Below are 57,671 nucleotides of genomic sequence, written 5' to 3'. Positions count from 1 at the left end.
AATTAAATAAGCCAATTCAATTAGGTATTAAACGGAATGATGAACTCGGAAGTTTAGCAAAAACAATTGAAGATTTATCGAGTGAACTTACGTATATGAAAAAAGAGCGCAATGAATTTCTCGCTAGTGTCGCTCATGAACTATTAACTCCATTGACCTATATGAAAGGTTATGCAAAGGTAGCAAAGAGAGACTCTTTAACAAAAGAGGAGCGAGAAGAATACTTACAAATCATTGAGGATGAAACGGATAGTGTAACCGATCTCGTCCAAGATTTATTTATGCTTGTACAATTAGAACAACACCAATTTGTTATAAAAAAACAAAAAGTGCTTCTTCAGCCATTTTTAGAACGAATGGTTGAAAAAACAAAAACAACATTAACGAATAAGCAAATGCAACTTCATGTATATTGCAAAGATGATTTAGAAGTTTGTATAGACGAAAGACGTATGGAACAAGTTATGTTAAATTTATTACACAACGCTTATCAACATTCGCCAGAAAACACATCCATTACGATACGTGTACTCATGGAAACAGATTCTTTTACAATAAGTGTACAAGATGAAGGTGAAGGTATTCCTGAAGAAGATATCCCGCATATTTTTGACCGTTTTTATCGTGTTGATAAATCTAGAACACGAGCTACAGGCGGAAAAGGCATCGGGCTAGCTGTTGCAAAGGAAATTGTAGAATTGCATAACGGTTCTATTCTAGTAACAAGCCAATTAGGAGCGGGAACAAACTTTATAATCGAGCTACCTTTTGAATAATATGCGTGTGAAAACACCAGTAGTAGTAAACACTACTGGTGTTATTTTGTTCATAAAAACAGCTCATATAAGCTAAGCTTTTGAAATTATTCTTATTTCAATATAAAATAAAGGTACATTTGCAAAGATTTGGAGGGTGATATAATTGGATATCCATGTATTAACAAAAGACGAAGCAGAAATTTACTTAGAACTTCGCGTAGAAGGATTAAAGCAAAACCCTGAAGCATTCAGCTCTTCTTATGAAGATATTATTAATAAAGAGTGTGCGATTGAATATAAAGCACAAAAATTAGCACAAGATGAAAACTATACGCTAGGTGCATTTAAAGATGGAAAATTAATCGGGGTTGCAACACTGGAAACGAAACCATATGTAAAACAAGAACATAAAGCTAAAATCGGTTCTGTATATGTATCTCCAAAAGCACGCGGACTTGGAGCAGGAAAAGCACTTATTAAAGAATGTCTTGAGCTTGCTAAATCTTTAGAAGTAGAACAAGTTATGCTTGATGTTGTTGTTGGCAACGATGGAGCGAAAAAACTTTATGAATCATTAGGTTTTAAAACATTCGGTGTACAAGAACGTTCATTAAAATATAACGGACAATATTGGGACGAAGAGCATATGGTCTTATTCTTAGATGAAAATAAATAATAAAAAACATCCTCATGTTTGGAGGATGTTTTTTACTTTCTTGTAAACCATGCCGTGTGTAATAATTGAATCGCTTTCGCAATCTCTTCCTCTGATAATATCGCAAACCCAAGTAAAACTACACTCTCAGGCGCCGTACCGTCTTTATAGTACGTAGACACAGGATATATTTTAATACTATATTTCGCAGCTTCTTGAATTAATTCTTCTTCCCGCATTCCATTATGCACTTTTAATAAAATGTGTAATCCGGAATCTTCTCCTATCACTTCAACACGATTAGAGAAATACTTCTCTATTTCAAAAACAAGTCTATCTCTCTTCTTTCGGTAGACAACACGCATTTTATGAATATGTTTTTCCCAATATCCTTCATTTAAAAATCTTCTAATCACTTCTTGATCTATTCTTGAAACACTTTGTGTATAAAATAAATATTGCTGTTGATACTTTTTAATTAATTTCTTCGGCAACACCATATAGCTCATCCGTAGCGATGGCAATAATGCTTTAGATAGCGTCCCCATATAAATAACTTTCCCCTCTGTATCTAACCCTTGCAGCGCCGGTATAGGCTTTCCAGAATAACGAAATTCACTATCGTAATCATCTTCAATAATATACCTGTTCTCTTCTTTCTTTGCCCATTGTAAAAGCTGCATCCTTCTCGTAATAGGCATAATCATTCCAGATGGAAACTGATGGGAAGGTGTAACAAATACAACATTCGCATTGCTATTTTCTAAATCTGCAATACAAATTCCATCTCTATCTAAAGATAACATTTTGACTCTTGCTTCTCCCTGTTCAAAAACAACCATCTTCCTATGATACCCTGGGTTTTCAACTGCATAATTGCTTTCCTTTAACAATTGAAACAATAGTTTCACTAATATTTGTGTTCCCGCTCCTAATACAATTTGACTAGCTGAACAACGCACACCTCTAGATTCATACAAATAATTTGTAATCTCTTCTCTTAAGCTTGCTTCCCCTTGAGGGTGTCCTAGAAAGAGAAGTTCGTTATTATGCGGTTGCCATACTTCATTTACAATTTTCCGATACATATTAAATGGAAAAGCATTTGTATCAATTCCTGTTTGTGTAAAGTCAAATTTATAACGCTTCTCCTGAAACGGGACTTCTTCTATCCTCTCTTCGCTATCCTCTACATGAACCATTTGCTCAATCTTGCATACAAAATAACCTTTTCTCGATATCGATTCAATATAACCTTCTGCAAGTAATTGTTCGTAGGCTGCCTCTACTGTATTTTTACTTACTTGTAAATGTATCGCTAACTTTCGCTTAGCCGGTAATTTCGTAAAAGGGACAATCGATCCATCTTTAATCTCTTTTTTTATATACTCATACAATTGCACATACAATGCCTTTTTACTATTCACATTTAAATTAGGCGTTAATTCTAACATAATATCTGACCCCTTAATAAAACTAAAATCTGATACTTTTTACAGTACCAGATTTTATATATAATTCCTTTTATCATGTCACACATCAAAAATCAAATACCGGAGAGGAGAAACATGATAATGAACAATGGTAGACGTATCGGACTCATTATGATTATTACAGGGGCTACATTATGGGGATTATCTGGTCCAATGATTCAGTGGCTATTTCAGCATACTAATGTATCCTCAATTGATTTTTTAACAATTCGATTGTTACTTGCAGGAATATTTATTTTGTCTTTCTTACTTATAAAGAAACAAAACATATTTCAAATTTGGAAACACCCTAGATATTCTATACAACTTATTATTTTCTCTATTCTCGGCATGCTTGGTGCGCAATACGCCTTTATCGAAACGGTTCATATTAGTAACGCGGTCACAGCAACGCTATTTCAATTTCTAGGTCCTGTTCTTATTACCATGTATGTTGCATTTGAACAAAGAAAATTCCCTGCTTCCATGCAACTATTCGCAATTATAGCCGCGCTAATAGGAACATACTTTATTATTACAAATGGCTCAATTGAAAATATTGTTTTATCTAAAGAAGCTATTATTTTTGGACTATTAACAGCAATTGGATTTGCATTTTATACCCTTCATCCAGCTTCGCTTATTAAAGCATGCGGAACAACTATAGTAATTGGTTGGGGGATGTTAATCGGAGGAATTGCACTACTTATTTATAATCATTCATTCGGGTGGAATCAATTTTCACAAACCTTTACACTAAAAACTTTTTCTATGCTTATTCTTATCATTATTAGTGGTACCCTTTCTTTCCTTCTGTATATCGGTAGTCTTAAATATTTAGCAGCAACAGAAACAAGCATTTTATCTAGCATTGAACCCCTTGTAGCTGCCATCGTTTCAATCACTTGGCTAAGTGAATCTTTTGGAGCATATCAATTATTAGGCGGCATATGTATCGTTCTATCCGTTATTTTTTTGACGATGCCCCAAAAAGAAACCGAACCAACCTATACAACGGAACAAATATAAAATGAAACTTTAATTAGTGGGGCTATCTCCCACTGATTATTAACCTACACCAATCGGGCTTTTACGGGATACAAAATGTCAAAAGAGGTCGTACAAAACTTACGACCTCTTTTGACATTTTAAAGGAATTGTCCCGCCTTCTAGCAAATACAATTACACTAACAATAAAAACTAGGAGTGTGGCACCATGAAAAAAATCGGAACTATGCTACTTCTCTCCTTCCTCATCACTGGATGCACACAAGCACAACCTGATTCAAAAGCATCTAAAACTGAAGCTGTCGCAACGTCCAATCAAGTGAACGCACCTTCCTTCTTTCATCTTAGTGTTTTAAAAGATGTAAATTGGGAAGAAGCACCCTCATTCATAGACGGAAAAATACCTTTAAAAGGCATCGAAGGAAAAATCGCAATGGCTGATAGTCCTATTATCGCAAATGAACAAAATGAAATAATGTGGTACTTTCTAGATTCTGAAATACCAACTGGAAAATTGTCTATTATTGCGCTAAAACATGGATCTGTAACTCCAACACCAGTACTCTTTCAAAAAGAAATTTCCAAACAAACTTGGACTACTTCAAATACAATCAATTCTACTACAAGCGAACTCCCTCTCGCTATGTCACTACCTTCATCTGGATTATGGTTATTAAATATATATGTGAATGAAAAATATTATGATCAGTTTGTAATCACCGCTGAGTAAAGTGACAAAAATAAACAACTTTCTTACAACAATGTAATTTCTACGTCATGTACTTCGATAGTTGAATTATCTCTCTTCTCTTATACTTAAAGTAAGAAATGAACGAGGAGAGATGAGAGATGAAAAAAGTGATAGAAGTAATCGTAGCAGTAACTGAGGTTTTAGTGAATGGTAAACAAGTTGCAATGGAATTAAATAAATAGTGAAGAAACATAAATAATTCTACACTTCTTCATTATTTTGATTTCTTATCTCAAAAAAGCAGTGCCTTTTAGGCACTGCTTTTAGCTATTAATAACGTGGTATTTTCGTAATTTGTGCCACGCCTGAATCAATAGCTGCTTTCGCTACTGCTTCCGCAACACTTGGAACAACTCTTTTATCTAATGGATTCGGGATTACATAATTCGCATTACGTTCTTCATCAGTAATGATGTTAGCGATCCCATATGCTGCCGCTAATTTCATCTCTTCTGTAATATCAGTTGCGCGCACATCTAACGCACCGCGGAATATTCCGGGAAACGCCAATACATTATTTACTTGATTCGCATAATCCGAGCGCCCAGTTCCTACTACGGCTGCCCCAGCCTCTAATGCATCCTCAGGGAAGATTTCTGGAATTGGATTCGCCATTGCAAACACAATTGCTTTCTCATTCATCGTCTGTACAAGTTCTTTCGTTAATACGTTAGGAGCAGATACGCCAATAAAAATATCAGCTTGGTTAATCGCTTCTTTTAACGTTCCACGCACATGTTCACGATTTGTCTTTTTTGAAACTTCAATTTGTGCTTCGTTCATCCATGTCTCACCTTCACAAACAATACCTTCTAGGCTAACTAGCGTAATGTGCTTTGCACCAGCCTTTAATAATAATTTTCCAATTGCAATTCCTGCCGAACCCGCACCGTTAATAACAATTTTCACATTATCCATTTGTTTGCTAACAACTTTTAATGCATTAATAACAGCTGCTAAAACGACAATAGCTGTTCCATGTTGATCATCATGGAATACAGGAATATTCGTTTCTTCTTTTAATCGTTTTTCAATTTCAAAACAACGCGGTGCTGCAATATCTTCTAAATTAATCCCTGCAAATGTAGGCTCTAAATTTTTTACAAGGGTAACGATTTCATCTACATCCGTTGTGCCTAAACATAATGGGAAAGCATCTACATTCGCAAACTTCTTAAACAAAATACTTTTTCCTTCCATAACAGGCATAGCCGCTTTCGGTCCAATGTTTCCTAAGCCGAGTACTGCTGTTCCATCTGAAACAACTGCCACCATATTGCCACGTGCTGTATAGTCATACACCGTTTCTTCATCTGCTGCAATTGCCTTACAAGACTCCGCTACACCTGGTGTATACGTCAGGCTTAAATCATCCGCTGAATTTACCTCAACTTTACTTGTAATTTCAATTTTCCCTACTAATTCTTTATGCAATAACAATGATCTTTCATTAATTTGATTTGCTAACATACTTATAATCTCCCCTTAATTTGACAAGCTAGCTATATGAATATAGCTAGCTTGTTTGATCATGAAAACATCTTTAATAATATTGTCGCCGTTACAACCATTGCTGCCCCGCCTAAACGAGTCGAAATTTGCGCGAACGGCATTAATTCCATACGATTTGAAGCCGATAAAATAGCAACATCTCCAGTTCCACCTAAACCGCTATGACATCCAGTTACAATCGCCGATTCAACTGGATACATCTTCATCACTTTCCCTACAAGAAAACCTGATGCTACCATTGTAAGAACAACCGATGCGCACACAACAACATATCCTACTGAAAGAACTGCTGCTACGTCTTTTAACGGAATATATAGCAATCCTAATCCAACCATTAAAGGCCAAGTTAAATTCTTCGAAATAAATTTATATAAATGGAATGCTCCTTGCTCCATTTTTGCTGGCATTAATTTAAAGTATTTCACAAGCGCTGCTGAGAAAATCATAATGATTGCCCCAGGAATACCGATGAACTTAGAAGCAAATCCTCCGAAGATGAAGAACGTACACGCAATTAATAAACCTGCTCCCATTAATGAGAAGTCAATTGGCTTCTCTGTATTTTGTTCTTTTAATAATTCTGCTTGATTGTCTGTTTTCACTAATACACCGTTACCACTAAGCTCCGGTTTCTTCTCACCTAAACGCTTCATATACCCTGCACTTACAATTGCGAACATATTTCCAATAATAGCTGCTGGAATAAGCTGTGATACAAACGTTGCTGATGATTCATTTAAAATATCACTATAAGCTAGCGACAATGGTAAAATCCCTTCCCCGATACCACCACTCACAATTGGTACGATGATAAAGAAGAATGTGTGCTTCATTTCAAATCCAAATAATGAACCGACCAATAATCCTACTGCTACAGAAGCTAACGTCCCTACTACTAAAGGAATAAACATGCGAACGAAACCTTGTACTAACACTTTACGGTTCATTCCTAAAATACTTCCGACTACTAAACAAGAAATATATAAATATAAAAAGTTCGATTTTTTCATTAACATAGTCGCAGCTTCCATTGAAGCTGGATTCATCCAGTTAAAAAATACAAGTAATGATGGAATAAATAACGAAAGTATTGCTGGACCGCCGATATTTTTTAAAATTGGAATTCTCATCCCAATATCGCCTAAGAAAATCCCCATGATCATAATAACTGCAAATCCACCAATCATATCTGCTGGCAATTTATTATATACAGATGCCCCATAAATAATAGCAGCCAATACTACATATAATGGTAAAGGTATAACACCGATTTTTACATTCATAATTTTAGAAGCGAAAGATTCTCTTTGTACTTCATTTCCTTCAGAAAATGATACCGCTTCCACATTCTTTTGAATTCCCATATGGCACCCCCTCGTTTTCTTAATAACAATATTAAAACGCTTTCAATAGTAAAAATAGTTTTTGTAAGTTTTGTAATTGATTTTGTAATTAAAAAAAGTATAAGCGACTTATATTAAGTCGCTTATACGTAAAACTCTATTTTCTTTTGATCAACACATCTTAATTTACTTACAGGTCTTCCCACATGTTGGTACATCATTTCGTTTTCTAACACCCCAATGTCAGTCAGAAACATTACATATTTTCGAATAGAAACTCTTGAAATTCCAACTAATTGTGCCATTTCATCTGTTGTAAATACTCTTCCATTCAGAGACTCGATCTTCTGCCAAATTAATTGCAACGTTTGCTTCGTTAAACCTTTCGGAAGCTCTTTAGTGACAGTAGGCTCTCTTTTTTCTTTTTGTAAAATTAACGAATCTAATTCCGATTGACTAATTTTTTGTTGTTCTTTCATGAAAGTAAATTTTTCTCGATATATAGTTAATGCCTCTTTAAATCGTTCAAATGTAAATGGTTTAATTAAATAATCTACAACTCCATATTGTAATGCTTTTTTAATACTCCCCATATCATGTACAGCTGAAATCATCATTATATCGATTTCTTTTTCTTGGTTCCGGATATACATTAAAAGCTCAAACCCAGTCTCTTCAGGCATAAAAATATCAAGTAATACTAAATCTACTCGTGATTTCTCTAATACTTCTATCGCTGACTTTACTGAGTTAACTGCTTGAACAAGTTCAAACCCTCCTACTTGTTCTAAATAATGCGTATTTAACATTGCTACCATCGGGTCATCTTCTACAATTAAAACTTTAATCATATTTGCCTCTCATCCCTACCTTTAGGTATTTCAATTGTTATCGTTGTTCCCTTTCCTACTAATGAATGCATATGAATTTCCCCATTTATTCGCTGTATACTTTCTTTTACAAGATACAAACCATAACCGCGGTTATCTCCCTTTGTGGAATAACCTTTCGTAAATAATTCCTCTATTTCTTTTTCTTGTATACCTTTTCCCGTATCTTGTACTGTAATAGTTAGTATATCCCCATGTTGTATCTCAACTTCAACTTGCTTCTTTTCACAATTCGTCACTGCTTCTAATGCATTATCAATTAAATTTCCGACAATCGTAATAAGTTCATGAGTAATACTTTCATCATCTATTTCCGGCATATAAGAATCTTCACTTATAATTAATTTTATATTTTTCTCTCTAGCATAGCTGAGCTTACCTAGTAAAAAACCAGCAAATACTGGACTTTTTATTCTTTTCATAACTCCACCAATTTCATATTGATGCTCTGATACCATGCCGCTTATATACTTCTGTAATTCTTCATACTGTTTCATATGTGTAAGCCCTAATACGACATGCATCTTATTCATAAACTCATGAGATTGTGCCCGTAATGCTTCTGCATATAGTCTAATACCAGTTAGTTCCTCTGCTAGTTTTCTAATCTCTGTTTTATCACGAAATGTTGCAATTGCACCAACTATTTCTCCTTTTACATATAAAGGAACTCGATTCGTCACAATCGTAATTCCATAAATATTTTGTTCTTCGTTTAATTGTACTTCTCCCGTTTGCAATACTTCTTTTATACGTGAATTTGGCATATACAACTCAACATCTTTACCGATAAAATCTTCTTCAAGTCCGCTTTTTTTAAATAGACGTTTCGCTTCATTATTAATTAACGTTACTCTAGCCTCTTTATCTACAGCAATAATACCTTCCTTTACAGATTGTAGCATCGTATTTCTTTCTTCAAGAATTTTTGCTATCCTGTGCGGCTCAAGACCGAATAAACTTTTCTTTATATGTCTAGCTAGCAATATTGCTCCTATAATTCCGACTAATACACCCACTCCGACACCAATATAAATGATATGTCTACTTTCCTTAACTCTCTCTTTTACATTATCTGCTGAAATACCAACAGCCACTGCTCCAAGTTGTTCACCTGTTTCAGAAAATATTGGTACAAACACTCGCATGGAAATACCTAAAGTTCCTTCTGCTAACGATACATGTTCTTTTCCTTTCAATGCAGGCCCTTCATCTCCCCCAATAAAATGATGCCCTATTTTTTGAGGATTTGGATGTGACTTTCTTATTCCATTCATGTCCATAACTACAATAAATTGAACACCTGTGTTTTGTAATATTCTATTTGTATACGTTTGGATTGCAGAGGTATCTGCTTTCCCAACCAAACCATCGATTACAATCGAATCATTCGCCACAATGTGTGCAATTGTTTTTGCTTTCTCTGCTTGGCTATCCTCCGTCGTCCGTTCTACATTATGACTAATTAATATATCTGTCACAAGTAAAGAAAAAATTACAACTGTACAAACTAACAATGTAATCGTTTTCCATAAATTCCATAGTCTTTTTCTTTTTTTCATCCTGTTAATGACTCCCCTAATTGCTGAATAGAAAAATAAGTAAGGTGATATTATTTTCACCTTACTTATCTGCTGTTATTATACTTTAAATTTACTAGTCATCGCTTGTAGTTCTTCTGCCATCTCAGCTAAGTTTTGCGAAGCTGAACTAATTTCCTCCATGGAATTAACCTGTTCTTCTGTTGAAGCTGCAACACTTTGCATACTAGCTGTATTTTCTTCTGCAGCAGCTGCAATTTCATCAATAGCATTTGTCACTTCATTTGCATCTCCAGCAATTCTCTTCGTTGTTTCTACCATTTGATTAACTTGAGAAACAATATGTGTAGTAGAACTTAAAATTTCCGTAAAACTTACTTTCGTTTTTGTTACAACATCAAGGCCTTGTTGAACTTCTCCATTCACATTATCCATCGCCTTAACAGTATGTTCAATATCCGCCTTAATTTCTGCAATTAAATTTGCAATCTCTCCAGATGACTCTCCTGATTGCTCTGCTAATTTTCTAACCTCATCTGCTACAATAGCAAATCCTCGTCCCTGTTCACCTGCTCTTGCTGCTTCAATAGCCGCATTTAAAGCTAATAAGTTTGTTTGAGTTGCAATGTTTTGAATTGCTTCAGAAATAGCTCCTACTTGCTTTGATTTCTCATCAAGAAGTTTAATAATAGCATCTGACTCGGATACCGACCTAGAAATAGACTGCATTTGTTTTGCGGTTTGTTCAACTAAATCTTCTCCCTCTTCAGCTCTTTCACGGGCATGTAATGAGGAAATAGAAATTGACTCTGCGCTTCCGGTTACACCTTGAATTGCTGTATTTACTTGTTGTAATGTAGCAGCACCTTCTTCAACACCTTGACTTTGTGACTCAGCCCCACCTGATACTTGTTCCATCGCAATTGTAATTTGATCTGTCGCATCATTTGCTTGCTGTACGCTCGCTGTTAACTCTTCAGCCGATGCTGCAACATGTTCTGCTGAAAAGCTAATTTGGGTAATAACATCTTGTAAAGACGTAGACATTTCATTAAATGAATTCCCTAATTTCCCTATGTCATCCTTGGAATGGATTGTAATTTTCTCTGTTAAATCTCCCTTACTAATTTTATATGCCGATTCAGCTATTTTTCGTAATGGCCCTGTAATAGACTTTGTAATGAAATAAATTAATATACTACCAAATGCAATAGCAATAGCAATAACAATAAAAGTCTTATAAAATACTGGATTCGCAGCTTGGGTAATTTCTTCATCAAACATAACTCCAACTACTTTCCAGCCCGTTTTCTCATTTGTTGCAAAGATTAAATTCTTTTTATCATCTTGTTCTGTATAAGAGACATTTCCTTGTTTTTCTTCATAAATCGGTTTAATCCAAGGATCAGTAACTTTTGCACCTGGTTTTCTAGATGGATGACTAACAATTTGCTTATTTTGATCTAAAATAACTGCATAACCTTTTTCACCAATGTTAATCATTTTGGAAATTTTCAAGATGTTATCTAAATTTAAGTTAATTCCTATAACACCTTTACCATCTTTTACTTCTTTTGCAATTGTTACTACCATATTTTTTGTAGATGCTGATTGATATGGTGCAGTAACAATTACTTTCCCTTTATTTTCATGTGCTTCTTTATACCAAGATCTATCTGTTGGATTATACCCATCATCCATTTTGATAAATGGTTCTCTTATAAACTTTCCTGTCTGCGTTCCAATATAAATACCTTCTACTTCTGGATGAAGTTTTATATATTGCGCTAGCTTCGTTCTTACTATTTCTTCCTGTCCATTTGGATATGTATCCTCTGTTAAGATGTCTGCAAAGTACGTCGCATCAACAAATTTCTCTTCTATATTTTGAGAAATAACAGTATTTAAAATCGAAATATTCTCCTTTGCTTTAGCTGTCATTTGATGTTCAAAATTTGTTTTGGCAGTTTGATATGAAACACCACCGATAATAATTCCTGGTATAGTTAAAATAATAAAAAATGAAATGATTAATTTTTTATTGATACTCATACATTTAACCCCGTTAAATATTTTTTGCATAATAAGCCTCCTTTATGTAATGTGGATACTTGTGTCATTTTATACAATTAACATATATAAAACAATATATAATGATAACATGTAAATTTTTCGTCAATTATGCATTTTTACATATTCACTCCTTCTAAAGATGTAATCATAAAAAAATAAGAGAACTTCAGCTTATATAATAAGTTCAAGTTCTCTTATTTCGTAACAAAAAACCCCCACAAAAACTCCTCTTACAATTCCTTACATCTCTTTCCTTACTCATTCATTTAGAGCTTTTCACATAACTAATCGCCTGACTCCCCATTTGCATCCATGCCTTTTCAAAACTTTCTCTCGGTATTTTTACATCTAAACTTTCATTAAGAGGATCTCGAATATATACAAATTCCTTATCATATCCAATAAGCACTACACAATGTTCATTATACGTAATTGAAACATCTCCACTATTTGTTTCCCATGTAGTAAATTCATCTGCATCTAATGGTGCAAATGTTGCATTTGTGATCATGACTACCGGTTGTCCTGCTTTTACACTCTTATAAATTTCTTCTATATTCTTCCCTGTTAAGTCTACAGCTTTATTAGGTAAATATTTTTCCGCTAACTGAAAAAGTGGCCCATGATATACACCGTATCCTGATTCAGAAAATGTATAAATATTACCTACAAATCCTTCATTTGGATTCCCGCGCACACCATCATCTATAAAATCAACTTTTTTTATTTCATTTGCTAATGTCATCTTATCCACTGAAACACCAGCGTATTGTAACATCATCGCTAAGCTTGTCACTTCACAGCCTCGATCTAGCTCTGGTAGTTGCTGAATTAATGGTACACTTGATAAAATGACCTTTTCATCATTATTACTAAATTCCGGTTCTTTTCCGTTTTGTATATTGAAGAATGTCAACTTCTCCACATACTTTGTAACTCCATTTGTATATACACTCCATACCGCTATAGCTAGTAATGCTATACATATATACCACTTAAACCTCCGTATCACTCTCACGCCCTTTTTAGTTCGTTAAATAAGAATAAAATGCGTCAGCATCCGTTCGAATCACTGGTACAAAATTTAGTTCTTTTTCTCTCTCAGGTTGATCTTTTTTTATTTTTTCTGTTAGCTCTTGAATATTCATGTTCGCTTTGTCCATATTAAGCTCATCTGCCAATTGTAGCACCTTTTGTTCATTAATTTCTCTTAATACTTGATATATATCTTTCCCATACAAATCAATATGATATTTTTTTGCTTCTTCCTGCACTTTTTGTTCGTACACCTCTTGTGCTAATTCTTCAATTTCTTTTCCCTTTTGAGAAATGTCTAACTTCCCTGCTTCTTCTCTTACTTTCTTTCCATAGATTTCTTCTGCAATGTCCTCTATTTCTTTTCCATTTGTCGAAATACCTAATTTATCTGCTTCATCATTAATTTTAATCATATTAATTTGATTAATTAAATTTACAATTGATGTATTTTCTATAGATATGCCTAGTTTTAACGCTTCTTGCTTCACTTTTGTTTCATAGATTTCTTCTGACAACGCCCCAACATCTTTTCCTTCAATCGATATGCCTAACTGCTCTGCTTCCCTTCCTACTTCTGTTTCATGAATTTCTTTTTCTAGTGTAATTTGTTCTTTTCCTTCCGTTTCAATACCTAGTTTCTCTGCTTTTTCTTCTGTATGCACTGCATGTATCTTACCATTATTTAATTGTTCTTTACTGCGCTGCGTGTAATCAGTCTTTCCTTTTTGTGTTTCAGAAGGAGAGGCACCCCCTAATATACTTAAGCTCATTACTCCAATAGTGAATACCGTCATCATTTTCTTTTTCAAAATTAATTCCTCCCTCTTATACTTTCTTTCCCATCATTCCCCTAGTTTTTTTAATACTATACATACATCTCATCGCTGCTTGAGATAACATTATGATTGATAAACCCCACTCACATACACCTAGTCTCTTCTTCATGTAACGAACTTTCTTTATGCCATACATAATATAAATAGTTTCTTAACTTTACCTTAAAAAAAGACGACCTTGTGTAAAAACAAGGTCGTCTTTTTACTTATATTTTTTGGTTTTTAGGGAAAATCACTTCAAAACAAGTGCCATCTCCCCATTTGCTCTCTACTGATATTTTTCCGTAATGCTTTTCTACAATCCAATTTGCGATTGAAAGACCTAATCCAGCTCCTTCTGACGTACTTCTTGCTTTATCCCCTTGATAAAAACGATCAAATAATTTTGGAATATCTTCTTCTTTCACTCCTATCCCGTCATCTTTCACCTGTATACGAATTGAACTACTCGTTTGCGTGCAATCAATTTGAATATGCCCACCTTCATTTGTATACTTCATCGCATTATCTAACAGTATGACCATCATTTGATGAATCCGCTCTCTATCCCCCATAAAAGATACGTCACGTTCTACTTTTAGTATCATTTCTTTTTCTTGATAAGAAGCAATCTCCTTATATGGAGCTACTATTTCTTCTAACAATTTATCGAGTTCAAATATTTTCTTATCCATCTCAATTTGATTAGAATCAGAACGGGCTAGCAATAATAAATTACTAACTAGTTTTGATAAACGCCTACATTCTTTTGAAATTGTAGAAATATCCATCGCTTTTTCTTCTATCGTAGCGGATGGTGACTGAAATAACACATCCGTTTTTGATTGAATAACTGCAAGTGGTGTCCTTAGTTCATGTGATGCATCAGAAACGAATTGCTGCTGTTTCTCCCATGAATTTTGAATAGGTACGAGTGCCCTGCCAGCTAAGAAAAAGCCGATTCCTATTGCACATAAACTTCCTATGCTACAACCTATAATAAGAATTAAAAATAAAGTATTTAACATTCCTTCTTCCGCTGTTATATCTCGCACGATTTGAACTATTTCTCCATCTTTTTGAAGCGAAAATGCTCTAAAATATCGTCCTTGTACTTTGATATCTTGTAACTCCCCTATTTTTTCCGGAGAAAACTTTTCCAAATTCTCTTCAAAAATAGAACGGAATTTACGGTTATCGCCCTCTATTTTCACTATTTTCCCATTCCAAGTTATTCTAGTTACTCGCGGATCTCCAATTTGGATATTCTCCATACGTTTTCTTGGTGGTATTTTAACATCTAATTTTTCTCTATACTGAGCCATCATTTTTATAGATTGATCCACTTCATTATAAATACGCTTATATGTGTATGAATAAATAATACTACCTAATATACCTATTAATAGGATAAATACTAATGAATTCACTATAGTCAAACGAATGCGTGTCTTTTGAAACATACTTCCCTTTTTCATTGTTCTTTTAATATATATCCAATACCTCGAACGGTTTGAATATCTTTCTGATAACCGAATGGTTCTAATTTTTTACGCAAATGATGCACATACACTTCCACAATGGCTACTGTCGTATCTGAATCAAATCCCCAAACACGATCAAAAATTTGTTCACGCATTAAAATCTTCCCGCTATTTTGAATGAGATACTCTAGCAGCTCATATTGTTTCAATGTCAACTTAATACTTTGTCCATCTACTTGAACGTCTTTATCTTTTCCGAACAATTCAATCCCTTTATAACGAATCGTTTGCTGCGTTGTTAAACTACCACTTCTGCGTAGTAAAGCGCGAATTCTCGCTTTTAATTCAGGGGCCTGGAATGGCTTAACGATATAGTCATCTCCACCAAAATCCAATCCCTTCACCCGATCTTCTAAAGAATCTCTCGCTGTCAAAAACAGGACTGGTGTTTCAATCTTTTCATCACGTATTTTTTGAATTACTTCAAATCCGTCCATCCCTGGCATCATCACATCCAGTAAAATTGCATCATATATATTTTGAAGAGCTAAAAACAATCCATCTTCTCCATTTATTGCCGTATCTACTTCAAATTCATCACGCAAAATTTGTACGATAGACTCTAATAACGAGGCATTATCTTCTACTACAAGTAAGCGCATGCTCTCACCTTCCATCAAATAGTTCAATTCTATTTATTATTACATTTCTTCTCTTCATAACAAAAGAATGTAGTTACATTACGTTTCATTTTTAACTATTTCCTTCTAAAATTTTGAAGTTTTATTATAAAAACTTTGTCTTAAATTTAGCTTAATAAAAAATTGAAAGAAATAAGATTCCTCTTATCTCTTTCAATTTTTTATTACATATACCTTTTTACTCGGCAATTCCAAACAATTTAGCTGACCACCGTACACAGCCCCGCCATCAATTCCAATAATACGATTACTACCAAAATACACTCCGCAATCCTCACTACCATGAAGCGTTTTTGTTTCCGTATGCCCAAATACAACAACCTTTTCACCGCTATATCCATTATGAAATTCATTACGGATCCACATTAACGTATATGGTTCAGATTCAGAAACTCGTTTCATCGGTTCAACCCCAGCATGTACAAATATATACTCTTCTGTTTCAATGTAATGATCTAATTCTTGAATAAACTTTATATGTTCCTCTAATACACGAGAGTGTAAAATCGGTTTTTGGAAGTCTTTGTCATTAACCGCAATATCCTCTTCTACAAATCCATAGCTATATAATGTCTTATCTCCACCATTTCTTTTTACCCAATGGTTCCATGAACGTTCCTCATTTGTCGTTAACGCCTTAATCATCATATCTTCATGATTTCCCTTTAAAATGAGTGCTCCCTCTTCTTTCAATTCTCTTACCTTTTCAATTACAGCACGCGCATTTGGACCACGATCTACATAATCTCCCAGTAAGATTAATTGATCCTGTTTCGCATCATATTGTGCTTCTTCCAATAACTGTTCGAACTTTTCTATCTCTCCATGAATATCACTAATAACAAGAATTCTTTTCATATTATCCCCCCTCTTTCTAATTATAGTTCAAAACAACAGAAACTTCCGAATCTTAATCTTAAATCAAATTTATCCCGCATTAACGGGCAGTAAGCCCCCCACTGATTACAGTTTCACTTTATTACAAACTAAACTATTATCCTTACAACAATGTAAGTCTCTTGTCATCCAATTCGATAGTTGTAATTACTGTATTTCCTTATACTGAGAGTAAGAAATGAAACAAAAAATAAGGAGAGATGAGCGATGAAAAAAGTAATGGAAGTTGTAGTAGCGGTAGTAGAGGTTTTCGTAAATGGTAAACAAGTGGCAATGGAGTTAAATAAATAATGAAAAGGACAACATTCACTCTAGACCCTTTACTCATATAAAAGAGATAAGACTTCATCATTTCTTTGATCCCTTATCTCCCTATAAAGAAAGCCGTATCCCTTTTAAGGATACGGCTTTCTCTTATTTTTGACTTGTACGAGCTGAAATGCTAATTGCTCTATCTGTTGCTTTGGCAGCTTCATCTAACGCTTCTTTACTATTCTTCCCGTCATACATCGCTTCTAATGCTTTTACAACTGCATCTCTTGATTCTGGAAATACACTAATTAAAGCACCTTGTGTTGCTGGAGATTGCTTCGTTGCTTGCAGTTGATCTACTGTTACTTTCAACTGTGGGTATTTTTCATATTGCTCTTTTACTAATGGCTCATTATATGCATCTGGATTAATTGAGAAATAGCCTGTTGCAGTATGCCATTTTGCTTGTACGTCTGGCTTCGTTAAATATTTCATAAAGTCCCAAGCACCTTGTTGCGTTTCTTCTGAAACCATATTCGTCATCCATAACGATGCTCCACCAATAACAACACCATTTTGTTTCGAATCCTCTGGATACGGAATATATGAAACACCTACATTAAACTTAGATGCATCAATTAAATCACGAACACCTGCTGAAGAATCTAAATACATAGCAACTTGTCCAGACTGGAACGCGGCACGAATATCATCCCAACTTGCTCCATACTTTCCAAGTGCGCCAGCTTTATTTAAATCATCTAACATTCCAAATACTTTCTGTCCTTCTTTACCGTTAAATACCGCCTTCTTTGCAGCATCCTTACGGCCGTTTTCGTTATCTACATATAAAGCACCTTGTGTCGCTAACAATTCTTCAAAGAACCAACCATAGTTAAGCATGGAGAATCCATATTGTTTTACATTTCCGCCTTCTTTAATCGTTAACTTTTTCGCTGCTTCTTGTAATTCCGCATATGTTTTCGGAGCTTTCTCTGGATCTAAGCCCGCCTTTGCGAAAGCATCTTTATTATAAATTAATACTGGTGTAGATGAATTAAATGGCATAGAATACATTTTTCCATCAACTGAATAATAATTTGTAATTGCTTTTTCTAATTTTGACGTATCGTACTTATCTTTTTTTATCCAGCTATCAATTGGTGTGATTTTTTTACTATCAATCATATATTTCGTTGTAATTTCACTCGATTGAACAAGAGCTGGCGCTTCTTTCGTTGCAGACATCGTTCTAAATTTCGTTAAAGACTCTTCATATGTTCCTTGGAACTCTGCCTTTATCTCATATTTATTTTGCGACTTATTATAGTCTGCAACAAGACCATCTAGTACTCCTTGTGTTTTTCCACCCATCGCATGCCAGAAGCGAATTACAGTTTTATCACCATTTTTTTCAACTGGTGCTACTTTTGCCTGTGCTTCAGGTTTTCCTTCTGTTTTACTATTTGAACAAGCGGCACTAGATAATGCCATTGTTGCTACCATTAATAGAGCAGCACCTTTTTTAACTAGACTCATTTAAATCTCACCTTCTCTTAGTTATTTAATTGCACCTTTTGTTAATCCTTGTTGTAATTGCTTTTGCCCTAAAAATAGTAAAATCAATGTTGGAATAACGATAACCGTAACACCGGCCATTACGCTTCCCCAATCAGTTGCAACTTCTTGAGACTGAAGCTGCTTCACACCGATTTGCACTGTTCTTACTTTTTCATCAGTGGTCACTAAAAGTGGCCATAAATACATATTCCATGTTGTTAAAAAGCTATATACTCCAAGCGTAATAAAACTCGTTTTACAATACGGAATTACAACGCTGAATAAAAATCTTATATTTCCAATCCCTTCAATAAACGCAGCTTCTTTCAGTTCATTCGGAAGTGTCATAAAATGTTGACGTAACAAGAAAATACCGAAAGCTGTTGCAAAAAACGGCACTGTCATCCCGGCGAAACTATTGATCCAACCAAAGTTTTGAATCGTTAAAAAGTTAGGCACCATCGTTGCTTCCCACGGAATCAGCATCGTTGAAATAAACAGGAAGAAAATTAAGTTTCTCCCTTTAAACTGAAGAAAAACAAAAGCATAAGCTGCTAAACTTGATACGATAAGTTGTCCAATCATAACGACTGTCGATACAATTAAACTGTTATATAAGTATGTAAAAAGCGGTACCTTTTGAAAAATATTAATAAAATTATCAAAAGTAAATTGAGTCGGAAATAACCTTCTCATTTGAATATCGTCTGGTGTCATAAAGCTTATTAAAAATGCATACAGTACAGGAAAAAATACCATTACTGCACTAATAATGAGCAGCATGTATAATAGGAAATTTTGTTTCCACTGTTTAACAATCATTTATAATGCACCTTTCTCTCAGCAAACTTAAATTGAAGTAATGTAGCAATGAAAATGAAAACAAATAATACCATTGCTTGTGCACTTGCTGTTCCAAATTGATGATTCACAAACGCCTCTTTGTAAATCGAGTACACAATCAAATTCGTTGCATCATTTGGTCCACCGTGCGTTAAAATATCAATTTGCCCAAAGCTTTGGAACGCACTAATTAATGTTACTGTTACAATAAAGAATAAAGTTGGTGATAGCATCGGTAATGTAACACGGCGAAGTTTATATAAATAACTAGCACCATCTATAGATGCACTCTCATATAACGACGTATCGATATTTTGTAAACCACCTAATATAACTAAAAATGCAAAACCTGTATTCACCCAAACTGTTGTAACTGATACAGAGAATAGTGCCCAGTCCGGACTCGTTAACCATGCGATTGCAGGAAGGTTCATAGAGGCTAATATATTATTAAATAATCCTACACTTGGATGAAATAAAAATAGCCAAATCACTGCACTAGCGGCTACTGATATTCCCATCGTCGAAGAAAACAGAACTCGGAATAACCCAATACCTCTTACTTTTCCATTTGCAATCAATGCAAGAAACAAAGCAAATATAATACTCGTAGGCACTGTATATAAAACAAATAATAAAGTTGATTTTATACTTTTGTAAAAGGCTGGATCAGAGAATAAGTATTGATAATTTTCTAAGCCAACGAAAAGATTAGCTTCCCCATGTATATCGGTTAAATAAAAGCTATAGTAAATCGTCCTAAACAATGGATAGAACAAAAAAATCGAAAATAACAAAATAGATGGCGCCAAAAACAATAATCCTATTCTTAAATCTTTCGTTCTCCCCCATAATTTTTTCTTTTTTGACACCTTTGTTTGAACTGGTAACTTACTTACTCCGATCATTATTTCGCCACCACTTTCAACTCTTCTTCAGCTACCACTTTTAAGCGTTCATTCGTGTTTTCATTAAAGAAGCATAACTTTTCTTGCGAGAATAATAATTTTACTTTGTCACCTTTGTTCAAGAGTAACTGTCCGATGACTTTCGCACTCCAAGTTGTTCCATTTACCGCAAAGTTCAATATAGATTCATTCCCTAATACTTCTACAGATTGCAACGTCACTTCTTGTCCCTCCTCAGACAGTGCAATATGCTCAGGGCGCATGCCTATGCGAATTGTTCCTTCTGGTAATTGCTTTAACTGTCTAATAGATAATGGAATTTGCAATTGCCCTATATGTAATACACCTTTTTCTTTATTTACTTCCCCATCATTTATATTCATAGAAGGAGAACCTATAAAGCTTGCAACAAATTCGTTTGCAGGTTCGTTATATATGTCAAGTGGTGTTCCAACTTGCTGTATACTTCCTTTATTTAAAACCATGATACGATCTCCCATAGTCATCGCTTCTATTTGATCGTGGGTAACGTAAATCATCGTAATTCCTAATCGCTGCTGAATTTCTCTAATTTCAATTCTCATTTGCGCACGTAATTTCGCATCCAAATTCGAAAGTGGTTCATCCATTAAACAGATTGGTGCTTGACTCACAATTGCCCTGGCAAGTGCAACACGCTGTCTTTGTCCGCCTGATAATTGGCCTGGTTTCATTTTCACATACTCTTTCAATCCTACCATTTCAATAGCTTCCATTAATCGCTTTTGTCGCTCTTCTTTTTGTACTTTTCTTACCTTAAGTCCAAATAAAATATTTTCTTCTACAGATAAGTGTGGATATAATGCATAATTTTGAAATACCATTGATAGATTACGGTCTTTCGGCTCTAGATCATTTGCAACACGTTCATTAATAATTAAATCTCCTGAAGAAATCTCTTCTAAGCCAGCGATCATTCGTAATAATGTGCTTTTCCCGCATCCCGAAGGTCCAACTAAAACAAAAAATTCACCCTTCTTAATATGAACCGATACGCCTTTAACCGCTGTCTCTTCTGCATTTTTATATACCTTTGAAACATTTTTCAATTCAATCACAAGGTTGCACTCCTTTTTTCTTCTTGTATCCATACTTCATAATGACTTGTTGAAATCGCACTTGCTCCTGCACGAATTGCAATTTCCGCATCTTCTCGCGTTTGAATCAACCCTCCTGCAATAATAGGAAACTCTATTTCCTCTACTAGCTGTTTAATAATAGAAGGCATAATCCCCGGCATAATCTCTACTGCATTTGGTTTAGTCGTTTTACAATTTTCAATTGATTTAGTAAGAGATAAAGTATCTACAATAAAAATACGTTGAATTGTTTTCAATCCAATTTTATTAGCATTTCGAATTGTTGAACCCTTTGTTGAAATAATACCTTGTGCCCCGATAACATCTTGAATATACAAAAGCGCTTCCTCTGTATTCGTATTTAAGCCTTGTATAAAATCACAATGAAGAAATACATCATGTCCATGTTTCTGCAATTCATATACACGCTCTGGTAATTCCAGCATTGAACCAGTCATAAGAAAAACTGTTTTCGGCAATTTTTTGTATGCTTTGTATCCTTTCCAATCCTTTATCATCGCAATATAAGGTTCTTTAAACATTTTTTCCACCTAACTGTTCTATTTTTATCCAAACTAAAAACACCTACTTACATAGAACGCCTTTCTCCTTATTTGAACTCTAGGGAATAGAGCACACCTAAGAAAGTGGCACATTATATGTAAGTGGGTGTTCTCAAATGTTCTCTACCCTATTTATTTTGTTACCTTTACTATATTACGCATTTATTAAGTCAGTTTTGATAGATTGTTAATTAGGTGTTAATCGAATGTTAATATTCACCATATTTTCTTAATATTAATCTAGATATACAAATAAATCCCAACGGCAAACAACTATCTTTAAAATTTAAGTGATATGCAAATTCATTCCATAGTTAATTAGTTTTAGTTTTCTCGCAACGGCTTGTGAAGCATAATTATTCCAAGAAGTACTATAAAGTGGAATGCTTTTTTCTTCTTGTATTGATATCGCCCAGGCTGTAACACCATCAGTACCATATCCGTTCCCTTGAAACTCCGCTAAAGTTTCCACACTTGCCTCAGCAGCTACGGGCGTACTTCTGGCACTGCAACAAACAGAAACTCCCTTTTCATTTTTTACAATTGCAAAATAAGGTTTCCTCCTTATTTACTCCATTTACCATCCATTCATAATCTATTTTTCATATTCAAAATAAAAATCCCATTCAAATACACATTACTGAATCCATCATACTAACTGATTTCTTCATTCTGTCTATCTAAATGGGATTATTTTTCGTTTTTTACTCTACTGGTTGTTGTGGCTGTACTACTTCATTCGCTCCAGCTACCCTCAACATATTTACAATATCTTTAAAACCTCTTTTTTCAGCGTATTGCAGTGGCGTCAGATGTTCCTTGTTAGCCATATTTACATCTGCACCGTGATCAATAAGCAATTGAATTACTTTCTTATGGTTTTCACTACCATTTCCTAATACAATTGCTTCTAATAGCGCTGTTCCACCACGTTCATTTTTATAATTCACATCAATATCTGTATGCTCTAATAATTCTTTAACAACCTCTACATGGCCACGCTCAGATGCAGAAATAAGTGCTGTCCCACCTGACCTAGTCGTTTCTTTTGTATTAACTCCTGCATTAATTAATACTTTTACAATATCCGTATATCCTTCTCTACTTGCATAAAGAAGTGGATTACTTTTTTTCTCATCTTTAATTTCAATATTAGCACCTGCACCAATTAATGCTTTAACTGTCTCTACATGATTTTGGTACGTTGCTGCAAGGACAGGCGTTTCTCCGTTGTCACCTTCTACGTTTATATTCGCTCCATCCTGAATCAACTTCATAGCTGTCTCTGTGTCTCCAAGAGTAGCTGAAAGTAACAACTGTTTGTCCATTAAATTTATACTTTTCTCTTCTTTAGATTCTTCCTGTTCTTTATGCTTCTCTTTTTTCTTTTCATTTTTCACATGAACCGGTTTCGATTCTGGTTCTTCTTGCTTATCGCAAGCTACTACCGTCATTAAAAGTCCTAATAAAATACATAATAAAATTTTTTGTTTTCTCACAACTACAGCTCCTATGAAAGATAATGTTTTCTTAACCATTCCTCCATCACATACAATAACTCTTCTTGAGTACATTTATCCATAAGCCCTTTATATTCCTTCTTTAATCGGATTATCTTAAGCTTATACTATGTTTCTCAACCTATTGAAATGATACGCCTGATGGCCCCATCATTAACATTATGAAGCAATTAGTTTAGCACGTTTTTACCGCATTTGTATACATTTCTAAAAAGTACATAAAGTGAAACTTTAATTAGTGGGGGTTTTGTTCATCCACCACTAATTATTAGCCCACACCAATCGGGATTTTACGGGCAGCCCGACTCCACCTAACTTCTTTGCTTTCACTAAATTTTGAGGTGGGGATCTTACTGCCCGTTAATGCGGGATAAATGATTGCTTTAGGTTACTATATTCCATTGTAACCGTTCTTCTAAAAATTTTACACCTTTTCTATATTTGCACCTGAGTAATAATAGAAAAAGACAACTATATAGTTGTCTTTTTCTATCATTAATGATGTCCACCATGATTTCCTGCTTTCGGTTTCCCCATCATCTCTTTATTCATTTCCCATTTATGCTCTGCTAGCTCTTTATATGAAAGAACTTTCCCCTTATAGTTAGATACAAAGCTCTCTGCATCTTTTTTATTTTTAAATGAAATGACATTATAAGCCATCGGTGTCGTTATTGTTTTATCATATACGTAAGTAGCGTCTTCTAACGAAATCCAATCTTTCGAATCATAATCTCGAACAAATTTCTCTTTCGTCTTTTCACCTGAGTTGATCTCCATCCATTTATACATACAACCGATATCATCAAACTTTAACGCTTTTCCATTTTCTAAAATAATTTCTGTTGCAAATTGATTATCTGTTACCCCAATTTGACAAATATCACATTTATCATGTTTCTCATCAATGGCAACAGCTGCTGTTTCCTTTTTCCCACACCCGACTACCGTAAATACGAAACATAAACATATAGCAAGTACGACATATTTTACTTTCATCAATATTCCTCCCTAGAAACCATATACTCCACGAAAAGAATACCAAAAGGTTGTGTGAGATTTGTGAAAAAACAATGTGCTTTTTGTAATATAGGAAACAAACAAAGATGTGTAGTTATTTCTACACATCTCTCATCACTCGCAACCTGTAATTAACAAATCATCTTCTAACTTAACTAATAATGTATCCGCACTAATTTCCTGTCCAACTTCTACATTTACCAATCTTATATTTCCACTAATCCCGACTGCGATTTTTTTAAGCTCACCGTCATTTTTTCGGATCACCAGTAATTTTTCCCATTCATATACGTAAGAAGATTCATTAATAAAAATCTCCTCTACTTTTCCTTCATAAGAGCTATAAATCTCTTCAATTCTCGTTTTCATATAACATCTACTCCCTATTTCACACTTCACTATTTTCATCTTATTCTACCATTCTTACGAGGAGCAGCTTACTTTTTAAAAATTCAAATTAACTACCGTGAACAAAATGAACAAAATAAAAATTATGCTTCTAATGATGTTATTTTTCAAATTATTTACCATTTGAATAGATGCTTTTATTATAAATAAAAAACCTTTTTCTGAATTTTTATTCTATTTTGAAAGCGCAATCATTCTTTTGAGGGGGAAATTACATGTTAGCACTACTTGGATTTGCGATGGTATTTGTCTTTATGTTTTTAATTATGACGAAACGTATGTCAGCGCTAGTAGCATTAATATTAATTCCGAGTGTTTTTGCATTAATTGGCGGATTCTATGCCAATATGGGGCCTATGATGTTAGAGGGGATTCAAAAATTAGCACCTACTGGTATTATGCTTATGTTCGCTATTTTATATTTTGGGATTATGATTGATAGCGGTTTATTCGATCCTGTCATTAGTAAGATTTTAAAATTTGTAAAAGGAGATCCTTTAAAAATCGTTGTCGGAACGGCTATATTGACTATTATCGTCTCTCTAGATGGTGACGGTACAACAACATACATGATTACAGTTTCCGCAATGTATCCACTATATAAGCGCCTTGGAATGAACCCCCTCATATTAGCTGGAGTTGTTATGTTAGGGGCGGGGGTAACAAATCTTACACCTTGGGGTGGACCCACAGCTCGTGTTATGAGCGCACTTGGACTTGAGGCTTCTGAATTATTTACACCTCTTATTCCAGGAATGATTGCTGGTGCAATTTGGGTCATTTTCGTTGCTTACTATCTTGGAAAAAAAGAAAGAAAACGTTTAGGAATTATGGATGTACAGTATTTAAAACAAATGCAAACAATGGATGAGCAAGCTGCAACTGTCGAAGCCGCAGTGCATAAACGCCCTAAACTTCTATGGATTAACTTTTTATTAACCGCTACATTACTTGTCTGTCTCATACTAGAAGTTATGCCGTTACCTGTTTTATTTACAGTCGCTTTCGCTATTGCTGTTATGATTAACTACCCAAACTTAGAACAACAAAAAGAGCGTATTGCTTCTCACGCAGGAAACGTATTAGCGGTTGTTTCTCTCGTATTTGCCGCTGGGATTTTCACTGGAATTTTATCAGGAACAAAAATGGTAGATGCAATGGCTAAAAGTGTAGTAACTCTTATACCAGACGCTCTTGGACCACAACTACCAATTATTACAGCACTTCTTAGTATGCCATTCACATTTTTCATGTCCAATGATGCATTTTACTTTGGGGTATTACCTATTTTAACTAAGGCTGCTGCTACTTACGGAATTAGTGCAGCTGAAATGGGACGTGCTTCCTTACTTGGGCAACCCGTTCACTTATTAAGTCCTCTTGTTGCATCCACTTATTTATTAGTTGGGATGGCAAAAGTTGATTTTGGTGAACATCAACGTTTTACTTTATTGTGGGCAGTTGGAACGACAATGGTGATGTTGATTACTGGAATTGTAATTGGGATTATTCCAATATAAGACGCAAAAAACAGTAGAAGAAATAAATCCTCTACTGTTTTTTATTATGAAGAAACAAGAAAATACCGTCTCTCCGGTCTCCCAACACTTCCATATATTAGCTCTGCGTGGACTTTCTTCCCAGATATCAAATACTCTAAATAGCGCCTTGCAGTTGATCGACTTACGCCTACCATTGAACTTAGTACCTCTGCTGTAATCCCTTCTTCATTAACTGTTAACATATGTTTTTTTATTTTTGCTAAAGTTAAGGGGTCTATCCCTTTCGGGGCATATTCCATTTCATTTCCCTTTACGCCTCTTTGAGACCATAAATGTTCTATTTGTTCTGTAGATAATTGATTATTTTTCTTCAGCTGCACAATCTTTTTTTGATAACTTTCCAAACTCGCCTTAAATCGATCAAACATTAGTGGCTTTACAATATAATCTGTTACTCCGCCCCGCAGGGCGTGCCTCACTACATCTGTTTCCGATGCCGCTGTAATCATAATAATATCTGTATCGTGCAAATGATTCCTAATATATGTGACAAGTTCCGTTCCTTGCATATCAGGTAAGTACACATCTAATAACACGAGCTGTGGCTTCACAAGCTCTAGCCATTCTTTCGCTTGTTCTCCAGTCGTTGCCGTTCCAATTACTTTAAATCCCTCAATTTTTTCAGTAAAACGACGATGAATATCAGCAATCCGAATATCATCTTCTACAATTAATACTTCAATCTCCTCACCCATTACTATTCGCCTCTCTCTTTCGGTAGTGCAATAATAAATAACGCACCACCTAAATCCCCTTTTTCAATTGCAATACTTCCATTTAAATCTTCTACTAACTCTTTCACTTTTGCTAATCCATATCCTCGCTCTCCTCCTTCTTTCGTCGAAAAGCCTTTATAGAATATGCTAGTAATTATTTCATCATGAATCCCTTGCCCTGAATCTTCCACTTCAATTACTATTTCTTCTCCAATATCAGTTACAAACATCCTTACTGTCTTATCATTCTCTTCATTTTTTTCAATTGCTTCAAATGCATTCGTAATTAAATTTCCTAAAATAGAAACGACATAATTACTCTCAATATGTGGACTTAATTTGTCTAAACCACTTTCTCTATCTAGCATAAAATCAATCTTCAACTCTCGTGCTCTATTATAAAATCCAATTAAAATTCCACCTAGCCATGGATTTTGAATCCGCTTCATAATAAATTGAACAAAATCTTGATATACCGCTGTTTCCTTATGAATAAGCTCTAAAGCATCTTCGTATGATTCTAATTGAATAAGACCTGAAAGTGTATACAATAAATTGTTATATTCGTGCGCTTGCGCTCGTAATGCCTCTGTATATTGCTTCGTCTGAGATAATTCTGCTGTTAACTGATCCATTTCAGATTTCAAACGTAAGCTCGATACAACGCCAGTTACTTTATTCTTTACTTTAATAGGTAGACGGTTCGCAATAACAGCCTGTCCTTTTATATTTAATTGGCGATCAAACTGTTTTTCACCAGTTTGAAGTACATCTAGTATCGTTGAATTAGGAATTACATTTAAAATAAATTCCCCAATAATATTTTGTTGTTTATCTAGCGAAAGAATATCATAAGCTGCTTGATTGACTAAACTAATCATGCCATTTTTATCGATTACAATAATCCCTTCACGTACAGATTGAATCACTGTACTATGCTCTTCATATAAAGATGAAATTTCTTCTGGTTCCATCCCGAACATCATTCTTTTTATACTTGCCGCTAAATATATAGAGCCAATTACTCCAATTAATAGCCCTATTATTGTAATCCAAAATACACGCTTTCCATACACTTCTATCGCTCCATGAATATCGTCCATTGAAAATCCAACAGACACCACACCAATGATTTCATTTTCCTGATTACGGATTGGAACTTTTCCACGTAATGAAGGGCCTAATGATCCAGTTGCTTTCGAAACATATGATTTTCCTTCTAATAAAACACCTTTGTTATCTCCACCAATCATCGCTTCTCCTATTTTATCTCGCTCAGGATGTGCATATCGAATCCCCTCTTTATTTCCAACTACAATGAAGTCAGCCTCTGTATCCATTCGAATTCTTTCTGCAATCGGCTGAATGATAGAAGCTGGGTTTTCTTTTTGAAAAGCTTCCTTTATTTCAGGTATAGCAGCAACTGTTTTCGCAACATGCAAAGCTCGTTTCCCAATTTGCTCTTCTACCGTTTCAGATAATATGTAATAAAATAAATAACTCGTTAGCATAAGTACAACTAAAATAAGTGTACTTATAGTTAATGTAATTCTCGGTTGGAGTTTTAATTTTTTAAATTTCAAAACCATTCCCCTAACATGATTAAAGATAGAATTTAAAGAATATACAGTCTCTTTAATTATACTTAATCATAACACGGTTACTCTATATTTCTTTCTTTTTCTCTTCATAAAAAAAGAAACGAAGTAAAATTATTACCTCGTTTCTTAATATTTGTTATTACACTTTAAACTTACCAATCATCTCTTGTAATTCTTCTGCCATTTGTGATAAATGAACTGCTGCTGCATTTATTTCATCTACTGAAGCTAATTGTTCCTCAGAGGAACCAGCAATATTTTGAACACTTGCTGCATTTTCTTCAATCGTAGCTGCAATTTCATTAATAGATGCACTTACTTGTTTTGCATCTACCGTCATTTGTTTTGCTACATCTACCATGCTATCAATTTGTACAACTGTATCATTTGTAGACTTCAATATTTCGGCAAAGCTTTGCTTCGTTTCATTTGCAACTACAAGTCCTGATTGTACTTCTACTCCAACTTGATTCATAGAGCTTACTGTTTCTTTTATATCAAATTGAATCTCTTTCACTAGTTTCCCAATTTCCGTAGAAGACTGTCCTGATTGTTCTGCTAGCTTTCGCACTTCATCTGCTACAATTGCAAATCCTCTTCCTTGCTCTCCAGCTCTCGCAGCCTCAATTGCCGCATTTAACGCTAATAAATTTGTCTGTTCAGCAATATGTTGAATCACTTCAAGGATTGCTCCAATTTGTTTCGACTTATCGTCTAACAAACCAATGATTTTGTCTGACTGCGAAACAGACTCATGAATTAATTGCATTTGATTCACAGTTTGTTCAACTAACTTCCCACCATTTTCAGCTTTTTTCTTCGTATACATAGAGGCTGTAGATACTAATGAAGAACTATCTGCAACACGCTGAATTCCTTCTGTAACTTCTTCTAACAATGTTGCTCCTTCTTCAACTTCTTTCGTTTGTATTTCTGCACCACTTGATACTTGCTCTATGGCCTGTGTAATTTGTTCCGTTGCTTCGCTTGTCTGCTTCATACTAGCTGTTAATTCTTCTGAAGATGCCGCTACATGACTTGCTGAAGTGTTTATATTGGAAATGACACTTTGTAACGATGCAGCCATCTCGTTAAAACTTTCTCCTAGCTGTCCAATTTCATCTTTAGAATGAACTGTAATTGACTCTGTTAAATCGCCTTCACTAATCTTTTTCGATGATATAACAAGTTGTTTTAACGGATTAATAATAGAAGCAATTATGAAGTAAATTAAAATCCCACCAATTACTAATGAAATACCAATAACAGTTATTGTTTTATAGAAAATAGGGTTAGCTGCTTCGATAATTTCTTTTGAAGGCATAATTCCTGCTATTTTCCATCCAGTCTGCTTATTTGTTATAAAGGTAATATTGCGATCATCACCATCAAGTTTGAATTTAAAATCACCTGTTTCTTGTTTATACAATTCCTTCTCCACTTTTTCTTCTACCTTGTCACCTGGCTTCATCGTCGGATGCGCTATTACATTTTTAGATTGGTCAAAGATTGCTACATATCCTTTTTTGCCGATATTGACCATTTTTGAAGTATTTACAATATCATTAATAATTAAATCAATACCGAGAACACCACTTTTATCCTCATTTTGTTTTGCTATTGTAATAACAATATTCCCTGTTGTACTTGACTTATATGGGGCTGTGATAACCACTTCTCCGCTTTTTTTCGCTGCTTCTTTATACCAATCTCTTTCGGTAGGATTATACCCATCTGGCATTTGAATAGACGGTGATTGAATAAATTGTCCCGTACTAGATCCCGTATAAACTGCTTCTATTTCTGGATGTAATTTATTATATTCTTCTAATTTATTTTGCACATTTTGGAGCTGATCAGTTCCGTAACTTACTCCATTAAATAACTTTGTAAAATATACTGCGTCTACCTTTTTACTGTCTATCTCTTTGTTAATAACATTATTTAAAATCTTTACGTTATCTTCCGCTGATTGTAAAATTGTTTCGTTAAAATTTGTCTTCGCTTGTTGATAAGACGTCCAACCAATTACAATACTTGGAAAAATTAAAACAATAACAAATGATACAAGTAACTTTGCTTTTAAACTACTTCCCCTTAATTTCCCTTGAAGCATATTCCTACCCCTCCATACCGTTTTAAATGTAATTATTTCACATTTAATTTATTTATATAAATTACACGATTAATTGCATTAACTCTTTTTCTATTAAAGAGTTAATACATACCTTTTTTATTCTATATAAATTAAATAATTAAAACAATATATAAAAATGTATATTATTCGAAATATTATAATCCACAGAAGAACCTCTAGCATCGTACTTACTAGAGGTCTCTCCCGCCTTACTATTCTTTCTCTTTTTCTACTTCCTTTTTCTCATCTTCTACTACAGATACAACAGGTTTATCGCTTGATAATTGCTGTACTGCTCCTTTTCCAGCAAATCCTTCTAATAACTCTTTTAAATCAATGCCAGAAGATGCTTTTAACGTTTCTTGCATCGTTGCCATTAAATCAGTCGCATAACCTGCAACTTTTCCGGCGCCGCTATTTTTACCACCGCCACTTGTATCGACAACTGTAATTTTATCAATATTGCTAAGTGGGCTTGCAATTTCTTTCGCATAACTTGGAAGCATTTTAAGAACCATATCCATAATTGCCGCTTGGCCATATAACTCGAATGCCTCTGCAATTTTTTGTTTCGCTTCTGCCTCTGCTAAACCTTTTAATCTAATAACATCCGCTTCCGCTGTACCTTGTGCTTTTTGTACTTCTGCTTTTGCTTGACCTTGCGCTTTTTCAATTTCCGCCTTCGCTAAACCTTCTACACGTACTTCTTCTGCACGAGCTCTCGCTTCAGCTTCAATCTTATATTGATCCGCATCTGCCTTTTTAATTTGTTTCACTTTTTCTGCTTCCGCTGATTGCTCAACAGCATAGCGATCTGCATCTGCTTTTTTCTTAACTTCTGCATCATATTGCTTCTCACGACGCGCAATCTCTTTTTCTTCTAATTCAATTTGTTTCTCACGCTCAATGATTTTAACGCGCATTTGCTCTTCTGTAACACCTTGTTGTGCTTTCGCCTGTTGTAATTCGTAAGAAAGATCCGCGTCTGCTCGAGCTTGTTCTTGCTCTCTCTTATAAGATTGTACTTTTAATTCTTTATGTTTTTCAGCTTCAGCGATTTGAGCATCACGTTGATATTCAGCTTCTTTTGCTTCTTTCTCAGCACGAGCTTTTTCAATACGAGCTTCTTTTTCACGCTCTGCATTCGCAATTGTTGCATCACGCTTCACTGTCGCAATTTGCGGCTGACCAAGTGCATCTAAGTAACCATTCTTATCCATAATTTCTTTAATTGTAAAGGAAACGATGCGAAGACCCATTTTCTTTAAATCAGTAGAAGCTACTTCATGTACTTTTTGAGCAAATTGCTCTCTATTACTATACGCATCTTCTACTGTCATAGAAGATAAAATCGCACGTAAATGACCTTCTAAAACTTCTTTTGCTTCTACTTTTAACTCTTCTGTTTCTTTTCCTAAATATTGCTCAGCTGCTGTAGATACTTCTTCAATCGTAGAACCTACTTTAATAATAGAAACACCATTTACTGTAACTGGAACACCTTGTTTCGTATACGTATCACGTGTACCCACTTCTAACTTATAGTTTAATAGGCTTAAAGGCTCTGCTCGTTGCATAATTGGAACTACGAATGTACCGCCACCGCGAATAATCTTAATCTTCTTTCCATCATCAGTGGTAACTACATTTTTTCCGCCACCAAGCCAGTTCCCTGTAACAATTAACGCTTCATCTGGTCCAACTGTTCGATACTTCGTAATGAATACTAAAATGAGTAGAATTAAAATTGCGAGTAACACTCCACCAATAATTAATGGAATCGTCATGTGAATTCCCCCTTATAATTTTGGTTTTTTTAAAGAATAAGCGATGTTTTGTACAAGTAAAACACCATCTTGGACTCCCTCGATAATAACTTCAGTTCCTTGTGAAATATCTTTTTTCCCAATTGTTTTAGCTGGAATTGCATTACTTCCAAATTGAGAGGAGATTAGTACTTCTCCAAATCCTTCTGTAGGAATTGTTGTAATGACTTCCCCCTTGCAACCTATGAACTCATCCATACGTTGCACAGTATTTTGCTCTGCTTCTGCAATCGGCTTTAAAATTAGTATTTTCATTATGAATACACCAATAAAGGATATAGCACATGCAGCCCCGAAAATAAGAATGCTATTAAAGGAAAATAAATATTCTCCTATATAACTAAGTCCACATAACATGGCGAAAAAACTAAGTAATAAAGTAACAACGGATACCGATCCGCCTCCAAAACTAAATATGGATTCAAATATATCTCCAAAAAAGATATAAATCACAGTGAGTATAGTAGCAATAATAAATCCGTATAAATAAATTGTTTCAAGTGGATAACCAAACAAAACCATTTCTTATCCCCCTCTCTTAAACAATCCCTTTTTTGTTATGTGTATGCCCCACCTCTTTCAAAGATTATTGTTCTTAATTTTCAGTTATTTATTTTTTAAAGAAAAGCCTGTAAGACAGGCCCCCTAAAAAAGAACAGGAGAAGCCTATTGTGACAGGCTCCTCCTAGTAAATAACCGATATATTATATATCTATATAATATACTATTTTCCACAAAAAGTAAAGTTAAACATACATTGGAAAAGCACTTATTTTATTGATAATTTGTACGTTCCATCGCCATTATCATATTTATATACATACAAATAATACTTACCTGGTTTTGCATTCATTTTTGCCTCTATATGATTTCCATTAGCTTGACCGTAAGCTGCATAATTTTGCATATCTGATTCATGGTGCAGCACCCATGTCATCCCGATTCCATACTCATTTAAAACGGAAATATCGATATCTTTCGCTGATGCTACATTAAATGTATAAACATCAGTATGATCTCCGCCGATAAGGCTACCTTTTATAGTAGTGTTTAGCCCAATATAATTCGCTTCTTCTGGAAGATTATTTGGTTCTGATTCTGTTAAACTTCCATCTTTAATCGTAACAGTTGTTTCACTTCTGCTCTCTTTGCCTTTATCATCTTTTACTCTTAACGATACTTTATAAGAACCTTCTCTTTCATATACATGTGCTGGATTCACTTCTGCACTTGTGCTTCCATCTCCAAATTCCCATAAATAAGAAACAATTTTTCCATCTTCATCGTTTGAGCCATCACTTTTAAATTGAATTCCCTCTTTTACAAGACCGCTATAAGGGCCATTTATATTAACCGTTGGAGCTTTATTTTCTCCGTCATCTTTTGCGATTCCATGGAAGACTACATCATATTCAAATTCATTTGAACTATTCACACGATAATTGACGAAGTATGCTGTAACAGTTTTGTAGCCAGTCCATTCTTTTTGCGCCAATTGTTCTAAAGATTCATTTACTCTTTTACTCATTGCTTTCCAATCTTCTGATTCACCTTTTGTGACACTACCTGTATACGTACCTTCTAATGTAAATGTATTAAAGAATTGAGAATTATGTTTTGTCATTTTTGTATCTTTCATAGGCAACGTATCACTAATTTCTTTCTTCACCGCTGCTAACGACTTCGTTGCATGTTCAGCTAAATAATCATCAGCTACTTCTGGTACAGTGTATGTATCTTGATTATCAATTAACTGCTGCATATACTCTTGATACTCTTTATTTAACTTATGATCTTTACTTAGATTTTCACGATATGCATCATAATTTTTCACGTCATTCGCACGAATCAAATCTTGAATTTTATCAAATGTTTCAAACTGATGCGTATATAAGTAAGACTGCAATGCGAACGAGTAATTATAGAAATCCCAAGAACCGTATTTAGCAAATAGTGTACGCTCTGCTGTATAACGGCTTGCAGGATCAGATGATAATCCGCTAATTATACTCTTTCTTGGTACAACGTTATTCGTACGAGTAGATCCTGCGAAAAACTCTGCATTTCCTTCTTGGAACCAAGTTAGCCTTTCATTTTGATACATATCTCCTCTTCCAAATAAACCAGGAACTTCATATCTCCCTTGCAGATAATGAGTAAATTCATGACGGAATAACTCTTCTAAACTATAAATACTTTGCTCTGGTGTACGCTCATATGTAAAGAATGTACCTGTCTCTTCAATATAAATTCCACCGTTGTTTGTTTCATATCCATACAATTGTCTATTTAACTGATATTCATCTGGACTATTATAAATTACGATCGTTAATACATCATCCGCATTTCCTGGCTCTAACGCTTTGTCATTTCCAATTACACGGTGATACTGTGCCTTTACTTCCTTCGCAGCCCAATATAGTCTCTTAATTTTTTCTTCTGATACTTTATCTCCTGTTTTGAACACAATTGATCCATCGTCGAATGTATACGTTTTTGGTAAGTATTGCTCTTTTCCTTCTTTACGTATTTTCTCTAAATCTACTGTATTCCCGCTATAATCTTTACCATTATAATTTGTTGTAATTTGTTCTACCGCAACAAAATACGGTTCACTTAAGCGCGGGTACATATGCATTGCTTGTGTAACAACCTCTAATCCTTTATTTGGATTACTATGAAACGTCCCTAAACGGCTAGCAAAATAAATGCCATTATTAACGAGCCATTTATTTTCTGGCGTTACTTCATTTAGAAGAGCAATACGATTTATTTCATTAATAAACCCATCTACTTTTCCATACCACATCGTTTCATTCGCTTCTTTACGAGCCACAGTTAAGTACGACTGTATATCATAGTCAATACCTTGCATAATATCGTATATTGCTTGTCCCTTCATTCGATCATTTACATAAGTAGTATAATTATCATTGTATTGCTTTAAAATATTCGATGCGTATTGAACCGTTTCAACATCACTTGAAGCATTACTAATTAATTTACCGTATGCAGATACGACTGTATCTTGTTCAACTGTACCAAGCTTAAAATTCGGATTTTTTGCGATCGCTTTTAAAGCAGGTAAACATTTGTCCTGGAAGCTTCTTTCATTTAAGTCGCTTAATTCACTATTATAAAATGCAAGATAAAAAGCTGAACGCAGCACTTCAGTAAACGTTTGAATTCCTTTTGAATCATCTTTCGTAAATGTACTACCTCTATGAGCTAATTCATCTATAATGACTTGCATTTTTCCTTTATCTTTATAAAAAGCCTTTGCATCTTCATTAAATTGGAATAAGTCTGTAATTTGGTGCCACTTAATACTGCCTAACGTTTCAACTAATTCTTGATCATTCATTTTGTTTAAATCAGCCATTGAATAGCTTTCTTTAACTTGCTTTACTGCAGTTTTCTTCGTAATAGATGCTGGTCGCTGTGAAAAATCTCCTACTTTTAAACGTTCTTGAAATGATAAAGTTTCATCAACTTTTGAAATATGTCCAACTTCATCTACCGACTTTTCAATTCCAACCGGTTTCGTTTTCAACACGTTATACGGTACTTTTTCTTCCGCTGCTGCATGAGTTTGAAGTGCGCCTAACGATAAAGCCATTGTACTAATGCTAAGCATCACTTTATTGATCTTTGATTTCTTGTTCATATCCTTGCCCCCTATTTTAATATTCCATTCAAGAATTTAACATAAAATCCGGATGTAACAATATAAAATGCAATATTTCATATTATTTCTTCCTATAATTTGTACATATCGTGAACACATTGCTCTTTACCTCCCTAAAACAAATTGCATCCTTTCACATTATAAAAAGGTAATTTTTTGACAATTAAAAACTTAATTGTTATGATTATTATAATTGTTAACTTTATTAAATAAGGGTGGGATTCTATGATAAAAAAAGAAAACAGTGTATTTTATATCTCCTTCTTGCTAACAACATTATTCATTATATGGGGAATTACCCCAGCAAGTTGGATACAAGGCTACGATTTACAAAGTGTTACATCTTCTTTAAACTCATTTATCCTCAATAAATTTGGGTGGTTTTACTCTCTACTTATGACTACAATGATTATTTTGGCTGCTTATTTAGCATTTTCTAAGTACGGTTCTATTCGTCTTGGTAAAGATGGAGAAAAGCCAAAATATAATTATCCATCTTGGCTATCCATGTTGTTTGGAGCAGGAATGGGGATTGGACTCCTCTTTTATGGAATCGCTGAACCGATTTCACATTTTACAGATCCATTAACAGGAAAAGCGGGGACAGAGGAAAGTGCCAAACTCGCTATGCAATATTCATTTTTCCACTGGGGTCTCTTTCCATGGTCACTATACGCAATGGTCGCTTTAACAATTGCATATTTCACATTCCGCAAACAAAAAGGTAGCACTATCGGGGCTACAGTTACTCCATTATTTAATCGATCGAAAAATTCTCGTATCGGAAAAACAGTCGATATTTTAGCTGTTTTAGCCACAGTATTTGGCATTGTACCATCTGTTGGGATTGGTGCTCAACAAATTGCTGGAGGATTAAGCTATTTATTCCCTTCTATTCATAACACTTTACTTACACAGCTCGTACTTATCGCCATCTTCGCCGTTTTATATTTAACGAGTGCACAAACTGGCTTAGATCGTGGGATTAAATATTTGAGTAACTTAAATTTCTCTCTTGCAGGTATTTTACTCGTCTCCTTTTTATTTTTAGGGCCAACCGTATTTATTATGAAATATTTCACATCTACACTCGGTTCTTATATTGGAGCTTTGCCTAGTATGGGATTAAATTTAGGAGCATTTAATGAAAAATCTTCTTCTTGGATTGAAAACTGGACTATTTTCTATTGGGGATGGTGGATTTCTTGGTCTCCATTCGTCGGTACATTCATCGCTCGTATTTCTAAAGGGCGCACAATAAAAGAATTTATTTTTGGAGTTGTATTAGTCCCAACTCTTATCTGTACATTTTGGTTTGCAGTGTTTGGTGGTACCGCAATCCATATGGAAATGTTCCAATCGCTTGGAATAGCTGATGAAATTGCAAAAAATGGTACAGAGATTGGATTATTTGCTGTTATTTCACACCTACCATTCTCTACATTTTTAACGATTATCGGGTTAATTTTAGTAGCCACATTTTTCGTTACTTCTGCCGATTCAGCAACATTTGTTGTTTCAATGCAAACGAGTAACGGAAGTTTATCACCGAAAAATAGTTTAAAACTTATATGGGGATTAACAATCGCGATAATTGCCGCTATTTTATTACAAGCTGGAGGATTAAATGCACTACAAATCGCAGCTATAATTGCTGCGCTACCATTTTCTATTGTAGTCGTTCTTATGGTTACTTCACTCTTTAAAGAGCTACGAAAAGAAGATGTTAATTTGCAAACGAAAGAAGTGCCGAAAAAAATAAAAAAGGTTATGTAACGATTGGCGCCTCAAATCACTTCTAAATCCGTAATAAAACCCATTCATATGAATGGGTTTTTCACTCTATTATATAGTGTTGTAAACATGCTTTTTCCTCAAAACCTACTTTCTTGTACAATTTCATCGCATGATCATTATTCGTATTCAAACATAGTACTATCTCTCTCATCCCTTGGAAAGAGAAAATATACTGAATTGCCCCTTGCAATATCCGCTCTCCGACACCTTTTCTTCTACTATTTTCAGCGGTTGCAATAAATTCAATATTCGCTTCATGAAACTCCGGATTTACTTCAACATATACATAACCTTCTAACTTACCATTCTTCATACTTACAAATAATTTATTCGTATCACTTAAACGTTCAATGATTTCATTTCCTTCATAATATGTATTAGGAAAAATATTATTATGTAAAACAATAAACTGCTCAAATACTTGTTGAGATGCTTCCTCTACTTGATTTATTGTACATTGCTCCACATTAGTTTTCTTTAAAATTAAAACGCTATGTTTCTCTTGTTTTTTAGCTTGTAAATATTTCATAAAGTCGATACCATTACTATTTTTCACGTGATAAAATCCATGAAACTTTTGAATATGAAGTGGAATTTTCTCGATAAGTTTCTTCCACATACTTAAAGCAATCTCTCCCCAATTCGAAGCTATAATAAAAGGCCCCCAAATCTCCGCACTTTCGCTTATCTCATCTATATCAAATCCTAATACACCTACAATTTCATTATTATCATTATAAGAAACGACAAAAGACTTCTCCCACCCTATATCAGAAAAACCATGAAGAATAGCGTCCAATATTTCTTCATGATTTTCCCCGCAATAACCAACATGCTGCGTAATATCTTTATTCATCATCGAAATAAATTCTGCAGCTTCTTCGATCTTTGAAATAGAATTAATATGCATAACTTCCCCTCCTTTTCTAATACACTTAGACAATCACTAGTAATATCCTTCTCTAGTAAAAAAAGACATCATCATATGCATGTTTCTAATAAAACCGCCATGATAATGTCTTCTCAAAAAAGCAAAAATTAATTATATATAATAATAAGATTAAACGTTATTTATTTCTTAAATAATCTCTTTCTAAATACGAACATACTTAGTGCGGAAAGAACAAGTGTTATGCCAGAAAGTAAAGTCGAAGTGCTAGCTTCACCGCCTGTTGATGGTAAAAATTTCTTGCCTTCCTCTGGCTTATTAGTATGTTGTTTATTTAAAGTGTCTGCTTTTCTTCCCTCGTTTTCAAAAACTTGATTATTCCCTTTTGGCTCTTGATCCAATCCTGTTGCTGATTCTTTTACTTCTTTCTTTGGTTCTTTCGCTTCTTTTGTTGGCTCTTTTACTTCTTCTTTTGTTCCTTCAACTTCTTTTACCGGCTCTTTCACTTCTTCTTTTGTTCCTTCAACTTCTTTTACCGGCTCTTTCACTTCTTCTTTTGTTCCTTCAACTTCTTTTACCGGTTCTTTCACTTCTTCTTTCGATCCTTCAACTTCTTTTACCGGTTCTTTCACTTCTTCTTTCGATCCTTCAACTTCTTTTACCGGTTCTTTCACTTCTTCTTTCGATCCTTCAACTTCTTTTACCGGTTCTTTCACTTCTTCTTTTGTTTCTTCAACTTCTTTTGTTGGTTCTTTCACTTCTTCTTTTGCTTCTTCAACTTCTTTTACCGGTTCTTTTACTTCTTCTTTTTCCACTATATTCTGTATAACTGTTCCGTTAAACCTTATGCTAATTTCATCAGAATCTAAATCAAATTTATACACCTTTTCACCTGGCGTATTCCATTTTATTACTCCGTTATTAAACGTCCCTCCCTCACTTGTCAATTGAATATTTTCAATACTTTCTCCTTCTAAATCATATACAGGAACTTGAATTTCTTCGTTTATTTTTGCATCATTTAAAATGATATTTTGTCTTCCAACATCAATTGTAAACCACTGCCCTAATTGTATTAACGGCCTGACATCACGAATCTCATTCCCAACTAGATTTAAGCTAAATAAGTTTAGCATGGAACCAATAACCGTTACATCTTTAATATGATTGTCCGCAAGATTTAACCACTGTAAATTTTCCAATGAAGATAGTGGTGTTATATCTTCAATTTGATTATGAGATACATTCACATTATTCAATTGTTTCAAGTTTGAGATGAACTCAATATTTTTCAGGCCTACTCCTTCTAAAGTGAGTTTTTCTAAGTTCGTCATGTACTCTAAACCTGTTATATTTTTTATCTCATTTCCATTTTCTTTAGGTATCTCTAATTTTTTGATCTGTAATAAATCTTCTTTTGTAATAGGAGCGTTTAAATTCTCTCTACCTAAATTCTCTTTATTAATATGTTTTTGTAAAGTTTTATCGAGAATTACATTTTCCTTTTGTTCATTATCCTCTTTTATTGTTTCCTTGATTTCATCTAATCTTTCAACAACATTTTGAATTACTGTTCCATTAAACTTAATACGATTCTCTTCTGGCTTTATATCCAACGTAAATTCATATGTTTTTTTACCAGTAGTCCCCCATTTAACAGAACCATTATTAACGATCCCATCTTCACTCTTCAATTGAATAGTATCAAGTGGCTCTCCTTGTAAATTATAGATAGGTATTTTAACTTCCTTATCTTTTTCTACATTATCTAAAAAGATTTTTTGTCTTTGAATATCGATATATATTCTTTTTCCTAGCTCTTGAACAGGTCTAACATCACGAATTTCATTTGAACCTAACTTTAAATCATATAAGTCTGTTAAGTGACTAAGTGGCGTTATATCTGAAATATAGTTTTCTTCTAAATTAAGTGATTGTACAGTAGATAATCTTGATAAAGGTTCGATGTTTTCTAATTCATTTTTAGCAAGATCTAACTCTACTAATTTTTTCATTGATGTAATATGTTCAATATTTGTAAGTCCATTGTTACTTAAAGATAAGTTTTTTACATTTTTCAATTGCTCAATTCCAGCAAGGTTATCATTACTAATTTGATTATTTGCCACAGTCAAAGTCCTTAAAGATTTCACTGTAAATAATGGTTTAATATCTTTTATATAATTACTATTTAAATCTAGCATTTTAATCTTCTTCATTTGGCTTAATGGGCTTAAATCTGAGATTTTATTGTTTCTCAAAGTTAAAAACTCAATATGCTCTAACTTAGCCAAAGGTCCAATATCTTCAAGTTCACCATAGGTTATACTTAATGATTTCAATTGTCTCAAGTCCGAGATAAATTTTATATTTTTTAACTTAACTTCTTCCAACGTTAAGTTTTCTAAGTTCGTCATATATTCTAGACCACTTACGTCTTTTATTCCTTTACTTTTAGCTTCAACGACTATTAAGGATTTAACTTTTAATAAATCTTCCTTAGTTATTGGGGTATCTAGATTTTCTCTATTTAAATTATATTTATTAATATGCCTTTGTAGTTGCTTATCTACTATTACATTTCCAATTTCATCTTGTTGATCCACTTTATCCTCTTTATTTTCCTTTTGTTTTTCTGGAACATTGTTCTCTAAATTCAATGTATTTACTTCAAACTGTACTTGATACTTATTGTCATAGGCCATCGTTGGAATATAAATATGCATTTGCATATTGTATCTTTTTCCTAATTCTCCAACTTCAAATTGAATAACCTTCGTCCCATTTTTCTTTTTGTCTTCTGATATGACCTTTACATCATGAAACACACCTGGAGTGTGAATATCCTCTGTCTTCAAGTATTGAAAGAAATCACTATCACTTAACGTTGCTGTTACAATTTTCTTTCCATTCTCAATTGTTAATTTCGGATCCTTTATATAAACAGCTGCCATAGACTCTTCATTTGTTTTATCTTTATACGCTTTAATAACAGCGTCATATGTACCATCTTCTAAACCTTGTCCCGTTTTATTCGCCTCAATTGCTACTGCCGCTAAAGCAGGTGTTGAATAAACAGCAAACGGAAGTGATAACGCCGCCGCTATAATCATTGCATTTATACGTTTTCTTTTATTTTGTTTCAATTTTACATCTCCTTCAAAATATATAATTCGAAATGTAATCATTTCTCGAATAAATGATAATGATTTTCATTATCATTATCAACTAGAAAAATAAAAAGTTTACAAAAAAAGAACCTCTTTAAAAGAGGTTATGCCATTTTCTCACCTGATTCTTCTCTAAAAAAGCTTTTCATCGCATGAAATACGTCTGCTTTCTGCTTTAAAATATAGTATCTAAAGTTTTCATCTTTAATATTTTTATAGGCTGACATGAGTGTACTATGGCGGTTATACTGATTCACTTCCCCATACCCAAACATATTACACTTCTTCATTAGCTCTTCAACAAGTTTTACACATCTAGCATTATCTGATGTTAAATTATCACCATCTGAAAAATGGAATGGATAAATATTATAGCGGTCTGGTGAATATTTATTATCGATAAGTTCGAGTGCTTTTTTGTATACAGAAGAACAAATCGTTCCGCCACTTTCTCCTTTTGAGAAAAACTCTTCCTCTGGAACTACTTTTGCCTCCGTATGATGGGCAATAAATTCAATATCTACTGTTTCATACTTTGTGCGTAAAAATCTTGTCATCCAGAAAAAGAAGCTACGTGCCATATATTTCTCCCATATTCCCATCGATCCACTCGTATCCATCATCGCTAATACAACAGCTTTTGAATCTGGCTTTAATACTTCATTCCAAGTACGGAACTTTAAGTCTTCTTGGTGAATTGGATGAAAAGATGCTTTACCACTCATTGCATTTCGTTTATATGCGGATATCATTGTTCGTTTCTTATCGATATTTCCCCATAATCCTGTTTTTCTAATGTCATTAAATTCAACATGTTCAATCCGGTTTTCATCCATTTCTTTTCTCTTTAAATTAGGCAGTTCTAACTCTCTGAAAAACGCTTGCTCTAATTCTAAAATAGAGACTTCAGCTTCATAGTAATCTTCCCCAGCTGCATCTCCTGCTCCTTGCCCTTTTCCTGGCCCTTTTTGTTTTTGACCACCTGATCCATCTCTCGCAACGACATCACCAACTTTGCTGTCACCGTTTCCTTGCCCAACATGTTTATTTTTATCATAATTGTATCTAATCTTATATTCATCTAGAGAACGAATTGGTATTTTTACAACATCCTTGCCATTAGACATAACTATACTTTCTTCTGTTACAAGATCGGGTAAATTATTCTTAATTGCCTCTTGTACTTTTTCTTGATGGCGCTGTTGGTCGTCATATCCTTTGCGATGGAGGGACCAGTTTTCCTGTGAAATCGTATAATTTGGTTGATTTTCTTCGCCCATTCCTTTCCCTCCTTACTGTAATTGTCTTCCTGTATGAACAGCAATCTATAAATTTTGTTCTGTAATGTGCAAGCTAGAATGTTTGAAAGGTAACTGCCCACAGAAAATCATCCCATAAACATTTATAACGTTTTTCATACAATACCCCGAGCATCCTAAACAAAATTTTGCCACTCACATAATAGAAAGAAATATTCAGCCACTGATAAGAAAGAAACACAATGCATTGTTGCACATATTTTTACTTTGCAACATATTGTATTGTGTTGGCTTTTTTCGTATGAATGGTTGGTTACTCTATCATATGCATATTGTAAAAATAATTGACAATAAATTCATAAAATTGCATCTTAATTTATTACATTTGGACAAGGTATGACACTTTATACACATATGAACGGATAATAAAACGCTGTCCCGCAAAATACAAGAGACAGCGTTTTGTTATCAAACTATCTGTTTAACAAGCTACCTACATAGCGTAGTAATTCATTTGCTGAAGAAGAATTATAGCCATGCTCATCAATTAAACGCGCAACAACATCATTGATTTTCTTAAGCTGATTTTCGTCCGGCGTTTTCGTTGATGTTGTAATTTTCACTATATCTTTTAAATCAGCAAATAGTTTTTTCTGAATCGCTTCACGAAGACGTTCATGTGAATTATAATCAAAGCGTTTTCCTTTACGGGCATAAGCAGAAATGCGAATTAAAATCTCTTCACGGAACGCTTTCTTAGCATTTTCTGAAATTCCAATTTGCTCTTCAATTGAGCGCATTAATTTTTCATCTGGACTCATTTCTTCTCCTGTTAACGGATCACGTAATTTCGATTTATTGCAGTACGCCTCGACGTTATCTAAGTAATTATCCATAAGCGTCTTAGCTGATTCTTCATATGAATAAACAAACGCTTTTTGTACTTCTTTCTTCGCGATTTCATCGTATTCTTTTCTCGCTAATGAGATGAAATTCATGTAACGTTCACGGTCTTCATTACTAATGGATGGATGCTGATCTAGCCCATCTTTTAAAGATCTAAGTACATCTAACGCGTTAATAGATGGTACCTCTTTTCGAATGATTGTAGACGAAATTCGGTTAATGACATAACGAGGATCAATACCCTTCATACCTTCATCTTGATATTCGCGTTGTAATTCTTCTACATCAATCGCATTATAACCTTCTACCGTTTCTCCATCATACAAACGCATCTTTTTAATTAAATCAATATCCGGACGCTTCGGATCTTTTAAACGAGTTAAAATAGTGAACATTGCTGCAACGCGAAGTGTGTGTGGTGCAATGTGAACATTCGATACATCACTTTCACGAATCATTTTTTCATAAATATGTTCTTCTTCACTTACTCGTAAATTATAAGGAACTGGCATTACAATAATTCTTGAGTGCAATGCTTCATTTTTCTTATTTGCTATAAATGAGCGATACTCTGTTTCATTCGTATGCGCTACAATTAATTCATCTGCTGAAATAAGCGCAAATCTTCCCGCTTTGAAATTCCCTTCTTGCGTAAGTGATAATAAGTGCCATAAAAACTTCTCATCGCATTTTAACATCTCTTGGAACTCCATCATTCCTCGGTTTGCCTTATTTAATTCTCCATCAAATCGATACGCACGCGGATCTGATTCTGAACCATATTCTGCAATCGTAGAAAAGTCCAGACTACCTGTTAAATCTGCAATATCTTGTGATTTTGGATCAGACGGGCTAAATGTACCAATCCCTGTACGGCGATCTTCAGAGAAGAAAATACGCTCTACAACTACATCCTCAATTCTTGATCCGTATTCTTGCTCTAAACGCATGACATTTAGTGGTGATAAATTCCCTTCAATTCTAACCCCATACTCATCAAAGAAATCATCTCGTAAATGATGTGGAATTAAATGCAGTGGATCCTCGTGCATTGGGCATCCTTTAATTGCAAAAATTGCTCCGCGATCTGTTCTTGAATATGTTTCTAATCCTCGTTTCAACATTGTAACTAACGTTGATTTCCCTCCACTAACAGGACCCATTAATAATAAAATTCTTTTTCTAACATCTAATCGTTTTGCAGATGGATGAAAATATTCCTCTACAAGACGTTCTAGAGCATCCTCTAATCCAAAGAGCTGATTACTAAAGAAGTTATACTTTCTTCTACCATCAACTTCTTCAATTCCAGCATCTTTTATCATATTGTAAATGCGAGAGTGTGCTGTTTGAGCCACCCATGGTCTTTCTTTCACAAGCTCCAAATACTCCGCAAACGTACCTTCCCATTGTAAACGCTCTTCTGCTGCTCGATGCTGTTCAATCTTTTTTAGAATATCCATTATAGCTCCTCCCCCATCTCCTTGTTCAATCGGATTATTATAAAAGGTATGCTAGGATGTCCTTAAACATTCTTTAAATCAAAACGAAATATATAATAGCACACTAAAATTCTCTCCAAAATTCAAAGAAAATTCTGTATAATATAGGTATTAACGTTTTTACACTGCTATTCATTATAAATAAATTCTTTTCTTCTAAGAACCTTACATACATTTTGGGTAATAAATAAAACTCATGAACCGAAAAAAGTAAGGAGGATATTAGTATGAAATTATTATTAATTTTAGGTGTATCACTCACATTTCTTACAGCTATTTTTACATCCGGTTACAATGACAAACCAGGTACACATAAAAAATGATGTGCTTTTAGCACATCATTTTTTTATTTATAATACATATTTTCCATATCATATTTGGATAGTGGTCGGCTATAATAATAACCTTGTACAAGCTTCACATTCTTTTCTTTCAAAAACTGTATTTGCTCCTTTTTTTCTACTCCTTCTGCAATTACATTTAATTCTAAAGTATGAGCTAAATGAATAATTGCAGCTGTAATATTCGTATCACGTTCATCTATATGTATACCTTCCATAAAAGAACGATCAATTTTTAAAGTATCAATTGGATATGTTTTTAAATAACTTAAAGATGAATAGCCTGTTCCAAAATCATCTAAATGAATCTTTAAATTTTTCTCTTTTAATTGTAGTAATACTCTCTTCGATATATCTTTATGTATAAGAGCTCCTTCTGTAACCTCTATCGCTAATAAATGAGTTGGTACATTGTACTTATTTAAAGCCCGTGTAATCATCTCTATTAATGTAATAGAACGAAAGTGTCTAGCTGAAATATTAACTGCAATTGGGACCACATCATACCCTTTATTTAACCATTCGCGCAATTGCTGACACACTTGATTTACTACCCATTCATCCAGCTTAATAATAAATCCTGTTCTTTCTGCCAACGGAATAAATTGGTTTGGAGAAACAAATCCTAATTCCTTATTCTCCCACCTTATTAAAGCTTCCATACTAGCTATTTTTTTCGTTTCAATATTAATTTGTGGCTGATAATATAAGAAAAATTCATTTTTTTCTATAGCACGATGTAACTGGTTTTCTATTATAAACCTTTGTTCACGCTCACAGTCTAATCCACTACAATAAAAATGATAATGTCCTTTTCCTTTTTCTTTTGCTTTTTCTAAAGCAGCATCGACTCTCTGAAATAGTATTTTTTCATCTTCTCCATCTGCTGGAGCCATTACAATTCCAATTGACGCACTTAAATATACATCTTCTTCTTCGATTACAAAATATTCACTAATATTTTTCAGTATGCTTTTTGCAACTTCCTCTACATATTCTTTCGTTATATTTTCTATCAACATAACAAATTGATCATCGTGTTCTCTAAATAAGTGCATATCTTCTATTTTTAGATTGCTTAAACATTCTGTAACTTTTTGTAATACTTTATCTCCCTCTTTATGACCAAATGTATCATTAATACGATGAAACTCATCTAAATCTATAAATACAAGTGCAAAATTTACACTCTCATTTAAAAAAGTATTTAACTTATTTGTACATGAAATTCTATTCATTAATCCCGTTAACTGGTCATAGTAAGCTAAATATTCTGTTCGCATTTCGTTTAATACTTGCCTTGTAACATCTCTCGTAACAATATAAATCCCAACAATTTCACCGTTCACAATAATCGGGATAGTTCTCAAAGAAATATATAGCTCGTACCCTTCTTTATGAACATATTTCTTTGAAACAATTTGTTTTGCTTTTCCTTGCATCGATCCCTTAAATATAATTTGAAAATCTTTTTCATATTCTTTATTAATGAATTCAAAAATAAATTTATTATTTAATTCCTCATACCGGTATCCAAATATTTCATACGTTGCCGGATTTGCATATGTAACTCTCCCTATAGAATCTATAGATATAATTGAGTCATTATTATATTCCAGTAACGACTTAAATAACATTTGTTTTTCCTCTATCTCTGTCTTCTCCTCAATTTGAGCTGTAATATCTCTTGTAATACAAATAACAAATTGACATATTCCTTCTTCGTCGCAGACAGGATTAAGTGAAGATTCATAATGTATCTCACCTTTTGGTAAATTGACTACATCACAAAAGGTATGTGCTTTCGCTTCTCTCACTACTTTTGCATATTGCCTTTGCAATATCCCCGCTATATCTTTTGGTAATACTTCTGCAAAAGTTTTTCCATAGCACTCTTCGCTTAACCTAGCATAATCCATTCCTATTTTATTCACATACATATATTGAAACGTTTCATTATCAATAACTTTCAATATGAATACTAAATCTTGAATAGCATGTAATAATCCTTGTCTAATTAAATCCATATCTATCATACTTAAAAAGGTATTTTGATTACTATATTCTTCCTTCATATTTATCTCAACCCGTCTTATCTATTTTTAATCATATATCCCATTCTATATGATTATGTCCTCTCTTTTAAATGTATGATTATATATTATTTTTATTTTATAAAAAAAGTCGCCATATGGCGACTTTTAATAAACGATTTCTAAATCTAATCCAGGGTAATTTTGTTGACGGAACGCTTCATAAATTAAAATTGCTGCTGTATTAGATAAATTTAATGAACGTACTTTATCTGTCATTGGAATACGTAAACAATGATCAAAGTTTTCTTCGATTACATTAGCTGGTAAGCCGTTTGTTTCTCTTCCAAATACAAAATAGTAATCCTTCTCGCGCTTGCTATAGTCAAACGCTGTATGAGCTTTCTCGCCATACTTTGTTAAATAGAAGAATTCACCGTCTTTATTTTTTTCATAAAATTCTTCAATTGAATCATAATACGTAATTTTTACGTGCTGCCAATAATCTAATCCTGCACGCTTTAACATTTTATCATCCGTTGAAAATCCAAGCGGTCTAATCAAATGTAATTCTGTTCCAGTTGCTGCACAAGTACGAGCAATATTCCCTGTATTTGCTGGAATTTCTGGCTGATATAAAACAACATGTACTCCCACGCGATATTCACCTCTGTTTTTTGTCTACTACGTATTATACCACTTGAGCGAAAAATCTCTACCCATTAATAATATGAAAGAATTTATATTTCATTTGTGGTGTATATTTACTAGAGTCTTCATAGTTCCAATAACGTCGACGGCTATTCGCTGAATGTGCATTTACAAGCGGCATACCATCTGCATCTTTTGCTACTACAATCGTCGTATGATTCCATCTTCCGTCATCCTCGAAATCATAAGCAATGACATCTCCAAGAATAAGTTCTTCTGGCCTTTCTACCGCCTCTGCTCGAAGTCCTGTTGTAGCACCTGACAAATACCAATAAAAAGAATGTGCAACAGCCCAGCTCCAGCTCCACTGATTCTCCCTTTGCCACCATCCTTTACGAATATTAGGATACCCGCTCATAGGTACTTCTCCAGTATGAAGACATTGAGAAATGAAATTCGTACAATTATCAGGGAAATTACGATACATAGGATTTCGGTCATCCCACCAACGCTCTGCATATTTCACTGCCTCTAAACGATTATACTGATAAGAACCGTACTTCTCTTTCGTAATTTCCCTTTCTAATGTCTCACCCATTCTAATTTCTTCTGACACTTCAATAGCATAATCGCCTATAATCCGACTATTATTTAAACAAACTCTTCGTTTTAATTGTTCCTCTTCAATATAAAATAATTCTTTATGCTTAATTAAATATTTAAAATGTATTTGATAATCAATTTCTTGATGGTCATTACTATTTAATTGTCTAATGAAAGAAACATCCGCAGTTGCTTTCACTATATGTGCACTACGTCTTTGAAACAATTGTTTCTTTCTCAGTGCCATTTGTAGTAAATCCTCAGCAATACCATCCACATTCGTTCTTTTCTCCGTTATATATGCTAAAAATTGTTGTACTTGGTTTTCAATCTTCGTTTTTACAACCATTCTGTCTCCCTCCCATATTACAATATGAAAAAGGGAAATATTATCTACTCTTTTTTCTGTGCTAACAATTCAAGCCCGCGATTCATTTCATGAAGCACTTCTTCATCTTTCTCACGTTCCATCGCTTTCTCAATCGCTTCGCCTACTCCATCTCCGCCAATTTTCCCAAGTGCCCATGCTGCCGTTCCGCGTAGTACTGGTCTTGGGTCATCTTTCATAACACCAATTAAATCAGGAATTGCCGATGCTTCTTTAAAATGTGCTAATGCTAAAATCGCATTTCTTTGCAGTGGCTTTTTCCCTCTCCATGACCCTGACATAATCCCATATTTCTCTTTAAAATCACGATTACTAATTGTTAAAAGTGGCGTTAATAATGGTTTAACTAGCTCAGGATCCGGCTCCATCTCAGGATGATTATGAAAATCCATTCCTTTGTTTTTCGGGCAAACAGTCTGACACGTATCACATCCATATATACGATTTCCTATTTTATCGCGATATTCTTCAGGTAGGAATCCTTTCGTCTGTGTTAAAAACGCAATGCACTTCTTCGAATCTAACTGTCCCCCCTGTATTAAAGCACCGGTAGGACAAATATCGATACATTTCGTACAGCCCCCGCATTGATCTTCTATCGGCTTATCTGGCGGGAATGGAACATTTGTAATCATTTCCCCTAAGTATACGTACGAACCAAATTCAGGTGTAATAATAGAGCAGTTTTTACCGCTCCATCCAATGCCTGCACGCTCTGATACAGCTCGATCACTTAATTCACCTGTATCAACCATGGACTTCACTTCTATATCCGGAAGTTTTTCAATTAAATATGCTTCTAATTTTTGCAAACGATCTCGTAAAACAAGATGATAATCTTGTCCCCAAGAAGCACGACAAAAAATCCCACGGCGTTCTCCACGCTTACTTAATGGTGCATTTTTTAATTTTGAAGGATATGCTAAAGCAATCGCAATAATTGATTTAGCACCCGGTAATAACAGTTGCGGATTCGTTCTCTTCTCTATATCAGGCTCTTCAAATCCAGATTGATAATTTAATTGTTGTTGCTGGATTAAGCGCTGCTTTAATTCCTCAAAAGGAGAAGCACTCGCAAAGCCTATTTTATCTATGCCAATTGTTTTACTATACGCAATTACATCTTGCTTTAATTGTTCAAAATCCACTCTTAATCGCCTCCTCAGATGAATCCATCCCTCATGTAACGACTCTATTGGTTAGTAATTCACTTTTGGAATACTATTATTTACTTCTATTTTCGCATGTAATTAGGTTTTTCAAACATTAAAAAACGCAATGCCTCGTTTATCTCGGAAACGAAACACTGCGTTGATCACAATTTATAGAAAAACATTTAATAAAATTTGGAGCGGGTGAAGAGAATCGAACTCTCGACCAGAGCTTGGAAGGCTCTTGTTTTACCACTAAACTACACCCGCAAATATGAATTACATATAAGATATTAGAATAACTTATGTAAAGTAGTATAGCATGTAAAAAAAGTAGAGGCAAGAATTTTATCGAAAAAAGTCGAAAAAGTGATGAGAAACCTCATCACTTTTTCAATTCTTTATCAATTGCCTTCTTCATACTATCAAAATCAGGATTTGCAAGATTTCCGTTTACATATACTGAAGGAGCACCTTGAACTTTTAATTTTTGAGCACGATCTGAGTCTTTACGTACTTTTTCTTTAATGTCTTTACTGTGTAAATCTTTCTTAAATTGCTCTACATCAACTTTCGGCAGTTTCTCTTTCACAATGCTAAGAAGCAAATCTTCTGTAATCCATTCTTCCGTATCTTTCTTTTGATTTTGATAAATCTCATCATAGAAAATCCAGAATGAATCTTTATCTTGTTTATAAATTGCTTCACCAGCTGCTGCACCTAAATCCGAGTCTTTTCCGATAAATGGGAAGTTAATAAAATATAACTGCACTTTGCCTTTATCAATATACTCTTCTTTTAATCGAGGTAATACTGTTACATCCCAAGTACGACAAGCAGGACATTTAAAGTCTCCAAATTCAACTACCTTAACTGGAGCATCATCTTTCCCTAAAGATTGTTGCGTAGAATAAGCAAACATCTCATTCCCTTTATCTTTTTTGTCATTTATGATGCTATACGCAATTGTTCCAATTACAATCAATACTGCGATAGAAAAAACTATACCAAGAGCCATGAGTTTATTTGATTTCATATACATTCCTCTTTAAATTCATATTCTGTATACAGCATTGTACACAATACACATAATATCAACACTTATATACGTCACGCAATGAACACGCTCACATAAATTACAAAAACACAATAATTGTGACGATATTGTGTCACAATTTGTCACAATTTATTCAAAAAAAGAAGCTCCTCTGTAGGAACTTCTCTTAACTTACTGCTTTTTTACGCGCGCTATTTAACATCGACTGCTCTATCTTTATATCATGACGAATTACCAATTTCTCACTAACTGCTTGAACATACTCATCATGGCTTATATAGCCTTCTTTCTCCATTAGTCTCAAAACGACATTTCGTCTCTCTACTGCTTTATCATAATTTTGTGCAGGTGAGTAATAAGCAGGTGCTTTTACTACAGCAGCCATCATTGCACTTTCAGCCAACGTTAATTGGTTCACCTTTTTACCGAAGTAAAGGTTTGCTGCTTTTTCAATTCCCCACGCTCCTTCTCCATAATAAATATTACTTACATATAATTTTAAAATTTCATCCTTCGTAAATGTGCGTTCAATTTTTTTCGTATAAAAAATCTCTTTCCACTTACGAGAAAATGTACGTTCATTTGTTAAAAAGGCATTTTTAGATAGCTGTTGTGTAATCGTGCTTCCTCCTTGCACGACACCACCAGCCTTTATATTCTCAACTGAGGCCCTAATAATTGCTATATAATCTAAACCGTTATGATGATAAAATCTTTTATCTTCTGTCGCAATAAATGCATGTGTTAATGATTCTGGCACCTCTAACTTAGCCGGTACATGTAATTTACTAATATCACTTTTCTCAATCATTACATTTCCAATGAATAATAACGTACAACTTAACAATAATAATAATATAATGGCTTTATAAAAAAGTTTAGTCATTGGATTTAATGCAACTTTTTGATGATAGTTCACCCTAGATAATACTCGTTCTTTCATCTTGAACACCTCTTTTCCACACAGCATATAACTCTTACTTTAAGAATACATTGTTGTAAAAAAATATCCCATCGATTTCTCTTACACGTACCTTACATCATTGTAAGGTATAAAGTGAAACTTTAATGAGCCCTCATCAATCAGGCTTACTGCCCAGCAAATAGTGGGATAAAAAAGTATTGTATCACAGTATTTTTTTATCTACTATTCATCTGAAATATTGAATATAGGTTATGTTAAAGCACGAATAACCAATAAAAGAGAAACCCTTAAGACTATTATATTTTCACTTTACACTTTAATTATATCATCTACAAATATATATACTTTTGACTATCTAGTAATCTAAATGTATATAACATATAGATTTATTATACAGAACAAACGTTCTACAAATCAATACTAGTGCTATTATTATTTTGACCTTTTTCTTAAACAGTATACAAAAAAGAGTAGGGATTCGAATGTATCTCAAATCGGCTACTCTTTTCTTTACAATCTTCCTATTAAATTATATGGCTGTACTTCCCACGTTTCATACGGAATAAAATGTGTTGCACTCATTGCATCAAGCGTTCTGGATTTCATATGAGGACGCGTTATATACTCATCTATGTTCTCTTCATTTAAATCAACAAATTTAGCCTCTTGTATCTCTTCAGGTTGAGTTTTTATTTCACCACTTATATATGCTACTTTAAAAACAACAGCTAGAATATGCATAGAGGTATTATAATAAACCCCTGTAATTCCGATAGGCTTCACCGTTAACCCTGTTTCCTCTTTTATTTCCCTACAGACAGCTTGATCGAGCGCTTCGCCTTCTTCTACCTGTCCTCCTGGCAACTCCCACGTATCAGCTCGCCAGTGCACTTTTGTTAATAACACTTCATTTTTTTCATTTGTTAAATAACCTGCTACAGCAACTATATGCTTTGGTGTCTTATGTTCCATATTAAGCCTCCTAGAAATAATGAATATTTTATATATCCCTATAATCATATTCACTACCTACAACAAAATACCTTTAATACTTCATCACCTTAATTAACTTCATAAAAAAAGACCCTATCCGCTAAGCGAAAAGGGTCTTCTATCGTATTACTCTCCTAAGTCTACGTTGTGATAAACTTGTTGAACATCTTCTAAATCTTCTAATGCATCAACCATTTTCTCAAATTGTGCTTGAGCATCTTCAGGAAGTGTTACATCACTTTGTGCAAGCATTGTTAATTCTGCAACTGTAAACTCCTCAACGCCAGCACCTTTAAGTGCAGATTGTACTGCATGGAATTGATCTGGTTCAGCATACACGATAACAGAATCTTCTTCTTCTAGAATGTCACGTGCATCTACATCTGCTTCCATTAAAATTTCAAGAACTTCATCTGATGTTTTACCTTCAAGGCCGATAACAGCTGTCGCATCAAACATGTAAGCTACAGAACCGTTCACACCCATATTACCACTATTTTTGCTAAATGCAGCTCGTACATCTGCTGCAGTACGGTTTACGTTATTTGTAAGTGTATCTACAATAACCATAGCTCCATTTGGTCCGAATCCTTCATAACGAAGCTCGTCATAATTTTCTTCTGAACCGCCTTTTGCTTTTTCAACTGCACGATCAATAATTGTTCTTGGAACATTGTATGTTTTCGCACGCTCTAATACAACTCTTAGCGCTTGGTTTGATTCTGGATCTGGCTCGCCTTGTTTTGCTGCCACATAAATTTCACGCCCAAATTTCGCGTATATACGGCTTGTATTTGCATCTTTTGATGCTTTTTTGTCTTTAATATTGTTCCATTTACGGCCCATACTTTCCACTCTCTTTCCCGTTTTAAATCTACATAAAAATATTAATATGAAATATAATGTGTGTTCAACACATTTTTAAAAGAAATATAAAAAGTTCATTTTTGATTCATATTACAGACATAATATAAATCACTATCATTTTGTTCTTTCGACAAGTTATATTATACATGAATTCCTACGTTTATTACGAATTTTAGAAGCACATAGTATAATTTAACAAAAAGACTCTAACATTTCTGTTAGAGTCTTTTTATATTGCTGACACCTATTTCCATAATATTCCTATAATTACTTTCTATTGCTGTATAATAAAAATAGGGAAAAATTTGAAGAAAAGAGAGAGGGAGAATTATGACACATTCAAATGAGAAAAAAGCACATAGTCTTAAAGGGATAGAAGAAAAGTTAAACCCAACTATCTATCAAGTGAGATTCATGAAATTAGATGAACCAATTCAATTTGAGTCGTTCCCTGAATTAAAAGATTTAGGGGACTGGTTAAGTACTTCAACGCATATGTGGGCGTGCCACTCAACTATGTATAAGTACAACAGAGAAGGGTTTGAAAAGAAGTTTTTAGAGGTTACAAACTTAACCGTTGATAGTGTACTAATATCTACTGGTGGTATCGGATTCAACTTCATGTCACCGGGGTGGAGAAATTCTCTCTAGAGTACTCGAAAGAAATATTGTATATACAATACTTTTTCTACTTATTTTGTCATGTCATGAAAAGAAAACAAAAAAGCTCTATACTAATTGTATAGAGCTTTTTTACGCCGTTCATGATACCGATGGTCGGGGTCGAACCGACACTCCCGAAGGAACACGATTTTGAGTCGTGCGCGTCTGCCAATTCCGCCACATCGGCACAAAAGAAAAGGCGGCAACCGGATTTGAACCGGTGATAAAGGTTTTGCAGACCTCTGCCTTACCACTTGGCTATGCCGCCATATAAAATTTTATTGGAGCGGAAGACGGGATTCGAACCCGCGACCCCAACCTTGGCAAGGTTGTATTCTACCACTGAACTACTTCCGCAAAAATGGCTGGGCTAGCTGGATTCGAACCAGCGCATGACGGAGTCAAAGTCCGTTGCCTTACCGCTTGGCTATAGCCCATCGAATTCTTACTTAATTATATGTAAGTATCCATTAGATTATTTGTAATTTTTAAAATAAAAATGGGGCGACTGATGGGAATCGAACCCACGAATGCCGGAGCCACAATCCGGTGCGTTAACCACTTCGCCACAACCGCCATGTTGTGTAAATATATTTTGGCAGGGGCAGTAGGAATCGAACCCACACTGGAGGTTTTGGAGACCTCAGTTCTACCTTTAAACTATGCCCCTATGTAAATGGTGGAGGGGGGCAGATTCGAACTGCCGAACCCGAAGGAGCGGATTTACAGTCCGCCGCGTTTAGCCACTTCGCTACCCCTCCGAAACTTACATGGTGCCGGCTAGAGGACTTGAACCCCCAACCTACTGATTACAAGTCAGTTGCTCTACCAATTGAGCTAAGCCGGCGTATTTTATTAAAATAAATGGTGGCTCGGGACGGAATCGAACCGCCGACACGAGGATTTTCAGTCCTCTGCTCTACCGACTGAGCTACCGAGCCTTATTAAAATGGCGGTCCCGACCGGGGTCGAACCGGCGATCTCCTGCGTGACAGGCAGGCATGTTAACCACTACACCACGGGACCATTTGGTTGCGGGGACAGGATTTGAACCTGCGACCTTCGGGTTATGAGCCCGACGAGCTACCGTGCTGCTCCACCCCGCGATAATACTATTCATATAAAATTTATATGGTGGAGGATGACGGGATCGAACCGCCGACCCCCTGCTTGTAAGGCAGGTGCTCTCCCAGCTGAGCTAATCCTCCAAAGTGGTGACCCGTACGGGATTCGAACCCGTGTTACCGCCGTGAAAGGGCGGTGTCTTAACCACTTGACCAACGGGCCAAATATTATAAATCCTATGGCGGAGAGCAAGGGATTCGAACCCTTGATACGCTTGTGACGTATACACGATTTCCAATCGTGCTCCTTCGGCCAACTCGGACAGCTCTCCAATGGCTCCGCAGGTAGGAATCGAACCTACGACCGATCGGTTAACAGCCGATAGCTCTACCGCTGAGCTACTGCGGAATAATATTGCCTGGCAACGTCCTACTCTCACAGGGACAAGGTCCCAACTACCATCGGCGCTAGAGAGCTTAACTTCCGTGTTCGGTATGGGAACGGGTGTGACCTCTCTGCCATCATTACCAGACATTATTCTTTTGAGACAATCATTATTATAACTTATTTACTTTAAAAGTCAACAAGTTTTTTATGTTCTCTCAAAACTAGATAACATTGCTACATATTATATGGTTAAGTCCTCGATCTATTAGTATTCGTCAGCTCCACATGTCACCATGCTTCCACCTCGAACCTATCAACCTGATCATCTTTCAGGGATCTTACTAGCTTACGCTATGGGAAATCT

Annotated in this window: 44 protein-coding genes, 16 tRNA genes, 2 rRNA genes and 2 pseudogenes (1 of these 64 running past the window's edge); 7 read left to right on the top strand and 57 right to left on the bottom strand. The window is 34.5% G+C overall.

Features of this window, described 5'->3' with window-relative positions:
• Positions 1 to 776 carry the 3' portion of a HAMP domain-containing sensor histidine kinase gene (locus EBQ15_RS23535; protein ID WP_000041026.1) on the top strand. 679 nt of this gene lie to the left of the window's left edge, so only the last 776 of its 1,455 coding nucleotides appear in the window; its start codon lies beyond the left edge, outside the window; it ends in the stop codon at positions 774 to 776.
• Between the two features lie 145 nt (positions 777 to 921).
• Entirely contained in the window at positions 922 to 1,434 is a 513-nt protein-coding gene (locus EBQ15_RS23530) for a GNAT family N-acetyltransferase (RefSeq protein ID WP_000351212.1), read from the top strand.
• A gap of 32 nt (positions 1,435 to 1,466) precedes the next feature.
• On the opposite strand, the gene pdxR is transcribed toward EBQ15_RS23530, so the two are convergent.
• Positions 1,467 to 2,867 (bottom strand): MocR-like pyridoxine biosynthesis transcription factor PdxR, encoded by a 1,401-nt coding sequence (pdxR, locus tag EBQ15_RS23525; protein WP_000891926.1) that lies wholly within the window; start codon positions 2,865 to 2,867, stop codon positions 1,467 to 1,469.
• A 120-nt stretch (positions 2,868 to 2,987) separates the two neighbouring features.
• Here pdxR and EBQ15_RS23520 point away from each other — a divergent pair, with 120 nt between their 5' ends.
• Together EBQ15_RS23520 and EBQ15_RS23515 are read left to right on the top strand one after the other, a co-directional pair.
• A complete protein-coding gene (locus EBQ15_RS23520) occupies positions 2,988 to 3,914 on the top strand; it encodes a DMT family transporter (protein WP_001059051.1) in 927 nt (308 codons plus the stop codon).
• A gap of 187 nt (positions 3,915 to 4,101) precedes the next feature.
• Positions 4,102 to 4,623, top strand: a complete 522-nt coding sequence (locus EBQ15_RS23515) for a DUF4871 domain-containing protein (protein ID WP_000719681.1) — start codon at positions 4,102 to 4,104, stop codon at positions 4,621 to 4,623.
• Positions 4,624 to 4,914: 291 nt separating this feature from the next.
• Here EBQ15_RS23515 and EBQ15_RS23510 read toward each other — a convergent pair whose 3' ends face one another.
• The 19 genes and pseudogenes from EBQ15_RS23510 to EBQ15_RS23420 form a co-directional block, all read right to left on the bottom strand.
• On the bottom strand, positions 4,915 to 6,114 hold the full coding sequence (locus tag EBQ15_RS23510) for an NAD(P)-dependent malic enzyme (RefSeq protein WP_000880782.1): 1,200 nt from the start codon (positions 6,112 to 6,114) through the stop codon (positions 4,915 to 4,917).
• Between the two features lie 59 nt (positions 6,115 to 6,173).
• Positions 6,174 to 7,520: a 2-hydroxycarboxylate transporter family protein gene (locus EBQ15_RS23505; protein WP_000512722.1), complete on the bottom strand. Its 1,347-nt coding sequence runs from the start codon at positions 7,518 to 7,520 to the stop codon at positions 6,174 to 6,176.
• A 122-nt stretch (positions 7,521 to 7,642) separates the two neighbouring features.
• Complete coding sequence (locus tag EBQ15_RS23500; RefSeq protein WP_000598689.1) at positions 7,643 to 8,350, bottom strand: response regulator; 708 nt, start codon at positions 8,348 to 8,350, stop codon at positions 7,643 to 7,645.
• Complete coding sequence (locus EBQ15_RS23495; protein WP_000746420.1) at positions 8,347 to 9,951, bottom strand: sensor histidine kinase; 1,605 nt, start codon at positions 9,949 to 9,951, stop codon at positions 8,347 to 8,349. Before EBQ15_RS23495 ends, EBQ15_RS23500 begins: the two co-directional genes overlap by 4 nt.
• Before the next feature lie 78 nt (positions 9,952 to 10,029).
• Positions 10,030 to 12,012, bottom strand: a complete 1,983-nt coding sequence (locus EBQ15_RS23490) for a methyl-accepting chemotaxis protein (RefSeq protein WP_001169173.1) — start codon at positions 12,010 to 12,012, stop codon at positions 10,030 to 10,032.
• A gap of 253 nt (positions 12,013 to 12,265) precedes the next feature.
• The gene (locus EBQ15_RS23485; protein ID WP_002004381.1) at positions 12,266 to 13,015 is read right to left on the bottom strand and encodes a C39 family peptidase; all 750 of its coding nucleotides are present in this window, start codon (positions 13,013 to 13,015) and stop codon (positions 12,266 to 12,268) included.
• A gap of 13 nt (positions 13,016 to 13,028) precedes the next feature.
• Positions 13,029 to 13,850, bottom strand: a complete 822-nt coding sequence (locus EBQ15_RS23480; protein ID WP_000728583.1) for a hypothetical protein — start codon at positions 13,848 to 13,850, stop codon at positions 13,029 to 13,031.
• 233 nt (positions 13,851 to 14,083) lie between these two features.
• On the bottom strand, positions 14,084 to 15,334 hold the full coding sequence (locus EBQ15_RS23475) for a sensor histidine kinase (RefSeq protein WP_082186567.1): 1,251 nt from the start codon (positions 15,332 to 15,334) through the stop codon (positions 14,084 to 14,086).
• A complete protein-coding gene (locus tag EBQ15_RS23470; RefSeq protein ID WP_001238623.1) occupies positions 15,331 to 16,002 on the bottom strand; it encodes a response regulator transcription factor in 672 nt (223 codons plus the stop codon). Before EBQ15_RS23470 ends, EBQ15_RS23475 begins: the two co-directional genes overlap by 4 nt.
• 192 nt (positions 16,003 to 16,194) lie before the next feature.
• Positions 16,195 to 16,899: a metallophosphoesterase family protein gene (locus EBQ15_RS23465; protein ID WP_000821967.1), complete on the bottom strand. Its 705-nt coding sequence runs from the start codon at positions 16,897 to 16,899 to the stop codon at positions 16,195 to 16,197.
• A 453-nt stretch (positions 16,900 to 17,352) separates the two neighbouring features.
• Positions 17,353 to 18,729 carry an ABC transporter substrate-binding protein gene (locus tag EBQ15_RS23460; protein WP_000060602.1) on the bottom strand — a complete coding sequence of 459 codons (1,377 nt, stop codon included), beginning with the start codon at positions 18,727 to 18,729 and terminating at the stop codon, positions 17,353 to 17,355.
• Between the two features lie 21 nt (positions 18,730 to 18,750).
• The gene (locus EBQ15_RS23455; protein WP_000635946.1) at positions 18,751 to 19,572 is read right to left on the bottom strand and encodes a carbohydrate ABC transporter permease; all 822 of its coding nucleotides are present in this window, start codon (positions 19,570 to 19,572) and stop codon (positions 18,751 to 18,753) included.
• On the bottom strand, positions 19,569 to 20,501 hold the full coding sequence (locus EBQ15_RS23450; RefSeq protein ID WP_000580652.1) for a carbohydrate ABC transporter permease: 933 nt from the start codon (positions 20,499 to 20,501) through the stop codon (positions 19,569 to 19,571). The genes EBQ15_RS23455 and EBQ15_RS23450 overlap by 4 nt, the downstream gene beginning before the upstream one ends.
• The gene (locus EBQ15_RS23445) at positions 20,501 to 21,598 is read right to left on the bottom strand and encodes an ABC transporter ATP-binding protein (RefSeq protein ID WP_000571387.1); all 1,098 of its coding nucleotides are present in this window, start codon (positions 21,596 to 21,598) and stop codon (positions 20,501 to 20,503) included. Before EBQ15_RS23445 ends, EBQ15_RS23450 begins: the two co-directional genes overlap by 1 nt.
• Positions 21,595 to 22,161 (bottom strand): glycerol-3-phosphate responsive antiterminator, encoded by a 567-nt coding sequence (locus EBQ15_RS23440; protein ID WP_000472003.1) that lies wholly within the window; start codon positions 22,159 to 22,161, stop codon positions 21,595 to 21,597. Before EBQ15_RS23440 ends, EBQ15_RS23445 begins: the two co-directional genes overlap by 4 nt.
• Positions 22,162 to 22,468: 307 nt before the next feature.
• Positions 22,469 to 22,744: pseudogene (locus EBQ15_RS23435) on the bottom strand (GNAT family N-acetyltransferase); the annotation flags it as partial.
• Between the two features lie 142 nt (positions 22,745 to 22,886).
• The gene (locus tag EBQ15_RS23430; RefSeq protein ID WP_000287336.1) at positions 22,887 to 23,756 is read right to left on the bottom strand and encodes an ankyrin repeat domain-containing protein; all 870 of its coding nucleotides are present in this window, start codon (positions 23,754 to 23,756) and stop codon (positions 22,887 to 22,889) included.
• Positions 23,757 to 24,197: 441 nt separating this feature from the next.
• The gene (locus EBQ15_RS23425; protein ID WP_000865666.1) at positions 24,198 to 24,701 is read right to left on the bottom strand and encodes a nitrous oxide reductase accessory protein NosL; all 504 of its coding nucleotides are present in this window, start codon (positions 24,699 to 24,701) and stop codon (positions 24,198 to 24,200) included.
• Positions 24,702 to 24,836: 135 nt separating this feature from the next.
• On the bottom strand, positions 24,837 to 25,091 hold the full coding sequence (locus EBQ15_RS23420) for a hypothetical protein (RefSeq protein WP_000857381.1): 255 nt from the start codon (positions 25,089 to 25,091) through the stop codon (positions 24,837 to 24,839).
• 254 nt (positions 25,092 to 25,345) lie between these two features.
• On the opposite strand from EBQ15_RS23420, the gene EBQ15_RS23415 reads away from it, so the two are divergent.
• Positions 25,346 to 26,650 carry a CitMHS family transporter gene (locus tag EBQ15_RS23415; RefSeq protein ID WP_000880471.1) on the top strand — a complete coding sequence of 435 codons (1,305 nt, stop codon included), beginning with the start codon at positions 25,346 to 25,348 and terminating at the stop codon, positions 26,648 to 26,650.
• A 44-nt stretch (positions 26,651 to 26,694) separates the two neighbouring features.
• Here EBQ15_RS23415 and EBQ15_RS23410 read toward each other — a convergent pair whose 3' ends face one another.
• The 7 genes and pseudogenes from EBQ15_RS23410 to colA form a co-directional block, all read right to left on the bottom strand.
• Positions 26,695 to 27,387, bottom strand: coding sequence for a response regulator (locus tag EBQ15_RS23410; protein ID WP_000503470.1), 693 nt, complete (start codon positions 27,385 to 27,387; stop codon positions 26,695 to 26,697).
• 2 nt (positions 27,388 to 27,389) lie between these two features.
• Positions 27,390 to 28,997: an ATP-binding protein gene (locus EBQ15_RS23405; RefSeq protein ID WP_001999033.1), complete on the bottom strand. Its 1,608-nt coding sequence runs from the start codon at positions 28,995 to 28,997 to the stop codon at positions 27,390 to 27,392.
• Between the two features lie 151 nt (positions 28,998 to 29,148).
• Positions 29,149 to 30,009, bottom strand: coding sequence for a methyl-accepting chemotaxis protein (locus EBQ15_RS32120; protein ID WP_372476520.1), 861 nt, complete (start codon positions 30,007 to 30,009; stop codon positions 29,149 to 29,151).
• An 81-nt stretch (positions 30,010 to 30,090) separates the two neighbouring features.
• Positions 30,091 to 31,125 (bottom strand): annotated as a pseudogene (locus EBQ15_RS32115) (HAMP domain-containing protein); the annotation flags it as partial.
• Positions 31,126 to 31,358: 233 nt separating this feature from the next.
• Positions 31,359 to 32,933, bottom strand: a complete 1,575-nt coding sequence (locus tag EBQ15_RS23395; RefSeq protein ID WP_000155007.1) for a flotillin family protein — start codon at positions 32,931 to 32,933, stop codon at positions 31,359 to 31,361.
• Between the two features lie 12 nt (positions 32,934 to 32,945).
• Positions 32,946 to 33,494, bottom strand: coding sequence for an NfeD family protein (locus EBQ15_RS23390; RefSeq protein ID WP_000242438.1), 549 nt, complete (start codon positions 33,492 to 33,494; stop codon positions 32,946 to 32,948).
• A gap of 247 nt (positions 33,495 to 33,741) precedes the next feature.
• Positions 33,742 to 36,639, bottom strand: a complete 2,898-nt coding sequence (gene colA, locus EBQ15_RS23385; protein ID WP_001036415.1) for a collagenase ColA — start codon at positions 36,637 to 36,639, stop codon at positions 33,742 to 33,744.
• A gap of 246 nt (positions 36,640 to 36,885) precedes the next feature.
• Here colA and opuD point away from each other — a divergent pair, with 246 nt between their 5' ends.
• Complete coding sequence (gene opuD / locus EBQ15_RS23380) at positions 36,886 to 38,436, top strand: glycine betaine transporter OpuD (RefSeq protein ID WP_000591575.1); 1,551 nt, start codon at positions 36,886 to 36,888, stop codon at positions 38,434 to 38,436.
• A 61-nt stretch (positions 38,437 to 38,497) separates the two neighbouring features.
• On the opposite strand, the gene EBQ15_RS23375 is transcribed toward opuD, so the two are convergent.
• From EBQ15_RS23375 to EBQ15_RS23315, 13 genes are all read right to left on the bottom strand, one after another.
• The gene (locus EBQ15_RS23375; RefSeq protein WP_000547921.1) at positions 38,498 to 39,367 is read right to left on the bottom strand and encodes a GNAT family N-acetyltransferase; all 870 of its coding nucleotides are present in this window, start codon (positions 39,365 to 39,367) and stop codon (positions 38,498 to 38,500) included.
• Positions 39,368 to 39,528: 161 nt separating this feature from the next.
• Positions 39,529 to 42,492, bottom strand: coding sequence for an NEAT domain-containing protein (locus tag EBQ15_RS23370; protein WP_115735449.1), 2,964 nt, complete (start codon positions 42,490 to 42,492; stop codon positions 39,529 to 39,531).
• Positions 42,493 to 42,620: 128 nt separating this feature from the next.
• Complete coding sequence (gene yhbH / locus EBQ15_RS23365; RefSeq protein ID WP_000503518.1) at positions 42,621 to 43,796, bottom strand: sporulation protein YhbH; 1,176 nt, start codon at positions 43,794 to 43,796, stop codon at positions 42,621 to 42,623.
• Positions 43,797 to 44,248: 452 nt separating this feature from the next.
• Positions 44,249 to 46,144, bottom strand: a complete 1,896-nt coding sequence (locus EBQ15_RS23360) for a PrkA family serine protein kinase (protein WP_000353273.1) — start codon at positions 46,142 to 46,144, stop codon at positions 44,249 to 44,251.
• Between the two features lie 385 nt (positions 46,145 to 46,529).
• Positions 46,530 to 48,599 carry a sensor domain-containing protein gene (locus EBQ15_RS23355; RefSeq protein ID WP_000657168.1) on the bottom strand — a complete coding sequence of 690 codons (2,070 nt, stop codon included), beginning with the start codon at positions 48,597 to 48,599 and terminating at the stop codon, positions 46,530 to 46,532.
• Between the two features lie 126 nt (positions 48,600 to 48,725).
• On the bottom strand, positions 48,726 to 49,214 hold the full coding sequence (gene trmL / locus EBQ15_RS23350) for a tRNA (uridine(34)/cytosine(34)/5-carboxymethylaminomethyluridine(34)-2'-O)-methyltransferase TrmL (protein ID WP_000538147.1): 489 nt from the start codon (positions 49,212 to 49,214) through the stop codon (positions 48,726 to 48,728).
• 58 nt (positions 49,215 to 49,272) lie between these two features.
• Entirely contained in the window at positions 49,273 to 50,160 is an 888-nt protein-coding gene (locus EBQ15_RS23345; RefSeq protein WP_000260592.1) for an amidase domain-containing protein, read from the bottom strand.
• A 44-nt stretch (positions 50,161 to 50,204) separates the two neighbouring features.
• Positions 50,205 to 51,347 carry a tRNA epoxyqueuosine(34) reductase QueG gene (gene queG, locus EBQ15_RS23340; RefSeq protein ID WP_000345215.1) on the bottom strand — a complete coding sequence of 381 codons (1,143 nt, stop codon included), beginning with the start codon at positions 51,345 to 51,347 and terminating at the stop codon, positions 50,205 to 50,207.
• A 199-nt stretch (positions 51,348 to 51,546) separates the two neighbouring features.
• A tRNA-Gly gene (locus EBQ15_RS23335) sits at positions 51,547 to 51,620 on the bottom strand.
• A gap of 115 nt (positions 51,621 to 51,735) precedes the next feature.
• Positions 51,736 to 52,386, bottom strand: coding sequence for a DsbA family protein (locus EBQ15_RS23330; protein WP_000841306.1), 651 nt, complete (start codon positions 52,384 to 52,386; stop codon positions 51,736 to 51,738).
• 187 nt (positions 52,387 to 52,573) lie between these two features.
• Positions 52,574 to 53,350, bottom strand: a complete 777-nt coding sequence (locus tag EBQ15_RS23325; RefSeq protein WP_000664715.1) for a transglycosylase domain-containing protein — start codon at positions 53,348 to 53,350, stop codon at positions 52,574 to 52,576.
• A 492-nt stretch (positions 53,351 to 53,842) separates the two neighbouring features.
• The gene (locus EBQ15_RS23320; RefSeq protein WP_000400457.1) at positions 53,843 to 54,304 is read right to left on the bottom strand and encodes an NUDIX hydrolase; all 462 of its coding nucleotides are present in this window, start codon (positions 54,302 to 54,304) and stop codon (positions 53,843 to 53,845) included.
• Between the two features lie 147 nt (positions 54,305 to 54,451).
• Positions 54,452 to 55,171: a YebC/PmpR family DNA-binding transcriptional regulator gene (locus EBQ15_RS23315; RefSeq protein ID WP_000532952.1), complete on the bottom strand. Its 720-nt coding sequence runs from the start codon at positions 55,169 to 55,171 to the stop codon at positions 54,452 to 54,454.
• A 351-nt stretch (positions 55,172 to 55,522) separates the two neighbouring features.
• On the opposite strand from EBQ15_RS23315, the gene EBQ15_RS23310 reads away from it, so the two are divergent.
• A complete protein-coding gene (locus EBQ15_RS23310) occupies positions 55,523 to 55,843 on the top strand; it encodes a DUF3884 family protein (RefSeq protein WP_000149817.1) in 321 nt (106 codons plus the stop codon).
• 117 nt (positions 55,844 to 55,960) lie between these two features.
• Here EBQ15_RS23310 and EBQ15_RS23305 read toward each other — a convergent pair.
• The 17 genes from EBQ15_RS23305 to EBQ15_RS23225 all read right to left on the bottom strand — a co-directional run.
• Positions 55,961 to 56,042, bottom strand: a tRNA-Leu gene (locus tag EBQ15_RS23305).
• A 10-nt stretch (positions 56,043 to 56,052) separates the two neighbouring features.
• Positions 56,053 to 56,123 (bottom strand) — tRNA-Cys (locus EBQ15_RS23300).
• Between the two features lie 14 nt (positions 56,124 to 56,137).
• Positions 56,138 to 56,212 (bottom strand) — tRNA-Gly (locus EBQ15_RS23295).
• A 5-nt stretch (positions 56,213 to 56,217) separates the two neighbouring features.
• A tRNA-Gln gene (locus EBQ15_RS23290) sits at positions 56,218 to 56,292 on the bottom strand.
• 63 nt (positions 56,293 to 56,355) lie between these two features.
• Positions 56,356 to 56,431: transfer RNA gene (locus tag EBQ15_RS23285), tRNA-His, on the bottom strand.
• A gap of 20 nt (positions 56,432 to 56,451) precedes the next feature.
• A tRNA-Trp gene (locus EBQ15_RS23280) sits at positions 56,452 to 56,525 on the bottom strand.
• 7 nt (positions 56,526 to 56,532) lie between these two features.
• Positions 56,533 to 56,616, bottom strand: a tRNA-Tyr gene (locus tag EBQ15_RS23275).
• Positions 56,617 to 56,626: 10 nt separating this feature from the next.
• A tRNA-Thr gene (locus tag EBQ15_RS23270) sits at positions 56,627 to 56,702 on the bottom strand.
• 18 nt (positions 56,703 to 56,720) lie between these two features.
• Positions 56,721 to 56,796: transfer RNA gene (locus EBQ15_RS23265), tRNA-Phe, on the bottom strand.
• A gap of 9 nt (positions 56,797 to 56,805) precedes the next feature.
• Positions 56,806 to 56,881 (bottom strand) — tRNA-Asp (locus EBQ15_RS23260).
• A 3-nt stretch (positions 56,882 to 56,884) separates the two neighbouring features.
• Positions 56,885 to 56,961, bottom strand: a tRNA-Met gene (locus EBQ15_RS23255).
• A 26-nt stretch (positions 56,962 to 56,987) separates the two neighbouring features.
• Positions 56,988 to 57,063: transfer RNA gene (locus tag EBQ15_RS23250), tRNA-Val, on the bottom strand.
• 4 nt (positions 57,064 to 57,067) lie between these two features.
• A tRNA-Glu gene (locus EBQ15_RS23245) sits at positions 57,068 to 57,142 on the bottom strand.
• A 17-nt stretch (positions 57,143 to 57,159) separates the two neighbouring features.
• Positions 57,160 to 57,251: transfer RNA gene (locus EBQ15_RS23240), tRNA-Ser, on the bottom strand.
• A gap of 2 nt (positions 57,252 to 57,253) precedes the next feature.
• A tRNA-Asn gene (locus EBQ15_RS23235) sits at positions 57,254 to 57,328 on the bottom strand.
• Positions 57,329 to 57,336: 8 nt separating this feature from the next.
• Positions 57,337 to 57,452 (bottom strand): 5S ribosomal RNA (gene rrf, locus EBQ15_RS23230).
• Between the two features lie 100 nt (positions 57,453 to 57,552).
• A 23S ribosomal RNA gene (locus tag EBQ15_RS23225) occupies positions 57,553 to 57,671 on the bottom strand; the annotation flags it as partial.

It is taken from the genome of Bacillus sp. 2D03 (genome assembly GCF_003946765.1).
Taxonomy (GTDB): domain Bacteria; phylum Bacillota; class Bacilli; order Bacillales; family Bacillaceae_G; genus Bacillus_A; species Bacillus_A cereus.
The sequence above is the reverse complement of the archived record's forward strand: the minus strand, read 5'-3'. Positions and strand labels throughout refer to the sequence as shown.

Bases quoted from the DNA above. Each gene is read 5' to 3' on its own strand.
- pdxR (WP_000891926.1), bottom strand. From the start codon at position 2,867: ATGTTAGAATTAACGCCTAATTTAAATGTGAATAGTAAAAAGGCATTG.
- EBQ15_RS23520 (WP_001059051.1), top strand. From the start codon at position 2,988: ATGAACAATGGTAGACGTATCGGACTCATTATGATTATTACAGGGGCT.
- EBQ15_RS23515 (WP_000719681.1), top strand. From the start codon at position 4,102: ATGAAAAAAATCGGAACTATGCTACTTCTCTCCTTCCTCATCACTGGA.
- EBQ15_RS23510 (WP_000880782.1), bottom strand. From the start codon at position 6,114: ATGTTAGCAAATCAAATTAATGAAAGATCATTGTTATTGCATAAAGAA.
- EBQ15_RS23505 (WP_000512722.1), bottom strand. From the start codon at position 7,520: ATGGGAATTCAAAAGAATGTGGAAGCGGTATCATTTTCTGAAGGAAAT.
- EBQ15_RS23500 (WP_000598689.1), bottom strand. From the start codon at position 8,350: ATGATTAAAGTTTTAATTGTAGAAGATGACCCGATGGTAGCAATGTTA.
- EBQ15_RS23495 (WP_000746420.1), bottom strand. From the start codon at position 9,951: ATGAAAAAAAGAAAAAGACTATGGAATTTATGGAAAACGATTACATTG.
- EBQ15_RS23490 (WP_001169173.1), bottom strand. From the start codon at position 12,012: ATGCAAAAAATATTTAACGGGGTTAAATGTATGAGTATCAATAAAAAA.
- EBQ15_RS23475 (WP_082186567.1), bottom strand. From the start codon at position 15,334: ATGAAAAAGGGAAGTATGTTTCAAAAGACACGCATTCGTTTGACTATA.
- EBQ15_RS23470 (WP_001238623.1), bottom strand. From the start codon at position 16,002: ATGCGCTTACTTGTAGTAGAAGATAATGCCTCGTTATTAGAGTCTATC.
- EBQ15_RS23465 (WP_000821967.1), bottom strand. From the start codon at position 16,899: ATGAAAAGAATTCTTGTTATTAGTGATATTCATGGAGAGATAGAAAAG.
- EBQ15_RS23460 (WP_000060602.1), bottom strand. From the start codon at position 18,729: ATGAGTCTAGTTAAAAAAGGTGCTGCTCTATTAATGGTAGCAACAATG.
- EBQ15_RS23455 (WP_000635946.1), bottom strand. From the start codon at position 19,572: ATGATTGTTAAACAGTGGAAACAAAATTTCCTATTATACATGCTGCTC.
- EBQ15_RS23450 (WP_000580652.1), bottom strand. From the start codon at position 20,501: ATGATCGGAGTAAGTAAGTTACCAGTTCAAACAAAGGTGTCAAAAAAG.
- EBQ15_RS23440 (WP_000472003.1), bottom strand. From the start codon at position 22,161: ATGTTTAAAGAACCTTATATTGCGATGATAAAGGATTGGAAAGGATAC.
- EBQ15_RS23430 (WP_000287336.1), bottom strand. From the start codon at position 23,756: ATGTACTCAAGAAGAGTTATTGTATGTGATGGAGGAATGGTTAAGAAA.
- EBQ15_RS23425 (WP_000865666.1), bottom strand. From the start codon at position 24,701: ATGAAAGTAAAATATGTCGTACTTGCTATATGTTTATGTTTCGTATTT.
- EBQ15_RS23420 (WP_000857381.1), bottom strand. From the start codon at position 25,091: ATGAAAACGAGAATTGAAGAGATTTATAGCTCTTATGAAGGAAAAGTA.
- EBQ15_RS23415 (WP_000880471.1), top strand. From the start codon at position 25,346: ATGTTAGCACTACTTGGATTTGCGATGGTATTTGTCTTTATGTTTTTA.
- EBQ15_RS23410 (WP_000503470.1), bottom strand. From the start codon at position 27,387: ATGGGTGAGGAGATTGAAGTATTAATTGTAGAAGATGATATTCGGATT.
- EBQ15_RS23405 (WP_001999033.1), bottom strand. From the start codon at position 28,997: ATGGTTTTGAAATTTAAAAAATTAAAACTCCAACCGAGAATTACATTA.
- EBQ15_RS32120 (WP_372476520.1), bottom strand. From the start codon at position 30,009: ATGAAGCAGACAAGCGAAGCAACGGAACAAATTACACAGGCCATAGAG.
- EBQ15_RS23395 (WP_000155007.1), bottom strand. From the start codon at position 32,933: ATGACGATTCCATTAATTATTGGTGGAGTGTTACTCGCAATTTTAATT.
- EBQ15_RS23390 (WP_000242438.1), bottom strand. From the start codon at position 33,494: ATGGTTTTGTTTGGTTATCCACTTGAAACAATTTATTTATACGGATTT.
- colA (WP_001036415.1), bottom strand. From the start codon at position 36,639: ATGAACAAGAAATCAAAGATCAATAAAGTGATGCTTAGCATTAGTACA.
- opuD (WP_000591575.1), top strand. From the start codon at position 36,886: ATGATAAAAAAAGAAAACAGTGTATTTTATATCTCCTTCTTGCTAACA.
- EBQ15_RS23375 (WP_000547921.1), bottom strand. From the start codon at position 39,367: ATGCATATTAATTCTATTTCAAAGATCGAAGAAGCTGCAGAATTTATT.
- yhbH (WP_000503518.1), bottom strand. From the start codon at position 43,796: ATGGGCGAAGAAAATCAACCAAATTATACGATTTCACAGGAAAACTGG.
- EBQ15_RS23360 (WP_000353273.1), bottom strand. From the start codon at position 46,144: ATGGATATTCTAAAAAAGATTGAACAGCATCGAGCAGCAGAAGAGCGT.
- EBQ15_RS23355 (WP_000657168.1), bottom strand. From the start codon at position 48,599: ATGAAGGAAGAATATAGTAATCAAAATACCTTTTTAAGTATGATAGAT.
- EBQ15_RS23345 (WP_000260592.1), bottom strand. From the start codon at position 50,160: ATGGTTGTAAAAACGAAGATTGAAAACCAAGTACAACAATTTTTAGCA.
- EBQ15_RS23330 (WP_000841306.1), bottom strand. From the start codon at position 52,386: ATGAAATCAAATAAACTCATGGCTCTTGGTATAGTTTTTTCTATCGCA.
- EBQ15_RS23325 (WP_000664715.1), bottom strand. From the start codon at position 53,350: ATGAAAGAACGAGTATTATCTAGGGTGAACTATCATCAAAAAGTTGCA.
- EBQ15_RS23320 (WP_000400457.1), bottom strand. From the start codon at position 54,304: ATGGAACATAAGACACCAAAGCATATAGTTGCTGTAGCAGGTTATTTA.
- EBQ15_RS23315 (WP_000532952.1), bottom strand. From the start codon at position 55,171: ATGGGCCGTAAATGGAACAATATTAAAGACAAAAAAGCATCAAAAGAT.
- EBQ15_RS23310 (WP_000149817.1), top strand. From the start codon at position 55,523: ATGACACATTCAAATGAGAAAAAAGCACATAGTCTTAAAGGGATAGAA.